Origin of the sequence: Lonsdalea quercina subsp. quercina (genome assembly GCF_000688695.1) — a bacterium.
Lineage (GTDB): Bacteria > Pseudomonadota > Gammaproteobacteria > Enterobacterales > Enterobacteriaceae > Lonsdalea > Lonsdalea quercina_D.
On record NZ_JIBQ01000004.1, the window covers coordinates 1 to 57,671 of the forward strand.

At 54.2% G+C, this 57,671-nt stretch carries 48 protein-coding genes, 1 tRNA gene and 2 pseudogenes (1 of these 51 running past the window's edge); 32 read left to right on the forward strand and 19 right to left on the reverse strand.

The features are described from left to right. Positions 1-824: polymorphic toxin type 50 domain-containing protein (locus tag SB13_RS18110; protein ID WP_200873531.1), on the forward strand; the 824-nt coding region annotated here is incomplete at its 5' end. A gap of 12 nt (positions 825-836) precedes the next feature. Continuing rightward, positions 837-1,121 carry a hypothetical protein gene (locus SB13_RS03370; RefSeq protein WP_026738992.1) on the forward strand — a complete coding sequence of 95 codons (285 nt, stop codon included), beginning with the start codon at positions 837-839 and terminating at the stop codon, positions 1,119-1,121. An 84-nt stretch (positions 1,122-1,205) separates the two neighbouring features. Here the strand turns inward: SB13_RS03370 and SB13_RS18140 are convergent, their stop codons facing one another. Then, positions 1,206-1,355, reverse strand: coding sequence for a SymE family type I addiction module toxin (locus tag SB13_RS18140; protein ID WP_072000206.1), 150 nt, complete (start codon positions 1,353-1,355; stop codon positions 1,206-1,208). Here SB13_RS18140 and SB13_RS03375 point away from each other — a divergent pair. The 4 genes and pseudogenes from SB13_RS03375 to SB13_RS03385 form a co-directional block, all read left to right on the forward strand. Then, positions 1,304-2,386, forward strand: a pseudogene (locus SB13_RS03375) (RHS repeat domain-containing protein); the annotation flags it as partial. The gene SB13_RS18140 and the pseudogene SB13_RS03375 sit on opposite strands and share 52 nt — an antisense overlap. Beyond that, positions 2,358-2,939 carry a hypothetical protein gene (locus tag SB13_RS17175; protein ID WP_072000197.1) on the forward strand — a complete coding sequence of 194 codons (582 nt, stop codon included), beginning with the start codon at positions 2,358-2,360 and terminating at the stop codon, positions 2,937-2,939. The pseudogene SB13_RS03375 and the gene SB13_RS17175, both read left to right, overlap by 29 nt. A 1,478-nt stretch (positions 2,940-4,417) precedes the next feature. Beyond that, on the forward strand, positions 4,418-5,338 hold the full coding sequence (locus SB13_RS03380; protein ID WP_026738993.1) for a LysR family transcriptional regulator: 921 nt from the start codon (positions 4,418-4,420) through the stop codon (positions 5,336-5,338). A 134-nt stretch (positions 5,339-5,472) separates the two neighbouring features. Then, positions 5,473-6,633, forward strand: a complete 1,161-nt coding sequence (locus tag SB13_RS03385) for an NAD-dependent formate dehydrogenase (protein ID WP_026738994.1) — start codon at positions 5,473-5,475, stop codon at positions 6,631-6,633. 224 nt (positions 6,634-6,857) lie between these two features. On the opposite strand, the gene SB13_RS03390 is transcribed toward SB13_RS03385, so the two are convergent. After that, a complete protein-coding gene (locus SB13_RS03390; RefSeq protein ID WP_026738995.1) occupies positions 6,858-8,168 on the reverse strand; it encodes an MFS transporter in 1,311 nt (436 codons plus the stop codon). A gap of 610 nt (positions 8,169-8,778) precedes the next feature. Between SB13_RS03390 and SB13_RS03395 the strand changes: the two genes are divergently transcribed. Further along, positions 8,779-8,854: transfer RNA gene (locus SB13_RS03395), tRNA-Gly, on the forward strand. A 153-nt stretch (positions 8,855-9,007) separates the two neighbouring features. On the opposite strand, the gene SB13_RS17710 is transcribed toward SB13_RS03395, so the two are convergent. Both SB13_RS17710 and SB13_RS03405 read right to left on the reverse strand, forming a co-directional pair. Beyond that, positions 9,008-9,565 carry an efflux RND transporter periplasmic adaptor subunit gene (locus SB13_RS17710; RefSeq protein ID WP_152545835.1) on the reverse strand — a complete coding sequence of 186 codons (558 nt, stop codon included), beginning with the start codon at positions 9,563-9,565 and terminating at the stop codon, positions 9,008-9,010. Positions 9,566-9,670: 105 nt separating this feature from the next. Beyond that, positions 9,671-10,420: a hypothetical protein gene (locus SB13_RS03405; RefSeq protein ID WP_026738997.1), complete on the reverse strand. Its 750-nt coding sequence runs from the start codon at positions 10,418-10,420 to the stop codon at positions 9,671-9,673. Positions 10,421-11,565: 1,145 nt separating this feature from the next. On the opposite strand from SB13_RS03405, the gene SB13_RS03410 reads away from it, so the two are divergent. Together SB13_RS03410 and SB13_RS03415 are read left to right on the forward strand one after the other, a co-directional pair. Next, positions 11,566-13,272 carry a glycoside hydrolase family 13 protein gene (locus SB13_RS03410; protein WP_081821824.1) on the forward strand — a complete coding sequence of 569 codons (1,707 nt, stop codon included), beginning with the start codon at positions 11,566-11,568 and terminating at the stop codon, positions 13,270-13,272. Positions 13,273-13,569: 297 nt separating this feature from the next. Next, entirely contained in the window at positions 13,570-13,974 is a 405-nt protein-coding gene (locus tag SB13_RS03415; protein WP_268748133.1) for a nuclear transport factor 2 family protein, read from the forward strand. Here SB13_RS03415 and SB13_RS03420 read toward each other — a convergent pair. After that, positions 13,968-14,087 (reverse strand): annotated as a pseudogene (locus tag SB13_RS03420) (transposase); the annotation flags it as partial. The gene SB13_RS03415 and the pseudogene SB13_RS03420 sit on opposite strands and share 7 nt — an antisense overlap. A gap of 646 nt (positions 14,088-14,733) precedes the next feature. On the opposite strand from SB13_RS03420, the gene SB13_RS03425 reads away from it, so the two are divergent. Further along, the gene (locus SB13_RS03425) at positions 14,734-15,732 is read left to right on the forward strand and encodes a TolB-like translocation protein (protein WP_036150858.1); all 999 of its coding nucleotides are present in this window, start codon (positions 14,734-14,736) and stop codon (positions 15,730-15,732) included. Positions 15,733-15,923: 191 nt separating this feature from the next. Here the strand turns inward: SB13_RS03425 and SB13_RS03430 are convergent, their stop codons facing one another. Next, positions 15,924-16,556: a LysE family translocator gene (locus SB13_RS03430; protein WP_026738999.1), complete on the reverse strand. Its 633-nt coding sequence runs from the start codon at positions 16,554-16,556 to the stop codon at positions 15,924-15,926. An 876-nt stretch (positions 16,557-17,432) separates the two neighbouring features. Between SB13_RS03430 and nnr the strand changes: the two genes are divergently transcribed. The 11 genes from nnr (at position 17,433) to SB13_RS03485 (ending at position 29,797) form a co-directional block, all read left to right on the forward strand. Beyond that, positions 17,433-18,962: a bifunctional ADP-dependent NAD(P)H-hydrate dehydratase/NAD(P)H-hydrate epimerase gene (nnr, locus tag SB13_RS03435; RefSeq protein ID WP_036151410.1), complete on the forward strand. Its 1,530-nt coding sequence runs from the start codon at positions 17,433-17,435 to the stop codon at positions 18,960-18,962. Beyond that, a complete protein-coding gene (tsaE, locus tag SB13_RS03440; protein ID WP_026739001.1) occupies positions 18,959-19,429 on the forward strand; it encodes a tRNA (adenosine(37)-N6)-threonylcarbamoyltransferase complex ATPase subunit type 1 TsaE in 471 nt (156 codons plus the stop codon). The genes nnr and tsaE overlap by 4 nt, the downstream gene beginning before the upstream one ends. A 5-nt stretch (positions 19,430-19,434) precedes the next feature. Beyond that, positions 19,435-21,132, forward strand: a complete 1,698-nt coding sequence (gene amiB, locus SB13_RS03445; RefSeq protein WP_026739002.1) for an N-acetylmuramoyl-L-alanine amidase AmiB — start codon at positions 19,435-19,437, stop codon at positions 21,130-21,132. A 31-nt stretch (positions 21,133-21,163) separates the two neighbouring features. After that, positions 21,164-23,056: a DNA mismatch repair endonuclease MutL gene (mutL, locus tag SB13_RS03450; RefSeq protein WP_026739003.1), complete on the forward strand. Its 1,893-nt coding sequence runs from the start codon at positions 21,164-21,166 to the stop codon at positions 23,054-23,056. Then, a complete protein-coding gene (gene miaA, locus SB13_RS03455; protein WP_026739004.1) occupies positions 23,049-23,990 on the forward strand; it encodes a tRNA (adenosine(37)-N6)-dimethylallyltransferase MiaA in 942 nt (313 codons plus the stop codon). Before mutL ends, miaA begins: the two co-directional genes overlap by 8 nt. A gap of 110 nt (positions 23,991-24,100) precedes the next feature. Next, positions 24,101-24,400, forward strand: a complete 300-nt coding sequence (hfq, locus tag SB13_RS03460; protein ID WP_026739005.1) for an RNA chaperone Hfq — start codon at positions 24,101-24,103, stop codon at positions 24,398-24,400. Between the two features lie 89 nt (positions 24,401-24,489). Next, on the forward strand, positions 24,490-25,776 hold the full coding sequence (hflX, locus tag SB13_RS03465) for a ribosome rescue GTPase HflX (RefSeq protein ID WP_026739006.1): 1,287 nt from the start codon (positions 24,490-24,492) through the stop codon (positions 25,774-25,776). Positions 25,777-25,838: 62 nt separating this feature from the next. After that, positions 25,839-27,086, forward strand: coding sequence for an FtsH protease activity modulator HflK (hflK, locus tag SB13_RS03470; protein WP_026739007.1), 1,248 nt, complete (start codon positions 25,839-25,841; stop codon positions 27,084-27,086). A gap of 3 nt (positions 27,087-27,089) precedes the next feature. Next, positions 27,090-28,085, forward strand: a complete 996-nt coding sequence (gene hflC / locus SB13_RS03475) for a protease modulator HflC (protein WP_026739008.1) — start codon at positions 27,090-27,092, stop codon at positions 28,083-28,085. Between the two features lie 112 nt (positions 28,086-28,197). Beyond that, the gene (locus SB13_RS03480) at positions 28,198-28,398 is read left to right on the forward strand and encodes a DUF2065 domain-containing protein (RefSeq protein WP_026739009.1); all 201 of its coding nucleotides are present in this window, start codon (positions 28,198-28,200) and stop codon (positions 28,396-28,398) included. Between the two features lie 100 nt (positions 28,399-28,498). Continuing rightward, positions 28,499-29,797, forward strand: a complete 1,299-nt coding sequence (locus SB13_RS03485; protein ID WP_026739010.1) for an adenylosuccinate synthase — start codon at positions 28,499-28,501, stop codon at positions 29,795-29,797. Between the two features lie 122 nt (positions 29,798-29,919). Here SB13_RS03485 and mpl read toward each other — a convergent pair whose 3' ends face one another. Next, a complete protein-coding gene (gene mpl / locus SB13_RS03490) occupies positions 29,920-31,293 on the reverse strand; it encodes a UDP-N-acetylmuramate:L-alanyl-gamma-D-glutamyl-meso-diaminopimelate ligase (RefSeq protein WP_026739011.1) in 1,374 nt (457 codons plus the stop codon). 167 nt (positions 31,294-31,460) lie between these two features. Between mpl and fbp the strand changes: the two genes are divergently transcribed. After that, positions 31,461-32,465 carry a class 1 fructose-bisphosphatase gene (gene fbp / locus SB13_RS03495; RefSeq protein ID WP_026739012.1) on the forward strand — a complete coding sequence of 335 codons (1,005 nt, stop codon included), beginning with the start codon at positions 31,461-31,463 and terminating at the stop codon, positions 32,463-32,465. A 115-nt stretch (positions 32,466-32,580) separates the two neighbouring features. Here fbp and ruvX read toward each other — a convergent pair whose 3' ends face one another. From ruvX to metK, 8 genes are all read right to left on the reverse strand, one after another. After that, a complete protein-coding gene (gene ruvX / locus SB13_RS03500) occupies positions 32,581-32,997 on the reverse strand; it encodes a Holliday junction resolvase RuvX (RefSeq protein ID WP_026739013.1) in 417 nt (138 codons plus the stop codon). Beyond that, positions 32,997-33,560, reverse strand: coding sequence for a YqgE/AlgH family protein (locus SB13_RS03505; RefSeq protein ID WP_026739014.1), 564 nt, complete (start codon positions 33,558-33,560; stop codon positions 32,997-32,999). Before SB13_RS03505 ends, ruvX begins: the two co-directional genes overlap by 1 nt. 107 nt (positions 33,561-33,667) lie before the next feature. After that, positions 33,668-34,621 (reverse strand): glutathione synthase, encoded by a 954-nt coding sequence (gene gshB, locus SB13_RS03510; protein WP_026739015.1) that lies wholly within the window; start codon positions 34,619-34,621, stop codon positions 33,668-33,670. A 12-nt stretch (positions 34,622-34,633) separates the two neighbouring features. Continuing rightward, positions 34,634-35,368, reverse strand: coding sequence for a 16S rRNA (uracil(1498)-N(3))-methyltransferase (rsmE, locus tag SB13_RS03515; RefSeq protein WP_026739016.1), 735 nt, complete (start codon positions 35,366-35,368; stop codon positions 34,634-34,636). A gap of 113 nt (positions 35,369-35,481) precedes the next feature. Continuing rightward, a complete protein-coding gene (gene endA, locus SB13_RS03520) occupies positions 35,482-36,180 on the reverse strand; it encodes a deoxyribonuclease I (RefSeq protein WP_026739017.1) in 699 nt (232 codons plus the stop codon). 95 nt (positions 36,181-36,275) lie between these two features. Further along, complete coding sequence (locus SB13_RS03525) at positions 36,276-36,788, reverse strand: SprT family zinc-dependent metalloprotease (protein WP_026739018.1); 513 nt, start codon at positions 36,786-36,788, stop codon at positions 36,276-36,278. 57 nt (positions 36,789-36,845) lie between these two features. Continuing rightward, complete coding sequence (locus tag SB13_RS03530; RefSeq protein ID WP_026739019.1) at positions 36,846-38,237, reverse strand: sugar porter family MFS transporter; 1,392 nt, start codon at positions 38,235-38,237, stop codon at positions 36,846-36,848. Positions 38,238-38,605: 368 nt separating this feature from the next. Beyond that, positions 38,606-39,757 carry a methionine adenosyltransferase gene (gene metK, locus SB13_RS03535; RefSeq protein WP_026739020.1) on the reverse strand — a complete coding sequence of 384 codons (1,152 nt, stop codon included), beginning with the start codon at positions 39,755-39,757 and terminating at the stop codon, positions 38,606-38,608. A gap of 707 nt (positions 39,758-40,464) precedes the next feature. On the opposite strand from metK, the gene speA reads away from it, so the two are divergent. Further along, positions 40,465-42,444, forward strand: a complete 1,980-nt coding sequence (speA, locus tag SB13_RS03540) for a biosynthetic arginine decarboxylase (protein WP_026739021.1) — start codon at positions 40,465-40,467, stop codon at positions 42,442-42,444. 265 nt (positions 42,445-42,709) lie between these two features. Here the strand turns inward: speA and loiP are convergent, their stop codons facing one another. Continuing rightward, positions 42,710-43,462 carry a metalloprotease LoiP gene (gene loiP, locus SB13_RS03545; protein ID WP_026739022.1) on the reverse strand — a complete coding sequence of 251 codons (753 nt, stop codon included), beginning with the start codon at positions 43,460-43,462 and terminating at the stop codon, positions 42,710-42,712. Between the two features lie 359 nt (positions 43,463-43,821). On the opposite strand from loiP, the gene tkt reads away from it, so the two are divergent. The 6 genes from tkt (at position 43,822) to SB13_RS03575 (ending at position 51,484) form a co-directional block, all read left to right on the forward strand. Next, positions 43,822-45,816 (forward strand): transketolase, encoded by a 1,995-nt coding sequence (gene tkt, locus SB13_RS03550; protein ID WP_026739023.1) that lies wholly within the window; start codon positions 43,822-43,824, stop codon positions 45,814-45,816. A gap of 332 nt (positions 45,817-46,148) precedes the next feature. Continuing rightward, positions 46,149-47,165: an erythrose-4-phosphate dehydrogenase gene (gene epd, locus SB13_RS03555; RefSeq protein ID WP_026739024.1), complete on the forward strand. Its 1,017-nt coding sequence runs from the start codon at positions 46,149-46,151 to the stop codon at positions 47,163-47,165. A 68-nt stretch (positions 47,166-47,233) separates the two neighbouring features. Then, the gene (pgk, locus tag SB13_RS03560) at positions 47,234-48,397 is read left to right on the forward strand and encodes a phosphoglycerate kinase (protein ID WP_026739025.1); all 1,164 of its coding nucleotides are present in this window, start codon (positions 47,234-47,236) and stop codon (positions 48,395-48,397) included. Positions 48,398-48,507: 110 nt separating this feature from the next. Beyond that, positions 48,508-49,587: a class II fructose-bisphosphate aldolase gene (gene fbaA, locus SB13_RS03565; RefSeq protein ID WP_026739026.1), complete on the forward strand. Its 1,080-nt coding sequence runs from the start codon at positions 48,508-48,510 to the stop codon at positions 49,585-49,587. A 128-nt stretch (positions 49,588-49,715) separates the two neighbouring features. After that, positions 49,716-50,585 (forward strand): small-conductance mechanosensitive channel MscS, encoded by an 870-nt coding sequence (mscS, locus tag SB13_RS03570; RefSeq protein WP_026739027.1) that lies wholly within the window; start codon positions 49,716-49,718, stop codon positions 50,583-50,585. A gap of 173 nt (positions 50,586-50,758) precedes the next feature. Continuing rightward, a complete protein-coding gene (locus SB13_RS03575; protein ID WP_026739028.1) occupies positions 50,759-51,484 on the forward strand; it encodes an oxidative stress defense protein in 726 nt (241 codons plus the stop codon). A gap of 34 nt (positions 51,485-51,518) precedes the next feature. Here SB13_RS03575 and SB13_RS03580 read toward each other — a convergent pair whose 3' ends face one another. Beyond that, a complete protein-coding gene (locus tag SB13_RS03580) occupies positions 51,519-52,412 on the reverse strand; it encodes a LysR family transcriptional regulator ArgP (RefSeq protein ID WP_026739029.1) in 894 nt (297 codons plus the stop codon). Between the two features lie 192 nt (positions 52,413-52,604). Here SB13_RS03580 and rpiA point away from each other — a divergent pair, with 192 nt between their 5' ends. Continuing rightward, a complete protein-coding gene (rpiA, locus tag SB13_RS03585) occupies positions 52,605-53,267 on the forward strand; it encodes a ribose-5-phosphate isomerase RpiA (RefSeq protein ID WP_026739030.1) in 663 nt (220 codons plus the stop codon). 303 nt (positions 53,268-53,570) lie between these two features. Continuing rightward, a complete protein-coding gene (gene serA, locus SB13_RS03590) occupies positions 53,571-54,803 on the forward strand; it encodes a phosphoglycerate dehydrogenase (protein ID WP_026739031.1) in 1,233 nt (410 codons plus the stop codon). A 53-nt stretch (positions 54,804-54,856) separates the two neighbouring features. On the opposite strand, the gene SB13_RS03595 is transcribed toward serA, so the two are convergent. Then, positions 54,857-55,861, reverse strand: coding sequence for a zinc-binding alcohol dehydrogenase family protein (locus SB13_RS03595; RefSeq protein WP_026739032.1), 1,005 nt, complete (start codon positions 55,859-55,861; stop codon positions 54,857-54,859). Positions 55,862-55,985: 124 nt separating this feature from the next. On the opposite strand from SB13_RS03595, the gene SB13_RS03600 reads away from it, so the two are divergent. Beyond that, positions 55,986-56,897: a LysR family transcriptional regulator gene (locus tag SB13_RS03600; protein ID WP_026739033.1), complete on the forward strand. Its 912-nt coding sequence runs from the start codon at positions 55,986-55,988 to the stop codon at positions 56,895-56,897. Positions 56,898-57,286: 389 nt separating this feature from the next. On the opposite strand, the gene ettA is transcribed toward SB13_RS03600, so the two are convergent. Then, on the reverse strand, positions 57,287-57,671 hold the end of the coding sequence (gene ettA / locus SB13_RS03605; RefSeq protein ID WP_036150797.1) for an energy-dependent translational throttle protein EttA. It continues 1,280 nt past the right edge of the window; 385 of the gene's 1,665 nt are visible here — the last part of the coding sequence; its start codon lies beyond the right edge, outside the window — the gene reads right to left on this strand; the stop codon is at positions 57,287-57,289.

Consider the following 57,671-nt stretch of genomic DNA (forward strand, 5'->3'; position numbering starts at 1 on the left):
AGGTACAATACTATGCGGACGGCACCCCGGCGCGGGAAGTGCAGTGGGTGTATGAGCCCGGCAGCTTCCGACCGCTGGCGCAGGTCGAACGCAAGGGAGAAGAGACCCGACTGCACTATGTGGTGACAGATTTAGCGGGCACGGCGCGGGAGCTGTGCAGCGAAACGGGAGAAGTCCACTGGCGGGGTGAGCAGGGGCTGTGGAACGGACACCGTGAAGACCGGTTGCCGGTGGGTCGGAAGCGTTATCTGGGCGACGCGGCGAACGAAGAAGTGTACTGCGAGCTGCGTTACCAGGGCCAAATCTACGACGCGGAAACGGGGCTTTACTACAACCGGCATCGTTACTATGATGCGGACAGCGGGCAGTATATCTCGCCGGACCCGATAGGATTGGCGGGCGGGCTGAGGCCGCAGGGTTATGTGCATAACCCGTTGGAGTGGTGTGATCCGCTGGGGTTGGCTGAGTCGGGTTGTAAACAGCCGAACTCACCTGAAAATAACCAAAAGCCAGAAGTTAAAAAGCCAAATATTTCAACAAAAATTCATGACGGCGCACAAGGCAAACACATACCAGGGCATAATAACTATGTTGATGGTAAGAGTGTTATAGATGCTAAACCTCAAGAATTATTGGATAATTACCATGCAGGGAATGTTAATACCTCTAGGGTAATTAACGACAATAAAGTTAAAGTGGATTTTGGTGATGTGATCGGTACCCATAAAGATATGAATGGTACAAGTACTTCCACATCATGGGGGATAATCCATAGCGGGAAAAATGGTGCTCACATCGTTCCTGCTTTGCCTGATGCAATTTAGGTAGGTTATGAAATGAATGATCTGAAATTAATAATATTTAATTCGCTGTTAGGTAATGTTAATAAAAATGTTAGAGCGTTAGCGTATGATTTTTTTGATAAAAAAATCGTAATATATGGATATTTGGATACTGAGCCTGATGATGATGATTATGAAATTATCGATGTTGCTGTAAGTGAGATAATGGCTTCATGTCCTGATTTGGAGAGTCAGGAAATTAATTTAGTTAAGTCATGTGAGCCTGTAGGTAAGTTGAATTGTTATAAAGGCTGGGTGTTTGTTAGAAATGAAATATAATTAAAGTTTATTTTTAATTTATAAAAAGCTGGAAGCGATCATCCGATCCTTCCGGCTTTATTGTTTTTAGCTGTTGGTCAACCGCTACAAATTAATCTGCGTCTCGATAATAATCCTGCCGCGCTCCACCGTGACGGTGACCGGCATCCCGGTGATAAAGCCACACTCTTCCAGCCAGAGGCCTTTCAGTGTCTCAGGCGGTATCCGAGGGCCAGCGTCGCTACGACGGCGCAGGACGTATCGTCGAGCGTGGCGATGTGCGCTATGAGTACGATGTCTGCGGCCGGTTAAGTCGCAAGCGAGAAGTCCGGGCGGGATTCCGACCGAAAGAAACGCGCTACGAGTGGGATACGCAGGACCGGTTGCGGCGGGTGAGCCTGCCGGATGGCGCGCGCTGGCGATATGGCTACGATGCGTTCGGACGCCGGGTCAGCAAGGTGCGCGAAGGTCAGGTAGCCTCGTTGCAGTCGGTGTCGAAGGTCCAGTACCAGTGGGACGGCGACCAGCTGGTGGGGCAGGTACAATACTATGCGGACGGCACCCCGGCGCGGGAAGTGCAGTGGGTGTATGAGCCCGGCAGCTTCCGACCGCTGGCGCAGGTCGAACGCAAGGGAGAAGAGACCCGACTGCACTACGTGGTGACAGATTTAGCGGGCACGGCGAGGGAGCTGTGCAGCGAAACGGGAGAAGTTCACTGGCGGGGTGAGCAGGGGCTGTGGAACGGACACCGTGAAGACTGGTTGCCGGTGGGTCGGAAGCGTTATCTGGGCGACGCGGCGAACGAAGAAGTGTACTGCGAGCTGCGTTATCAGGGACAAATCTACGACGCGGAAACGGGGCTTTACTACAACCGGCATCGTTACTATGATGCGGACAGCGGGCAGTATATCTCGCCGGACCCGATAGGATTGGCGGGCGGGCTGAGGCCGCAGGGGTATGTGCATAACCCGCTGGAGTGGGTGGATCCGCTGGGGTTGAGTGGGTGTTCCGGCTCGAATCATTTAGATAATCCAAAGAAAAAGGTCAATTCTGCTGAGGTAGGCGATATTGTTCGAACTCCATCATCGCATCCTGATGATTTCACAAGAATAAGAGGTGGTGATTATAAAAATCAAAACACAGGAGAGATATGGAGTAAAAGTAATACTACTCATAGCGATAAGCTTGGCGAGTGGAAGGTTGGGATAGGAAAAAACTCACCTACCCCGAGTAAAAAAATTACCGTGGGGATGAGCGATGGAAAAATCATTAAAATTGACAAGTAGTGATTTTAATTTAGCTAACATTAACTTTAGCTCATTTAGCTCCTCAAATAAATGGGTTGGTTGTTTTGAAAAAAATATATCATTTTCTCTATCATTAATTGATGAATCTATAAAGATAGTGAGTGATTTTTTTTACCCACACTGGGGAGGTTTTTTTGCTCTATCGGCCTTATCTTTTGATGATGAAAGAGAAACTGATAAAAATATAATAAAAGAATATGGAGAGATATATAGTAATGCTAAGGCTAGTAACTACTTGAAACCACTGAATGATGATTTTGAAAGTTATTTATATGGTGATATTCTACTTCCGGCATCTTCATTAAGTCTGCATTTTGATAATAATAAATTTATGGATGTTTGTAAATTGATTATGGGGCACGGAGGTGTGTTAGGTCAGGTTTTTTTTATGATTAATTTGAAATTAAATTTGGCGATATATCCTCATGCTGATCTAGGGTTTGGTATTATCTCTTTTGATGAAAATGATGCTTTTTGTAAGTCTTTTTTAAGTTCCCTTGGTGGAAATAAAAAATTTAATGTAATTACATGAGTTTTTATCAAATCCATAATAAGTAATACTTTTATCTCCGGAAGAGATCTAACGATCCTTCCGGATTTTTATTTTTATTCGTTGGTCAGTCGCTACAAATTAATCTGCGTCTCAATAATAATCCTGCCGCACTCAACTGTGAAGGTGAGGGGCATCCCGGTGATAAATTCCGACTCTTATAATCAGCGGCCTGTCATATTAATAAAAAGTTCATGGCATGACAAAAAATACCTTCCAGAGTGCTGGAAAGAATCAAGTGATCTATTATTTTAATTATGGTGAGACTCGAACTTTGCTAAAAATATTCACAGTATTAATAATGCTTTTGGCATTTAGATGTTATGCAGTCACTGGGTCGAATTTCGTGCAAGGGCCTTTTGAAATATCTCAGGATAGTCATATCGTTATAAAAGAAGAAAACGATGTTCACCAGCCTCTTGGTCTTTATTTCGAAAATAAATGAGCTGTCTCAAAAATAGACAGTTATGACGTTAACGGTGATTAACTCAATATTGAGACGGTTTTCTTTATCACGTTGGGCGGGGTAAGAAATATCGTTGTCTAAGTTTCATGGCATGTCACGCATCGAGCTGAAAGAATATCTGGAGTGTCATATCAAGTCTAAGGGNATGCCATTCAGGATGGTGGAATGACGAGAAATAAAAAGATTACCGATGATCCTAAACTGTGGGGTGATGAGGGAGCGTTCTCTGGTGAGCAACCTTATTGTAAATATAAAAATGCTGCCGCAATAAAAAGGTATTTACTGAGAAGGTATCAGTGAGCCACACATCTAATGCGGTCATGCATCTAACCTGTACCTTCTGATCTGTATTTTCCATTGGCCGGATAAGATTACCTCGCATCGCCTTGATGATTTGCATGCTTTTTGTACCGGTCCAACAATTTTTTATCTCTATTTACCCTATTATCAAAACAACTGATTTTCCCTATTTGGTAGCCCAATTCCATCCAAACGATAAGTTATTCCTATCATCTCCTCCTCTTCTTCCTTTTCCTCCTTCTCTTCTCAACCCTTGTCCTGACCTCTCTGCATGCCTTATCCCTTTGCGAGGGTCGGTGAGCGCCTGCGAACAAGCAAAATCATACTCCGTACCCTAAACGCGTTTTGCTCAATCTATACTCTGATTTGCCATCTCATTGTCGGTATATTGTACAATTTGGCTGGTCTGTCCTGCTATTTCATCAACCTGAACTATGTTTGTCGCGAGAAAGGAAGAAAACAGCGGCGTAGATGACGAGAGTTTCACGGTGGATGAACCAAGGCGGCAAGCGCGTTGCCGATAGCGCGCAGCGCGGAGTCTTTTGTTTGCTTGTAAATACAGGATGGATTGTCGCATTGACGTGATGGCGATGATACAGGATGAAATCGCTAGAGGAGCATGTCGGCGCACGGAGTTTTCATTCATCTCTAACGTTTTTTCTATGGAAAGACACTTGTCTAAAAGGAGTTAACCTTGTTTCTACGACAACTTCATTACCTGGTTGCACTGGCTGAACATCGGCACTTTGCACAGGCCGCGGAGAGCTGCTGGGTCTCGCAACCCTCTCTGTCCGTTGCCCTTCAGCAAATGGAACGCGAGTTGGGCATTACCATTATTCGGCGCGAACGGCGTTTTCAGGGGTTCACGCCGGAAGGGGAGCGCGTGCTCGACTGGGCGAGGAAAACGCTGTCCTCCCTTGACGGTCTGAAGCAGGAAGCCGCTCTGGCACAAGCCGTGGCCGGGGGGAATTTGGTCATCGGCGCCGTACCCTCGGCGATGCGCGCGGTTTCTACGCTGATTAAAGAGTATCGCCGCGTCATTCCCCGGCTGAATTTAAAAGTTTTTTCTCTGAGCACGCGCGACATCCTGAATCGACTGAAAAATCAGGATCTGCATTTGGGCATCGCCTATTCTGATGCCAGCGCTGGTGAGATATACGAATCCCTGTCGCTCTACGCGGAGCGGTTCGTTCTGCTCTCCAATAACGAGGTCGTTCCCCCGGTTGGGGATGCCTTTAGTTGGGTCGATGTGGGGGAATTACCGCTGTGTTTGTTTAATCATGAGATGCAAAATCGACGGGTCATCGAAGACGCCTTTCGTGAGGCTGGGGTAAGGCCTCAGGTCATTATCGAAACCAACGCGCTCAGCGTATTACACGAAATGGTGAGCAGCGGCCAAGCCTGCAGTATCGCGCCTATCAGTGCGATCCCCGATCATTTGATCGCCAACGGTATTGTCGCCCATCACATCGAATCGCCACCTTTACCGGAAATGAGCCTGCTAAGGATCCGTAAGGACAACCAGCCTGCACTGTTAGACGCGGTGTGGGGGGTGACGACTCAGTTGGACCTACAGAGCAAAATCGACCAATCCATATACCGGGCAACTCAATAGGGCCGAGCTATTTACAGATATTTTCAAACGATTGGACGCATGATTATTAAGCGCCCAGACTGGCTCTAGTGACAGGAAATATGGCTGTAAATCAAAGCCATATAATTAACTTGCTTAGGTATATGGAGATGACTATGTCCAAGATTTTGTGCGTATTATATCCCGATCCTGTAACCGGTTTTCCCCCTGCTTATGCTCGTGACGATATCCCGAAAATTTGTTCATACCCTAATGGTCAGATGGCGCCCACGCCATCTGGAGAGCTAGGTTTCACTCCCGGCGAACTGGTCGGCAGCGTTTCCGGCGAGCTGGGGCTTCGTCGGTATCTGGAAAGTCAGGGGCATGAGCTGATTGTGACCAGCGATAAGGAAGGCGCTGACTCCGTTTTTGATCGTCATTTGCCGGATGCCGATGTGGTTATCTCTCAGCCGTTTTGGCCGGCATATCTGACCGCTGAACGTATCGCTAAAGCGAAGAAACTAAAGCTGGCGTTGACGGCGGGCATCGGTTCCGACCATGTTGATCTTAAGGCCGCCGCCGAACGTAGTATTACCGTCGCCGAGGTGACTTTCTCCAACTCCATCAGCGTGGCGGAGCACGTGGTGATGACCGTACTGGCCCTGGTCCGCAACTACCTGCCGTCGCACCAAATCGCCAACAACGGCGGTTGGAATATCGCGGACTGCGTATCGCGCAGCTATGACGTCGAGGGGATGCACTTCGGGACGCTAGGCGCGGGGCGTATTGGTTTGGCGGCGCTGCGACGTCTGAAACCGTTTGATATGCAGTTGCACTATTACGACCCTCATCGTTTGGCGAAAGAGGTTGAGCAGGAGCTGGGCTTAACCTACCACGAAACCCCGGAATCGCTGGTTAAGGTCTGTGATGTGGTTAACCTGCAGACGCCGCTATATCCCTCGACTCAGGGATTCGTCAACGAAGCCTTCCTGTCGCTGTTCAAGCGCGGCGCCTATTTAATCAACACGGCTCGTGGCGCGCTCTGCGACCGCGATGCGATTGCGCGCGCGTTGGAGTCAGGCCAGTTGGCCGGCTATGGCGGCGACGTCTGGTATCCGCAACCGGCGCCGGTCGACCACCCGTGGCGACGCATGCCGAATCAAGGCATGACGCCGCATATCTCGGGTACCTCACTGTCTGCGCAGGCGCGTTATGCGGCAGGGACGCTGGAAATTCTGCAAAATTTCCTTGAAGGGAAGCCGATCCGCCAGGAGTATCTGATTGTCGACGGCGGCAACCTGGCTGGCACTGGCGCCAATTCCTATAAGTTAGCCTGACGTTCAGGGCGAGCTCTGCGGCGGTCTGTGGCCGTCGCAGGCTGTTCTTCGTGGTTATCCGTTCACCGGGCACCGTAAGCCCTGATGTGTAGATCAGTGACGATATCGTTTGTTCATCTCTAGCGTCCCGCGCGCCGGTACGGAGAAGACGATAACGATAGTCTGATACGCCCTGAGATTTCTTTAGAGAATAGGCCGCCTGATGCGGCCTTTTTGTCAGAACTTTATCGGTTAACGATTTTGGCAGGCAGGGCGATCACCAGCAGAGAGCTTGCCAGCAGGCAGGCGGCGAAAAACCACAGGGCGCCTGCGCTGCTTCCGGTGAGATCCAGCGCAAATCCCATCAGTGAGTTACTCACTAAACCCGCTATGTTCGCCAGCGAACAGGCGAGGGCAAAACCCGTTGCCGCTGCGGTTCCAGTGAGGAAGGTGGCAGGCAGGCTGAAAAAGACCGGCACCGCGCCGATGATGGTGGCCTGAGCGATGGCAAAGAGCAGCACTGTGGCGATGACGCTGTCGCTGAAGAACGTACTGCTCGCCATGGCGGCGGCGCCGATGATAAAAGGGATGATGATATGCCAGCGGCGTTCACGGTGGCGATCCGAACTGGCGCCGATCACGAGCATCCCCAATAGGGCCGCCACGCTGGGAAGCGCGGTCAACAGCCCGATATGGAAAGGATCAGCCACGCCCGCTTGTCGAATGAGCGTCGGCATCCAGAATCCCAGCGCGTAGGCGCTCAGCAAAATTGAAAAATCGATACCGCCCAGCATCCATACTTTCAGATTGAAAAAACCTTCCCGGAAGCGGTGAGGGGAATGGCGACGCTCAGTCTCGTCTTGTTCGAGCGCCAGCGCGACCTGCGCCTTCTCCTGTTGATTGAGCCAGTTGGCCTGTCGAAAGTTGTTAGGCAAAACCCACAGCGTCAGGACACCCAGCAAAACACTGGGCAGGCCTTCCAGCAAGAAAAGCCATTGCCAGCCACGTAGACCATGGAGCTGATCGAAATGAATCATGATCCAGCCGGAAAGCGGTCCGCCGACAATGCTCGACAGAGGTAGCCCGATCATAAACAGGGCGATCACGCGTCCACGTCGGTGGGAGGGAAACCATTGAGTGAGATAGTAAAGTACGCCGGGCAGGAAGCCGGCTTCGGCGGCGCCGAGCAGAAAACGCAGAAGGTAAAACTGCGCTGGCGTCGTCACTAGCAGTGTGCAGGTCGACAATACGCCCCATGAGATCATGATGCGGGCAATCCAGACTTTGGCGCCGATCTTTTCCAGCATCAGGTTGCTGGGAACCTCAAACAGGATGTAGCCGACAAAAAACAGTCCGGCGCCCAATCCGAAGGCGGTTTCGCTAAAGTGTAAATCCTGCACCATCTGCAGCTTGGCAAAACCGACGTTGATCCGGTCCAGATAGGCGGCCAGATAACAGAAACAAAGAAAGGGGATAAGCTTCCAGACAATTTTTCGATAGAGCGTATGTTCATCTTCTTTTACCGGCGTGGTTCCGGCGGCAGATGCGTTAGTCATGTCAGAGATTCCTCATCGATCCAATGATGGCTGCGGCCATCGGCTTTGTTCCGCGGTGCGTCGCGTTTGCGGGAAGGAAAGCGATGGTCGGAAGCGTACTCAGAGCCCAAGCGTGATGCACCACGGTCGCTGGACGTTTATTCGCGCAGTGGGAAAATCAGTCTACTGAGATGTAAAAAGTCTGGCTAGCGTCATTTGAGGCTAAATGTTGCGATTAGGTGACGAGCAATCGATTCTCTTGGTCTATTTTCTTGAAATGTGCAAAGCCTGTTAGGGGCGGTTTATGCGCGATCCACTAAGTGAACGCTTAGGCGCCAAAGGGGAGGGCAAGATAAGCGGATGCGGCCTCGATACGCCCTCGTGCGGCCTGGATGCACCGCCACGTCGCCGCTCAGAATGACGGCGAAAAGGGGCAATTTGATGCTCTAATGAGCAGATAAACCGTTTCCTGTCCGTTCTGCTAAAAAAGGGCTTGCCATCATCCGCAAAGAGCGACATAATGCGCCCACTTCTTCGGGAGGCATAGATAAAACGCTGATTAATCAACAGATTGAAAGTTTTATTTATTGAACGGCTTCACGGTTTATCGCCAGTGAAAGTCGGTTGTAACGCGGGAATAGCTCAGTTGGTAGAGCACGACCTTGCCAAGGTCGGGGTCGCGAGTTCGAGTCTCGTTTCCCGCTCCAAATTCAGTGTTACAGACGGCATATACGCTCTGTAATGCAGTGAAAAAAGGACCTTCGGGTCCTTTTTTTCGTTTCTGGCTTTTCTCTCTCCATAACCTCAATAGAACACGTGGCCAGATTCGCGACGTTCCTGTTAGTACCCCTTTCATCGTATTACAGCGTCGGCGTCAGTACATAACCTGCGCTTAAACCTTGTACCTCAAGACCTTGAGCGATGGCTCGGCCCGGTGTGACGATGACTTTCTCCGTTTCCGCGTGAGGCGCTGCGCGGTACAGCACATAGGTTTCCCCGCTATCATCGATGCGCAACGCCTGCGGCGGCACCGCCATGCCGTGTTCGTTATGGTACAGAACGACGGCTAGCTTGGCGCTCATGCCAAGTCGGATACGCTCTCCGGTGACGTTCTGTGGCGTATCGACTTCCATCCGCGTGACAATGCCACGCTCGAACAATCTCCGCGTATCGCGCAAATTTGCCTGCGTGACGCCCAGCGTCGAACGAGCGGTTTGTACGGTGCGTCGGGATCGCGTGACTTCGGGACTACTGATCCAGTTGCGCAGTTGATAAACGCCCTGCTGAGCTTTACGGCCTGGCGAGGACTCAGATCTCCGATGGGGATGTCGACCTGTATTCCTACGTAGTTTCCCCAGGCGCGTGCAGTGCCGCTGTGGGGATCGCGATTGCGTACCTGACTCGCGCCGATACATCATGCAACACGTGCTGAGTGGAAGCGCCTGTCGTTTGTATCTTCCTTTTTGCCTGCTTTTTGTCCATCTAGGCCCTATGGCGGCGACCATCAACGATTCCGTGAAGCTTTACTTCTGACGGCTGCGATCTACCGATAAAGTCATCCGATCCACCAGTGATTGCAGTTCATCTTTAAATTGGGTTGAATCGGTACCGTTTTCCAGCTTTGTCAACGTTTGTTGTACTTCATACCCCTTAGGCAATTGCGCTTTTTCAATCGCCGGTAGCGAATTGCTGTGATCTGACACTTCCTGATAGCTTTCCGCGCTTATCTTGCCAGTGCGGTGGTATTCGGCTGTTATTCTAGCCACCACTTTTACACGCCATTGATACTCTTGGTCATCAGCCTCGCTCAGCGCAGCCCGACGCTCGTTGACCGTAAAGGAACCACTGTCATCATACGCAATCAGCGCCAACTGATCGCGAGACATCCCCTTAAACGGGTTGGTTGCTTCGCCATTAGAAAAATCGGTAGCCTGTTGGGCCTGTGCCAGTCGTTGTGGATCGTCAGAAGGAGGCACCTCGGCGTCGTGAGCCGCTTTATTGCGCGTGTAGCTTTCGCCGAAGAGCTCTTGACTCGTCGATTGTGCGAAAGCCGCGAGTTCGTTACGGTTTGTGGTGGCATCTCGCTCAGCGGCGCGTGTGGCAGCCTCGCTCAGTTGAATCGAAAGTGAGGAAACCTGTGTTGTTGTGCTGGTGTGGGTATCCAAGGCGCTGTAGGCCTGTGATTGGGTTGACTCACTGCTGTAGTAAATGGTGCTTTGATCGTCGACTTGAGTTTGTCGGGCGGTGGAACCCAGTTGATTAATACTGTTCATCGGGAATCCTTGATTGTCTTGATTAGCATTATCGCCGATGGAAAGAAGGCGGCCAGTGGTACTTGCAGCAGCCCCTTCACTAGGGTTACTACATAGAAAATTCAACAGTCCACGAAAAATCGATTGGGTCCAGGGATTTGATGGTGGCAGTGCAAATTGCGCCATTACTGGCCGTCGCGGTTTTGGTCCATTTTGGGGCCTTTGCTATGCCATCGCTAAAGCGCCCTCCGCCTTTTGTGTTTTGTGATTCTTGGCTGGTATTTCATTGGCTCAGAATGACAGCACTTCGCTGTGCGAGTTTTGTGTGACAAACGTTTTTGTGAAACGAACTTATGAAAAATTAAAATAAATTACAGTGAATGAATATCACTGATTTATAGTTAAACTTTTCTTAAGTGTACCTAACGGCAAAAAAAAGAAAAACTTTAGAGTTATGAATTTTTCCAGTTTTCAGTCGAGTTCTAATGAATATCTAGATGCGTTTTTTGAGTGATTTATACATGTTAAACACGGGCATACCATCCTCTGATGGGGCATGAATATGAAATTTGATTGATTTATAAACGCTTAAATAGACGTTTAAGACGACCTATTATAGGTTTTATGCGTGTTAATTTTTCGCTTTATCTGTCTAGTTAAACGTCAAGGGAGGGCCAATATGTGTTTTTATAATATTATTTCCTGTGATATGTATCAAGTAAATGAATTCAGAGTGCCACGCATTTCGCTAAATTAATCAAAGGGAAAGTGTTCTCAGCTACGTAACAAGCGAATTAAAATTTGCTAACGGTTGTAAATTAAAAAATAATTATCTCCTATTCAATAACGACGACGCTGTGATTATTTCTATATAAATTTATTTTAGTTGCCAATATATCTTTCTTCTACTGGACTTAAAAAGGCCTCGTTATTTTATGCATTATTAGGATTTGCTAAATATGACACGTATCTATTTTTCTATCGCAATGCTGTTGTAAGCCTTGTTTTTGCTTGTGAAGCCGCTCACATAATAAAATATTATCAGTCGTGACAGTTGCCGGAAGCTGCCATCTTTTAATCAGCGATATTTCTTATACATTCAAAAACTATCACTGATAGGGAAGGGAACGATGTCGAATTTACCTATGTGTATGCTGGCCGCAGCGATGTCATCCGTGGTGCTGCCTCAGACCGCCGATGCGGTTGAAGAAAAGAAAAATCGTGAATGGTGGAAAGAGGTTGTCGTTTACCAAATATATCCTCGTTCATTTAAGGATAGTAATGGAGACGGCATTGGTGACCTTAATGGTATTACCGAGAAACTGGATTATCTGAAAAAACTCGGCGTTGATGTGATTTGGCTCAGTCCGCATTTTGACTCCCCAAATGCGGACAATGGTTATGATATTCGTGATTACAAGAAGGTCATGAAAGAGTTCGGCACGATGAACGATTTCGACCACATGCTTAGCGAAATCAAACGCCGTGATATGCGTTTGATTATTGATTTAGTGGTTAACCACACCAGTGATGAGCATCAGTGGTTCAAAGAGAGCAGAAAGTCGAAGGATAATCCGTACCGTGATTACTATATTTGGCGAGACGGGCGCAATGGTGAGGTACCGAATAATTATCCCGCTTTCTTCGGTGGTTCGGCCTGGAAAAAAGACGATCAGACCGGCCAATATTATCTGCACTATTTCGCCGAGAAGCAGCCTGACTTGAATTGGGAAAATAAAAAGGTTCATCAGGAGGTCTATGACATTATGCGCTTTTGGCTGGATAAAGGCGTCTCCGGTTTCCGCATGGACGTGATCCCTTTTATTTCCAAGCAGCCCGGTCTGCCTGATTTAAGCCCGCAGCAGTTGGCCCAACCGCAAAATGTGTTTGCCACAGGCCCACACATCCATCAATACCTGCATGAAATGAACCGGGAAGTGCTGGCGCCCTATAACGCGATGAGCGTGGGCGAAGCCTACGGTGTGACGTTCGAGGATACGCCCAAGTTCGTTGACACGGATCGCCAAGAATTAAACATGCTGTTCCACTTTGACGTGGTACGCCTTGACCGCGACGGCTGGCGTAAGACGGAGTGGACCTTACCTCAACTCAAGACCGCCTTCGCGAAAATCGACCGTGCGGGGGCGGCTGGCTGGAACACCAGTTTCCTGAGTAATCATGACCTTCCGCGGGCGGTATCGCATTTCGGCGATGACAGCGAGGCGTGGCGGGAGGTGTCCGCCAAAGCGTTGGCCACACTCATGATGACCCAACGGGCTACGCCCTTCGTGTATCAGGGTGAAGAGCTGGGCATGACCAATTACCCTTTCACCAGCGAGAAGGAATTCGAAGACGTTGAAATTCGGGGATTATGGAAGGAGTTGGTGGAAGGGGGAAAAGTCTCGTCCAAAGCGTTTCTGGATAATGTGCGCCAAACCTCCCGCGATAATGGCAGAACGCCGATGCAGTGGAGCACCGCGGCTCAGGGGGGATTTACAACTGGCACGCCGTGGCTGGCGGTGAACCCCAACTATTTGAAAATCAATGCGGCGGCTCAGGTCGACGATGACCATTCGGTCTACGGTTATCATCGTCAGCTGATTGCGCTGCGGCGTCAGACTCCGGCGCTGATCCACGGGGAGTATCGCGATCTGGCGCCGGAACATCCTAAGCTTTTCGTTTATACCCGCACGTTAAAAGATCAGCAGTATCTGGTCGCCATTAACTTCTCGCGCGAGACGCAGAACTGGTCGTTGCCGGCAGATAAGAAGATTGTTCAATCCGTTATCAGCAACCGGCCGGAAAACGCCGCCGCGCCTGGCGCCGATCGTCTGACTTTACAGGCCTGGCAGGCCGTTATTTTCAAACTGTAATCCGCACACCGAACCGTCACCCCCAAGCTTTGCGGCGTGACGGTTCCCATCGTATTTCTTCTTTCGACCGTTAGCACTCTGGTTGCTAACGATGACGTTCTTCCTGATCCTCCGTCGTTTTCATCACGTTGAACTAGTGCGATGAGCTTATTTAAAGTGAGAAGGACAGGCTGGTTTACTCGGCCTTTATGAAATAAGGTTTGAAGGATTTTTAGCCACAGACGCGAGTGTGTTACCGATGTCGGCACTCGTCGTGGCGTCATTCACTATGGAGAGGGTGGGATGCAAGAAGCAAAAATGGAGCGAGTTCGACTGTTGGAAGCGCGTTTGCGACAGGCGATGTTGGACTCGGACGTCACGGCGTTGGAAACGCTGTTGGACCGGGAGCTAATATTCGTCAGCCATCTGGGACAGACGCTGGGACGAAATGACGATCTTGACGCGCATCGTTCGGGGCTTATCAAGATCCATGATTTGCAGACAGCGGACGAGCGAATACTGCTCAAAGACAACGTCGCTATTGTTGCCGTAAAAACGCAGATTTCCGGCTGCTTTGGTGGGCAACCTTCTGATGGTGTATTCCTCTTCACGCGGACATGGTTACTCTCACCGGACTCGACGAACGGGTGTGTTATTGCAGCTACCTCCGTGCGTTTGATATCAGAGGACTCCATGCCGCCTTATTTAGATTTTCAGTTGTAATAGCTGGCTTCCGACACACCGTTTTCGCTGCACACATCCTTCACCTGCCGACCCTTTTCAACTTTTTTCAGAACCCGCAGGATCTGAGTTTCAGCGAAACGCGCTTTCTTCATGAGGATCCTCCGCTGATTGTATTTTAACCAGAGAACGCTATTAAGCAGTAAGACCAAATTCAGGGGGGATACAATGGTGTCTATTCTCTTCTGGCCTCTGACTTTACTCACATCGACATCCTCCCGTTGATTGATATTAGTGGCTGTTATATCGAGTCTTTATCGTCGCNCTCACGTGGGTTGTTCTATTTGTTTAAGACAAAACCGACCGCGTAGGCGGCTTTACGCTTCGAACTTGAGAGGAGATCTCAGGCCGGACTCAGCGCGTTGATGTAACGCTCGGCCCGGTTCAGCAACGAAATTCATTCCGTCAACGGCTGTTGCACTGTTCCTGTCAGCGCTGAGTCACGATACGTAAGCAAGCGCACACCGCGCCGCGGGTGAGGGGCTTATCGGATGCTGTTTCTCTTGCTGAAACGTTGATGATTCCGTCTATTCGGTTTACCCACAGAACGATGATACTTAAAATATTTTTGACTATGTCACGGCGCTAACCTCGGAGAATTAGTGAGGTTACGTGAGTATTCATAGGTATAACTGGCCGCTAACATGTCGAAGATTCAGTCGTTTTGATGTGAATAACGTTGGCTGACTTCCGAGATAAAATGGCCAGTAAATATTGATATAAAGTAAGGATGCTTTAACTATGCAACCTAAAATGTGGGCAACCGCACTGGTGTGCGGCGCGCTTTCGGCGGGCGTTACCGCCGGCTCTCAAGCACAATGCATTTCCGACCACACCACGGAAAGTGATTCAACGTTTCCCTCCACGCTAAAAGGCAAGCTCGCCTACCACACCTACGGCAGTTATGCCGATGGCACCAGCCAAATCTTCATCTATGACTTCTCTGCCAACAAAGTGACGCAGGCGTCTTCATCGTCGTGGGGAATTCAGGACCCGATGAACGCGGTATTCAGCCCGGATGGTAAATGGCTGGCCTTTATGGGTATCAAGGACGATGCCTGGAATGTTTTCATGTGGCAGGTCGACTCGGCCGAACTCCCGGTCAACCTGACCAAGAGCACGGGAGAGACCAGAAATGAAGATCCCAAGTTCAGCGCTGATGGCGCTGCGCTGTTTTTCAAGCAGGATGGCGATGTGATGAAGGCGACGTTGAGCTTTGAAAACGGGGTGCCGGTGTTCAGCTCGCAGACCAATCTGACTAACGCCTCTTCAACGATAGAAAGCTCAATGCCCTATCCGTCCGCCGATGGCACGCAAGTCTATTACGCGGCAGGGAAGGCATCGGGCGTGACGGGCATTTATCGTCTGACGCTCGCGACCGGTAAAAAAGTGCCTTTCGACAAGCCGAACGGACTGGAAGCCTATTATCCAACGGTTAGGCAGGATGGGCGGGTCTTTTACTCGCGCTGGAAGGACTCGGGCGGAGCCGATCAGCTTTATACCAAGGTGAATCCGAGCGATAAGGCCGAGCAACTGTCGATTAACGACTGCGACAGCAATAATTCCGACGCCTTCCCGGTCAATGGCACTGACTACGTGTTCTTTTCGTCAACCAGTGAAGGTAAATACCAACTGTACCTAGGCGAAGTCAGCACGGGTAAACGCTGGAGTCTCTCCTCGTTTCACGTTAATGACGACACGGATAAAGAGACGCTGGGAGCAAACTACTTCGGCGGTTGACTCACATAACGCAATGACGACGGACGCCGTGACGGCGTTCGTCATGGACTGGAGGGAATAAGGTGTTTTGCCTGTTTTTGCCTATTTCGACCCGGTAATAAGTAAGCACTTGCTAACATTAAGAGCTTTATCACGACAAGGGTGATAGCTTTGACATCGATATTGGCTCTGCCACCGTACTTCTCCCGCACCTAGCGCCGTCCTTCCATCACCATTCTTACCGCCAGCCCGGCCAAAACAGTGCCCATCAGCCAGCGCTGGATCACGCTCCATAAGGGGCGCCCCGTCAGGAACACCGCGATAGAACCGGCCATGATGGCAATCAGCGCGTTAACGCTGACGCTAACGGCGATTTGCACCGAGCCGAGTACCAGAGATTGCGTCATTACATTGCCATATTCCGGGGTGATGAATTGGGGGAGCAGCGAGAGGTACATCACCGCGATTTTGGGGTTGAGCAAGTTGGTGACGAAGCCCATGAAGAACAGTCTGGATGGCGTATCAGGGCGAAGCTCTCGTACTTCAAACGGGGAACTCCCACCGGGTCTGACCGCCTGCCAGGCCAGATACAGCAGATAAAGCGCCCCGCAGAAACGCAAGGCGTCGTAGGCGTAGGGGATCGCCATGATCAGCGCGGTAATTCCCGCCGCCGCGCACATCATGTAAAACACAAATCCGACGGCAACGCCGCCCAGCGAAATCAATCCCGCCTTGGGTCCCTGACATAGCGAGCGGGAAATGAGATAAATCATGTTTGGGCCGGGCGTAAGCACTAACCCCAGCGAGATCAGCGCAAAAGTCATTAGATTCGAGAATTCAGGCATGTATCCCTCTATGAAGGCGATGGCACGACAGATTGCGGGAGCGAACCTGCTTTTTGGGTATCCCATTCTGCCCGTCAAACGCAAAAAAATTTCCATCTTTTTTATTTATTGTCTGATTATTGAACTAACCTAATTGAGTCGTTTTTGATGGGCATGGCTAAGCCGCCTGCCGACAGGGCGCTGCGATAGACGGAATATCGCAGTCCTATGCGCGTCGAGGAGTGAAGAGTCAAAACGCTTGCCAATTCGGATTCACTGAGCCATAATGCCGTCCCTTAAGTAGACTGTATTTTAAAAACCTTAAAAATCAGTGACTTATAAAAGTCAGGGCGTGAATTAATTCCTTATTGCTAACAGCGCTATCGGTTTTATCCTCCAAGAGCATTCCTGCTTTCCGCAAAAGTAAATCTCATAAGTTTTTAAACAGACTTATCCACAGATTTCTTGACGACGGTGTTTGATGACACACCGAGGGGCCGGGGATCGCTGTTTTTTATCCCTATGAATTCAAAAGATAAATTTTAGATAAAAAACGCCACTCTGATCACTTGTACTTTTTGTTACGCTTGATTGGCAAAGAGTTTTTAAATTTATCCACAGGCAAGACCGACGTAAAAAAGGCGCATTTTTGTCCACATCGTAAACCGCACCTGATTGACCCTTCACTGAGCCTTTCTATCGCTAATCTGACCCTGTCATTCGCCAACGACGTGTGGCGGAGTAAACTGATAGCTGTTTCCGCTGCTTTTTCGGAAAAATGAGGCATTTTCGGTCAGCTTGGCGACTCCGGGGTGAAGACGGATTGCCAAGGGGCCGCGTTATCGCGTCCATATCCGGTGTCGGCGGCGCATCTGCAGAAATGAGAGGGAGCATGCCATGATCGATTGCAGCATCAATTCTGTGTCCGGAGCATTACCTGATAGGGTCTTTCGAGCCGACTGGCTACGGCGAGAGGAGGCAGGGGCGGCACAATCGGCAGGCGTGTCGCTCTACGAGCTTATGCAAAGAGCGGGCTCTGCCGCATTTGGACTGGCGCGTTTGCACTATCCTTCAGCCCGGCACTGGCTGATTTTGGCAGGACACGGCAATAACGGCGGAGATGGTTATGTGGTGGCAACGCTGGCGAAAGTCGCGGGCCTGCGCGTTTCAGTGATGGTCTGCCCGGGGGAGCGTCCGTTGCCGTCCGAAGCCGAACAGGCCAGAGCGCAATGGATCGCTGATGGCGGTACCGAACTGACGCCGGAGGCTGCCTGGCCCGATGATATCGACCTGATTATCGACGGTCTGCTGGGCACAGGTCTTGCCGCCGCACCCCGGGCTCCCTACGACCGACTGATCGAGGCAGCCAATGCGCATCCTGCACCCACGGTGGCGCTGGATATTCCCTCTGGATTGAATGCCGAAACGGGTCATGCCGCGGGCGCGGTGATCGACGCCGCACACACCATCACCTTTATTACTTTGAAGCCCGGCCTGTTGACCGGTCAGGCCCGGGACTTTGTCGGGCGGCTGCACATCGACGATCTGGCGCTGTCGCCGTGGGTAGCGCGTCAGGATGCGCCGATCCAGCGCCTCACGCCGCGTCATCTTTCTCAGTGGTTGAAGCCTCGCCGAGCTGGCGCGCACAAAGGGGATAATGGCCGTCTGTTGATTGTCGGCGGCGACGCGGGCACCGGCGGTGCGATTTTCATGGCGGGTGAATCCGCCCTGCGTACAGGTGCCGGTTTGGTGCGAGTACTTACTCACCGAGAATACCTTGCCGCGCTGCTGGTTTCACGTCCCGAACTGATGGTTCAGGAGCTGAATACGGCGACGTTGCGGCAAGGGCTGGAGNGGGCTGATGTGGTCGTGATCGGCCCCGGTCTGGGTCAGGGAGAATGGGGCAGAAATGCCCTCAGGATCGCAGAAAATTGTAACAAATCCATGTTATGGGATGCGGATGCGCTCAACCTGCTGGCAATCAGCCCGCATAAACGTCAGAATCGCATCCTGACGCCCCATCCCGGCGAGGCGGCACGGCTGCTGAACTGTCGCGTTGCCGACATTGAAAGTGACCGCTTACTTGCAGCGGGAAAGTTGGTGAAACGCTACGGCGGCGNCGTGGTACTCAAAGGTGCGGGAACGGTGATCGCCAATGAACAAGGCGCGCTGGCCATCGCCGACGTCGGCAACCCTGGTATGGCTACGGGTGGGATGGGCGATGTGCTTTCCGGCATTATCGGTGCGCTGGCGGCGCAGAAACTTTCGTTGTACGACGCGGCCAGAGCCGGATGTGTGGTTCATGGCGCCGCCGCCGACTGGCTGGCGAAACAGCGCGGCCCCCGCGGCATGCTGGCGACGGATTTGATGCCCGTACTGGCGCAGTATGTAAATCCTGAGTGGATATCCTTAGAAAAGACAGAATGAAGACATTTTCTCTACCTCTGCCTGACGAAGCGGCAACTATTGCACTCGGTGCGACACTGGCGCAGGCCTGCGACCGCGCCGTCATTATCTATCTGTATGGCGATCTGGGCGCGGGCAAGACCACGCTGAGTCGAGGCTTCCTGCAGGCGCTCGGTCACACAGGCAACGTCAAAAGTCCCACCTATACGCTGGTGGAGCCTTACATGCTGTCGCCGCGTCCGGTTTACCATTTCGATCTGTACCGCCTGGCGGACCCCGAGGAGCTGGAGTTCATGGGCATTCGCGACTATTTGTCCGAAGACGCCATCTGCCTGATTGAATGGCCTCAGCAGGGCGCGGGGATACTGCCTCCTGCCGATCTGGAGCTGCACCTGAGCTATCAGGATGCGGGTCGTCAGGCGGAGATTCAGGTGTTGTCGGACACAGGCGAACATATTGCGGCGCGTTGTATAGGTCAGTCGGAGTAGACGTGATGATCGTGCGGTTGATGAAGGCTTTATTGGGTGTTGTCCTCTTCCTGTCCTGGCCGCTTTGGGCGGCGAATCTCTCAGATATTCAGGTCGACAACGCTTCGGGATTGGCAAAGGTGACCCTGAGTTTCAGCGGGCAACCGATCTACGCATTTTTCCCGCTCAGCAATCCCGATCGGGTCGTGATCGACATCCGGGAGACCGGGGTGATCAAAGGGCTGCCGCTTGCGTTCAGCGGTAGCAACCTGATCGATCGCATTCGGACCAGCGAAGCGAAAGACGCGCAAAGCCTGCGTCTGGTATTTGAACTGACGAAGCCTGCCAAAACGCGCGCGACGACGACAAAGCGCGGCGACAACTATACCGTGGTTTTCACGGTGAGCGCCGAGCAGCCGCAGCGCGTAGCCAACCGGACATCGTCGACGGAAGCCCGCGCGACCGCGAAACCGGTTAAGCCGTCCGAGCCGCCGCAAAGTCCGTTTAACAATAAGCCGACGGTGGTGACCAGCACCGCCTCGACAACACCGTCTCGCGCGTCCGCACGCCGTCCGACGTCTACCGGCGATGAGATCGTAGTGGCGATAGACGCCGGGCACGGCGGCCAGGATCCTGGCGCCATCGGTCCCGGTGGATTGCAGGAAAAGAATGTGACCATCGGCATCGCGCGTAAGCTGCGCGATCTGCTGAATAAGGACCCGGTTTTCAAACCCGTCCTGACGCGTGACGGCGACTACTTCATTTCCGTAATGGGACGTTCCGACGTGGCGCGTAAGCAGGGAGCTAACCTGCTGGTTTCACTTCATGCGGACGCGGCGCCCAACCGCGGCGCAACGGGCGCGTCGGTGTGGGTTCTGTCTAACCGCAGGGCCAACAGCGAAATGGCGAACTGGCTTGAGCAGCACGAGAAGCAGTCTGAGCTGCTGGGGGGCGCGGGCGACCTGCTGGCGAACAACAACGCCGATCCTTACCTGAGTCAGGCGGTGCTGGACCTGCAGTTCGGGCACTCGCAGCGCGTCGGCTATGACGTGGCGGTCAAGGTGCTGCGAGAATTGCAGCGCGTCGGCAGCCTGCATAAAGTCCGCCCCGAACATGCCAGCCTCGGCGTGCTGCGCTCGCCGGATATTCCGTCGTTACTGGTCGAAACCGGGTTTATCTCCAATCCGGGCGAAGAGCGTCTTTTGGGTAGCAGCGACTATCAGGAACGTATCGCAAAAGCGCTTTATCTGGGGCTGCGCGGCTATTTCGAGACGCATCCTTTGCAGAATGCGCCCAAACATGACAAACGGCCTGCCATTTTGCCGGCCTCCAAGCCGGTGGTTTCCAATAGCTCGGCGCCTGCCGGCCCGGCAACACGGCACACCGTGGGAAAAGGCGAAACGCTGTCGGGGATTGCGTCTCGTTACGGCGTGAGCATGTCGACGATACGCGATGCGAATAACCTGAAAAAAGACGTTGTGTGGGTAGGGCAGAGACTGAGAATTCCGGGCGGCTCAGCATCGCAGGTCGCACAGACGCGATCCGCCCCGGCAACCCAGAGAGCCACCACGGCGAAGAAGGTGACGCATAAGGTGGTGCGCGGTGATAGTCTGAGTTCGATTGCAGACCGTTACGATGTCAGTATGAAAGCGCTCCAGCAGGCAAACAAGCTGGCATCGCAGACGGTACAGTTAGGACAGACGCTGGTTATCCCTGCTACCTGAGGCCGACATTGCAGTAAACCAAGGAGATAAGATGCCGATTCTGGTTCTACCCCCCCAACTGGCTAACCAAATCGCCGCTGGCGAGGTAGTGGAACGGCCTGCGTCCGTGGTCAAGGAGCTGGTGGAAAACAGTCTGGATGCCGGAGCGACGCGCATTGATATCGACATCGAACGCGGCGGCAGTCGGCTTATTCGTATTCGTGACAACGGCAGCGGGATCGGCAAGACGGATTTGACGCTGGCGCTGGCGCGTCATGCCACCAGTAAAATCGCGACGCTCGACGATTTGGAAGCCATCATGAGTCTGGGCTTTCGCGGCGAGGCGCTGGCGAGTATCAGTTCTGTTTCCCGCCTGACGCTGACGTCCCGCACCCGCGATCAAAACGAAGCCTGGCAGGCGTATGCCGAAGGACGGGACATGGCGGTCACGGTGAAACCGGCCGCGCATCCGGTCGGCACGACGCTGGAAGTGCTGGACCTGTTCTACAACACGCCCGCGCGTCGCAAATTCCTGCGCACTGAAAAAACCGAATTTATGCACATCGACGAAGTGGTCCGGCGTATCGCGCTGGCTCGCTTCGATGTGGCGTTTAATCTTCACCATAACGGCAAGTTGGTGCGGCAATACCGGGCGGTGACCGATCCAACACAGCATGAGCGGCGTCTGGGCAGCATCTGCGGTACGGCGTTTATTCAGCATGCGTTGGCCGTCTCTTGGGAACATGGCGATTTGAAGATCCGCGGCTGGGTGGCCGACCCAACGGGGGCTCAGCAGTTGCCGGAGTTACAGTATTGCTACGTGAATCAGCGGATGATGCGGGACAGGCTGATTAACCACGCCATCCGCCAGGCCTATCAGGATCAGCTGCGCAGCGATCAGCAGCCCGCGTATGTCCTCTATTTGGACGTTGACCCGCACCATGTGGATGTCAACGTACATCCGGCCAAGCATGAGGTCAGATTCCATCAGGCTCGATTGGTGCACGACTTCATCTACCAGGCGGTGATGACCGTACTCCAGCAGGCGGCTGCGCCCGCGCTGGCGGTGACCCCGCCGGGCGAGACGCCTGCGCCGGTCTGGCAGCAGGAAAACCGCACTGCCGCCGGCGAGAACCACTTTGCACGGCCTGCGCAAACCGAGCCTCCGGCACGCATCCCGACTTCCGGCGGCAAAGCACAGGAGCGCCCGCCCGCCTCGTATCCTCACGGAGCGGGGTATCAGCGCAAACAGGGCGAGCTGTATCAAAAACTGCTACAGCCTGCCTCCGAGCGGTCGATACCTTCAGGCGGCGAGTCGCCGGCCCCCGTAGCGTCTTCCAGCGCCAGCATCGCGCGGACCGCTCAGGGCGAAGTTCCACTGGCCAGTCGGTCAGAGGGATTAGGCCGTGTGTTGACCGTCTATCCGCCCTGCTATGCGCTGGTGGAATATCAGCAGGGATTGGCCCTGTTGTCTCTGCCGGTTGCCGAGCGGTATGTCCGTCAGGCGCAGATGACGCCCGGCGAGGAGGGATTACGGCCGCAGCCGTTGCTGATCCCCCAGCGTCTAACGCTGGGAAGTAAAGAGCGCGCGGCGGTGACGGAGAGTCAAAAACGGCTCGCCCATTTTGGTATTGATATCGTGGTTGAGCAGCAGCGCGCCACGCTGCGCGCGGTACCTTTACCATTAAGACAACAAAATTTACAAAACTTGATCTCTGACCTGTTAGGCTATCTCGCTGATTGCCCTCAGTCAGATTCTGATGAGGTAGCGGCGTGGATAGCGCGGCGGTTGTACAGCGAGCATGAGAGCTGGACTCAGGCTCAAGCGGTACAACTGTTAGCGGATATTGAACGTCTCTGTCCTGAGCGGGTCAAAGTTCCGCCATCAGAGTTTCTTTATGTGATGGATATTGAGTCCGCCATCAAGGCTTTAAAGCATGACTGAACGTGAAACAACGCAGTACCCGCCGGCCATTTTCATTATGGGACCGACGGCTTCCGGAAAGACGGCGTTAGCCATGGCGTTACGGCAATCCCTCCCGGTTGAGCTGATCAGCGTGGATTCCGCGTTGATCTACCGGGGCATGGATGTCGGCACCGCCAAGCCTACCGCCGAAGAATTGTCGCAAGCGCCGCACAGATTGATCGATATCCTCGATCCGGCTGACGCTTATTCGGCTGCCGATTTTCGCCGAGATGCGCTGAAGGAAATGGCGGAGATCACCGCCGCTGGTCGAATCCCCTTGCTGGTGGGGGGGACGATGTTGTACTTCAAGGCGCTGCTCGAAGGGCTTTCACCCTTGCCGCCAGCGGACCCGGAAGTGCGACGGGAAATAGAGGCGCGGGCGCAGCGAGAAGGCTGGGAAGCGTTGCATAATGAGCTGCGAGAGATAGATCCCATTGCTGCCACTCGGATTCATCCAAATGATCCGCAGAGACTGTCGCGGGCACTGGAAGTTTTTTCCGTTTCAGGTAACACTTTAACCGAACTGACAAAAACATCGGGTGAAGCGCTGCCTTACCGGGTGCACCAGTTCGCCATCGCTCCCGCGTCGCGCGAATTATTGCACGAGCGTATTGCACTACGGTTTCAACAGATGTTGCAGGCAGGTTTTGAGTCGGAAGCACGCGCGCTGTTCGCTCGTGCCGATCTGCATCCGGGTTTGCCTTCCATCCGCTGCGTCGGTTACCGCCAAATGTGGTCCTACTTGTCCGGTGAAATAGATTACGACGAGATGGTTTATCGTGGGATCTGCGCTACCCGACAGTTGGCCAAACGGCAAATAACCTGGTTACGCGGGTGGGACAATGTGTGCTGGCTTGATAGCGATGAGCCGCAGGATGCGTTGGGTAAGGTCATGCAGGTTGTTAGTGCATAGGTTGGACGATTGTGTACAATTGGCTGATTCTCGGCACAAATTTTTATACCGCTATTTTAGAGCCACAGGGTTCTTTGTTACAAACAACAAGCAAATAAGGAAAATATAGAATGGCTAAGGGGCAATCTTTGCAAGATCCGTTCTTGAATGCTTTGCGTCGTGAACGTGTTCCAGTTTCTATTTATCTGGTAAATGGTATCAAGTTGCAGGGCCAGATTGAGTCTTTTGATCAGTTTGTGATTTTGCTGAAAAACACGGTTAGCCAGATGGTGTACAAGCACGCGATCTCCACGGTGGTTCCGTCTCGTCCGGTGTCTCATCACAGTAATAATCCTGGCGCGAATAACTATCATGGTAATAACACGACTAATCAGCAGTCGCAGCCTCAGGAAAGCGATGACGCTGAATAAGGGCTATTACCGATTTACCTCAGCGGGGAAAGGACATAATGTCGTTTCCCCGTTTGTGGCTGCATTTGTTTGTTTGAGAGGTTGTTCGGTTGTTTGACCGTTATGAAGCCGGTGAACGGGCCATACTAGTTCATATTCACTTTTCCCAAGAGAAAGATACTGAAGATCTGCTGGAGTTCGAATCTCTGGTGTCTTCTGCCGGAATCGAATCGCTACAGGTGATCACCGGCAGTCGCAAAGCGCCTCATCCCAAGTATTTTGTCGGCGAGGGTAAAGCAGAAGAGATCGCCAAGGCGGTTAAAGAAACCGACGCTTTCGTCGTGCTGTTCAATCACGCTTTATCACCCGCACAGGAGCGTAATCTCGAGCGCCTGTGCGAATGCCGGGTCATTGACCGGACCGGATTGATTCTTGATATTTTCGCCCAGCGCGCCCGCACCCATGAAGGGAAACTGCAGGTTGAGCTGGCGCAGTTGCGCCATCTGGCCACGCGTCTGGTGCGCGGCTGGACTCACCTCGAACGCCAAAAGGGCGGGATAGGTTTGCGAGGCCCCGGTGAAACTCAGCTTGAAACCGACCGTCGTCTGCTGCGTAACCGCATTAGTCTGATTTTGTCGCGCCTTGTCCGCGTTGAGAAACAGCGTGAACAGGGAAGACGCGCACGTACCCGCGCGGATGTGCCTACGGTGTCGCTGGTGGGGTACACCAACGCCGGTAAATCCACGTTGTTTAATCAGATGACGGCGGCGGACGTGTATGCTGCCGATCAGCTGTTCGCCACGCTGGATCCCACGCTTCGTCGGATCGATGTGCCTGACGTCGGTGATACCGTGCTGGCGGATACCGTCGGCTTTATTCGCGAGTTGCCTCACGATCTGGTCGCGGCATTTAAAGCCACGCTGCAGGAAACCCGTCAGGCATCGCTGTTGCTTCATATCGTTGATGCGGCCGATCCCCGCATGGACGAAAATATTGATGCGGTTAACGAGGTGCTGACGGAAATCGAAGCCGATGAAATCCCGACGCTGCTCGTCATGAATAAAATTGATGCGCTGGACAATTTCGCTCCGCGCATCGATCGCAATGCAGAGCATCAACCGGTCAGAGTCTGGCTGTCGGCGCAAACCGGCGAAGGAATACCTCTGCTGTTCCAGGCATTGACCGAACGGTTGTCTGGGGAGATCGCACAGTACTCCCTGCAGTTGCCTCCGCAGGAGGGGCGTCTGCGCAGCCGCTTTTACCAGCTTCAGGCAATAGAAAAAGAATGGATAGAAGAAGACGGCAGCGTGGGTCTGGTAATCAGAATGCCTATCGTCGACTGGCGTCGTCTCTGTAAGCAGGAGCAGCAATTAGAAGATTATATTGTTGAAGTATAGTCTGATGAACTCTGGGACATTTGACCCCGAAGAACACCTATCATAATGAATGGAGCTAAAACATGGCGTGGAATCAGCCCGGTAATAACGGACAGGACCGCGACCCGTGGGGGAGCAGCAATAAAAATAGCGGCAACTCTGGCGGAAATAACAAAGGTGGCCGAGATCAGGGACCACCGGATCTTGACGACATCTTCCGCAAACTGAGCAAAAAACTCGGTGAGCTGGGCGGTGGAAAAAACTCAGGCTCCGGCGGCAGCGGTTTCGGCTCCGGCGGACGTATCTTGGGCGTGGTGGTCGCCATCGCCGTGGTTATCTGGGCGGCGAGCGGTTTTTATACCATCAAAGAAGCTGAGCGCGGCGTTGTCACCCGTTTCGGCAAATTCAGCCATCTGGTCAGCCCTGGCCTGAACTGGAAACCCACGTTTATTGATGACGTACGAGCGGTCAACGTCGAATCTGTTCGCGAACTGGCGACGTCCGGCGTGATGCTGACGTCGGACGAGAACGTGATCCGCGTTGAAATGAACGTTCAGTACCGCGTCACACAGCCGGAGCAGTACCTGTTCAGCGTAACCAACGCAGACGATAGTCTGCGTCAGGCGACCGACAGCGCGCTGCGCGGCGTGATCGGCAAATACACGATGGACAAGATTCTGACCGAAGGCCGTACCATCGTGCGTACCGACACCCAACGCGTTCTTGAAGAAACCGTTCGTCCCTACAACATGGGAATCACGCTGCTGGACGTCAACTTCCAGGCAGCTCGTCCGCCGGAAGAAGTGAAAGCCGCATTCGACGATGCGATTGCCGCGCGTGAGAACGAACAGCAGTACATCCGTGAAGCGGAAGCCTACGCCAATGAAGTTCAGCCGCGTGCGAACGGTCAGGCTCAGCGTATTCTGGAAGAGGCTCGCGCCTACAAGACGCGTACCGTTCTGGAAGCGCAAGGTGAAGTGGCTCGTTTTGCTCGCGTGTTGCCGGAATACAAGGCCGCGCCGGAGATCACTCGTGAACGTCTTTACATCGAAACCATGGAACGCGTGTTGAGCAGCACCCGCAAGGTGTTGGTGAACGACAAAGGCGGCAACCTGATGGTGCTGCCGTTGGAACAGATGCTGCGTGGTCAGAACAACACGGGCGGCAATCAGACCAATACGGTCGCGCCGCTGCGTAATCCATCGACCTCGTCTAACAACGGCGCGAGCAACAGCTACAATTCTTCGCGCAGCAGCATCAACGGCAACATCATGGATCAGCGCCGGGCCAACGCCCAGCGGGATGAGATCACTCGAGTAGGGAGAGAATAATCAATGCGTAAGTCAGTACTATTTATTCTGATCCTGGTACTTCTGGTGATCTACGCTTCACTGTTTGTCGTACAGGAAGGGCAGCGCGGGATCGTCATGCGCTTCGGCAAAGTCCTGCGCGACGATGAGAACAAGCCGCTCATTTATGAGCCGGGTCTGCACGTCAAGATCCCGGTCCTTGAATCTGTGAAGACGCTGGATGCCCGTATTCAGACCATGGAAAACCAGGCCGATCGCTTTATCACCAAAGAGCAGAAAGACCTGATTGTCGACTCTTACATCAAATGGCGTATCAGCGATTTCAGCCGTTACTATCTGGCAACCGGCGGTGGCGACATCTCCCAGGCCGAGGTGCTGCTGAAACGCAAATTCAACGACCGTCTGCGTTCCGAAATCGGACGTCAGGATGTGAAAGGCATCGTGACGGACTCTCGTGGTCAACTGATGATGGACGTTCGTGACGCGTTGAATACCGGCACCGGCGAGACCACTGAAGCCGATAACGCCATCGCCTCCGCCGCCGCGCGCGTAGAGCAGGAAACCAGCGGCGAGTTGCCGCATGTGAATCCGAACAGCATGGCCGCGTTGGGGATCCAGGTGATCGACGTGCGTATCAAACAGATCAACCTGCCGACGGAAGTGTCGGATGCGATCTACCAACGTATGCGCGCTGAACGTGAAGCCGTTGCTCGTCGTCATCGTTCACAAGGTCAGGAACAGGCTGAGAAGCTGAAAGCCACTGCGGATTATGAAGTGACGCGTACACTGGCGGAAGCTGAGCGCGAAGGCCGTATGACGCGCGGTGAAGGCGATGCCGAGTCTGCGAAGCTGTTTGCCAACGCGTTCAGTCAGGACCCGGATTTCTATGCTTTTATCCGTAGCCTGCGCGCGTATGAAAATAGCTTCAGCAGCGGTAATCAGGACGTTCTGGTGTTAAGCCCGGACAGCGACTTCTTCCGTTACATGAAGTCACCTGAGAAGACGGTACCGGCACGCTAATTTTCGTTACGCTGGTTAGCTAATACGCAGCCCGCGTTGTGTGTTGTCTGTGGTAGGTTTCCTGCCGCACGGTCAACGCCCGACGCGGGCTTTTTTATGTCTGGAGTTCTTTATGAGTGTATCTGTCTGGCTGGCCTTGGGGTTGGTGCTGATTTTTGAAGGGTTGGGGCCGCTTCTGTTTCCCCGTATTTGGCGACGAATGATCCTCGGTATCGCACAATTGCCGGATGCGGTTTTGCGCCGCTTTGGGGGCGGAATAGTGGTCGCAGGTCTTGTGATCTACTACATGTTGCGTAGCCGCATGGAAGGCTAAAATTGACGACAGATTTCTGCGCAAACGTGTGCTAAAAAGTACTGAAAGCATACAAATGAGATGTTAGAATCCTTTTTTAAGCAACACTGGTGATTGTGAGATGGGTAAGAACGTTGTCGTACTGGGCACCCAATGGGGTGACGAAGGTAAAGGCAAGGTCGTCGACCTGCTGACTGAACGCGCTAAATATGTGGTGCGCTATCAAGGTGGTCACAATGCTGGCCATACTCTGGTTATTAACGGTGAAAAAACCGTCCTCCATTTGATTCCTTCAGGCATTCTCCGCGAAAACGTGGTTAGCATCATCGGTAACGGTGTGGTGCTGGCGCCTGATGCATTCATGAAAGAAATGACGGAACTTGAAGCGCGCGGCGTGCCAGTACGCGAGCGTTTGCTGCTGTCCGAAGCCTGCCCGTTAATTCTGCCGTATCACGTTGCTCTGGATAACGCTCGCGAGAAAGCGCGCGGCGCCAAAGCCATCGGTACGACCGGTCGCGGCATCGGTCCTGCCTACGAAGATAAAGTGGCCCGTCGCGGCCTGCGCGTAGGCGACCTGTTTGATAAAGAAAGCTTCGCCGTCAAACTGAAAGAAATCATCGACTATCACAACTTCCAGCTGGTGCATTACTACAAAGTCGAACCTGTCGACTATCAGAAGACGTTGGACGACGTGCTGGCGATGGCCGATATCCTGACCTCTCTGGTTGTGGATGTTTCCGATCTGCTGGACAAAGCCCGCCGACGTGGCGATTTGGTGATGTTTGAAGGGGCGCAGGGGACTCTGCTGGATATCGACCACGGCACCTACCCATATGTTACCTCTTCCAATACCACCGCAGGTGGCGTGGCGACCGGCTCAGGCCTGGGTCCGCGCTACGTTGACTACGTCCTCGGCATCGTCAAGGCATACTCCACCCGCGTAGGCGCTGGTCCGTTCCCGACCGAGCTGTTTGACGACGTGGGTGACTTCTTGTGTGAGAAAGGCAACGAGTTCGGTGCGACCACCGGTCGTCGCCGTCGCACAGGTTGGCTGGATGCGGTCGCCGTGCGTCGCGCGGTACAGATCAACTCCCTCTCCGGTTTCTGCATGACCAAGCTGGACGTGCTGGATGGTCTGAAAGAAGTGAAGATCTGCGTAGGCTACCGCCTGCCGGATGGTCGTGAAGTTGACGTCACGCCGCTGGCGGCCGAAGACTGGGATGGCATCGAGCCGATTTACGAATCGCTGCCGGGCTGGTCCGAGTCTACCTTCGGCGTGAAAGACCGCGCGGGCCTGCCTAAGGCGGCGCTGGACTATATCAAACGTGTAGAAGAAGTGACCGGCGTGCCGGTGGACATCATCTCCACGGGGCCGGATCGCGAAGAGACCATCGTGTTGCGCGACCCGTTCGACGCCTGATGTAACCGGGTGTTCAGAACGACGAAAGGACGGGATATTCCCGTCCTTTTTCTTTTGTGCCGACCGGCAGATAATGCGTTGGAAGAGAAAGGGGGGAGTGTCCCCCCTCAGCGGTCAGACCATCAACTCTTTGCCTGTTCCTGTTTCTGGAACGTTTCCAGCAGTTTTTCATGAATATTGCCGAAGCCGCCGTTGCTCATGACCAAAACATGGTCACCGGGCTGTGCGGTTTTGGCGACCATATCCACTAGCGTATCGATATCCGCACTCCAGTGTGTGGGCTGCACGCAAGCTTCCGCCACTTCTGCGACCTGCCAGGAGATATGCTGCGGCTGGAACAGGAAGACTTCATCCGCGCGACCCAGCGAGGGAGCTAACTCGGTTTTGCAATGCCCCAGCTTCATCGTGTTGGAGCGGGGCTCCAGTACGGCCAAGATCCTCGCCGTGCCGCCGACTTTGCTGCGTAGGGCTGCCAGCGTGGCCAGTATAGCCGTCGGGTGATGCGCGAAATCATCGTAAACGGTAATGCCGTTCGCGGTGCCGCGTTGTTCCAGGCGGCGACGCGCATTGATGAAGTGGCCCAGCGCGCGGCAGGCTTCCGCCGGCGGAACGCCGACATGGCGGGCGGCGGCGATCGCCATCAGGCCATTATGCATGTTGTGTTCGCCAACCAGGCTCCACTCGACTTCACCAACCAATTCATCGTTCAGATAAACCTGAAAAATGCTGGAGTCCGGCACGCTCTTCTTCGCCTTCCAGATACCGTCGTCACCGACCAGTTCCTGTTCGCTCCAGCATCCCATCGCCATGACTTGTTTTAGCGGCTGATCGTTGCAGGGAACAAGGATTCGACCCGTTCCCGGCACCAACCGCACGAGATGGTGGAACTGTTTTTGAATCGCCTTCAGATCGTCGAAGATATCGGCATGATCGAATTCGAGGTTATTCAGAATCAGGGTTCGTGGACAGTAATGAACGAACTTGGAGCGTTTGTCGAAGAAGGCGCAATCATATTCGTCGGCTTCCACGACAAAGAACGGGCTATCGCCCAACCGTGCAGAGACGTCGAAGTTGCCGGGCACGCCGCCAATGACGAAGCCGGGATTGTAGCCGCAGGCTTCCAAGATCCAGGTCACCATCCCGGCGGTCGTGGTTTTGCCGTGGGTTCCCGCGACGGCAATCACCCAGCGCTCGCGCAACACGTAGTCGTGGAGCCATTGCGGCCCGGAGACATAAGGCAGGTTCCGCTCAAGCACGGCTTCGACGCAGGGATTGCCGCGGGACATTGCGTTACCGATGATAACCAGGTCTGGTTGAGGCTCCAGCTGAGAAGGATCGTATCCCTCAATCAGGGTGATCCCCTGTTCTTCCAGTAGTGTACTCATGGGGGGATAGACGTTGGCATCTGAGCCAGTCACCTGATGTCCCAGCGAGCGGGCCAACAGCGCGAGCCCTCCCATGAAGGTGCCGCAGATACCTAATATATGAATGCGCATACGTTTCCCAACTATCTACAAAAGTCTGACTTATTCTAACGCTACGGATAGTTCTCAAGAAATGGATTTGACTATGTGCTCGCTTTCTCTTTGGGCTACACTGCAAACGCAAACGTTGGCGGTACATAATTAGACCGCTTTTCATCTGCTGACTATGGAATAGTGTTATGAAAACGTTAGGCGAATTCATCGTCGAAAAACAGCACGATTTCTCACATGCCACGGGTGAACTCACCGCGTTGCTGTCTGCAATCAAGCTGGGCGCGAAAATCATTCACCGCGACATCAACAAAGCGGGTCTGGTGGATATTTTAGGCACCAGTGGTGTTTCCAATGTGCAGGGCGAAGTACAGATGAAATTAGATCTGTACGCTAATGAAAAGTTGAAGGCGGCGCTCAAAGCGCGTGGTGAAGTCGCCGGTATCGCTTCCGAAGAAGAGGACGAAATCGTCATCTTCGAAGGTGAGCGGTCCGAAAATGCAAAGTATGTCGTGTTGATGGACCCGCTGGACGGCTCCTCCAACATCGATGTAAACGTTTCAGTCGGCACCATTTTTTCTATCTACCGACGTATTACTCCACTGGGCTCTCCGGTGACCGAGGCCGATTTCCTGCAGCCTGGCAGCAAGCAAGTTGCCGCCGGCTACATTGTTTACGGCTCCTCGACCATGCTGGTCTACTCTACCGGTCACGGGGTTCATGCCTTCACCTACGATCCCTCACTGGGCGTTTTTTGCCTGTCGCATGAACGAGTTCGCTTCCCCGAGACGGGAAACACCTACTCCATCAACGAAGGCAACTACATTAAGTTCCCGCAGGGCGTGAAAAAGTACATCAAGTACTGTCAGGAGCAGGATGAGGCCACAATGCGGCCTTATACGTCACGTTATATCGGATCGCTGGTAGCGGATTTTCACCGCAACTTGCTGAAAGGGGGGATTTATCTCTACCCGAGTACGGCCAGTTATCCGCAGGGCAAGCTGCGTCTGCTGTACGAATGCAACCCGATGGCGTTGCTGGCGGAGCAGGCGGGCGGCAAAGCCAGCGACGGACATCGCCGTATTCTGGATATCCAGCCGCAGAAACTGCATGAACGCGCTCCGTTCTTTGTGGGTACTGAGTCGATGGTGAACGACGTCGAGCGTTTCCTGCGCGAATATCCCGACGACTAACGAGAGACGTCTTCAGACAAATGTGGCGCGTTCGAAAGAGCGCGCCACATTTCTTTTATCGCGATGTGCCTCGGTCTGGCGTTATTTCTGCGCCGTCTCAAGCTGCAAGATGACGCTAATGCTGTTCGAACCAGCTTTCCAGAATGACGACCGCAGAGGCGGAGTCGACGCTGCCTTTATCCAGAGCCCGGAAACCGCCCTGAGCGAACAGTCCAGAGCGTGCTTCCACCGTGCTTAAACGCTCATCATGCAATTCCACCGCAACGCCGAAGCGGCCGTGAAGACGCTGGGCGAATTTTCTCGCGCGAGCCGTCAGCGGCTGTTCCGTGCCATCCATGTTCAGCGGCAGGCCGACGATCACCAGCTCGGGCTGCCATTCCCGTATGAGCTTCTCGACCTTCTGCCAGTCCGGCGTGCCGTCCTGTGCTTTAAATGCCTGCAGCGGGCGGGCGGTGCGCGTCAGATCCTGACCGATGGCGACGCCGATGCTGCGGGTGCCGAAGTCGAATGCCATGATGGTGCGGTGACTCATCAGGCGTGTCCCGCATCACTGGCGATCATATGGATATCCACGCCGAGCTTCTTCGCGGCGACGCGCCAACGGTCCGCTATCGGCGTGTGGAACAGGATGTCCTGATCGGCTTTGACGGTCAGCCAGGCATTGTCCAGCAGTTCGCTCTCAAGCTGTCCGCCTTCCCAGGCCGTATAACCCAGGGCGACCAGCGTATTGTTGGGCTGGTCGACCGTACCCATCGTCTCCAGTACGTCCTTGGACGTGGTAATCATCGTATCGGGCGATACGGAGATACTGGAGGCGAAGCCCGCCTGCGGGGTATGCAGAATAAAGCCGCGGTCATCCGCCAGCGGACCGCCGGAAAAAACCGGTTTATCCAGCCGAATATCGGATTTTGACTCCGGCGGGGTGATTTTCAGTTTTTTCAAAATATCGTCGACGGTGAACTGTTCCATCGGTTTATTGATGATCAGCCCCATCGCACCGTCTTCACCGTGTTCGCAGACGTATACCACGGACCGTTTAAATACCGGATCCTGCATTGCAGGCATCGCGATAAGAAAGTGATGCTGTAAATTCATGGTCTGTTCTTATCGTTTTCTGTCGTTATTTCGGTTCGCCGCCAGCCGACGAACCCGGCAGATGTGCATGGTCGACCGGGGATCGCTTCCAGGCCGTCGAAGAGTGCTCAGCGTGCGGACAGCCGCCGTTCGATGGCGTCCATCAGCATGCCGGTAATGGAGATGTCCGGGAACGCCGCTTCAATCTCACGTACGCAGGTCGGGCTGGTGACGTTGATCTCGGTCAGACGGTCGCCGATGATATCCAGGCCGACGAAAATCAGTCCTTTCTGTTTCAAGGTCGGGGCGACGGTACGGGCGATCCGCCAGTCGCTTTCGCTCAGCGGACGCGCTTCTCCTCGGCCGCCGGCGGCCAGATTACCGCGCGTTTCTCCCCCTTGCGGGATACGGGCCAGGCAGTAAGGAACCGGTTCTCCGTCCACGACCAGTACGCGCTTATCGCCGTCTTTGATGGCGGGCAAATAGTTCTGTGCCATGCAGTAGCGGCTGCCGTGTTCGGTCAGCGTTTCGATGATGACCGACACGTTAGCGTCATCCTGTTTCAGGCGGAAGATAGAGGCGCCTCCCATGCCGTCCAGCGGCTTGAGGATGACGTCCTTATGCTGCTGGTGGAACTCGCGCAGTTTGTCGGCGCGGCGGGTGACCAGCGTTGCGGGCGTCAGGTCGGAGAACCAGGCGGTGAACAGCTTTTCGTTGCAGTCGCGCAGACTTTGCGGTTTGTTAACGATCAGCGTGCCTTTTTCTTCAGCGCGTTCAAGAATATAGGTGGCGTAGATGAACTCGGTATCGAACGGCGGATCTTTACGCATCAGCACCACGTCCAGCTCATGCAGGGCGATATCTTGCGCGTCGCCGAACTGATACCAGCCGTCGTAGTTGTGCTCAACGCTGAGTTTGCGAGTGGTGGCGCGTGCTTCGCCCGCGTTCAGATAAAGGTCGTCCATCTCCATATAATGCAGCTCCCAGCCCCTGCGCTGCGCTTCCAACAGCATGGCGAAGCTGGTGTCTTTTTTAATGTTGATGGCTGCAATCGGGTCCATCACGATGCCGAGTTTGATCATTCTCTTTCTCCTTTACCCCAGATCGCCGAATCGAACCTGCAATGCGGTGATTGCGGTGAGCGCTGTGGTTTCTGTACGCAGAACGCGAGGCCCCAGCAGAATATCGGTAAAGCCGTGTTCTGCCGTCATCGCAATTTCATCGGACGAAAGGCCGCCTTCCGGGCCAATCAGTAGCCGGACACGCTGCACCGGCGTGGGTAGCGTGTTGATGCTGTGCGTCGCCCGCGGATGCAGGTTCAGTTTTAACCCATTGTCCGGTTCCGCGCACCAGCTTTCCAGCGACAGGGGGGGACGAATGAGNGGAATGCGATTTCTACCGCACTGTTCGCAAGCGCCGATGGCGATTTTTTGCCATTGGGACAGCTTCTTCTCCAAACGATCGCCGTCTAGCTTGACGCCGCAACGTTCTGAGAAAAGAGGCGTAATTTCATTCACGCCCAGCTCAATGGATTTCTGGATAGTGAATTCCATTTTCTCACCGCGTGAAATCACCTGTCCGAGATGCAGGTGCAGCGGAGACTCCCGGTCTTCCTGCTGCGCGGCGTTGTAGCGTACCTGTACCCGTTTTTTGTCGGCCAGCAGAATTTCCGCATCGAAAATGCAGTTGCTGCCGTCAAATAACTGTAGCGCCTGNCCGCGGTTCATGCGCAGTACGCGGCCGATATGATTGGCGGCGTCTGCGCTCAGGTCGGTTTCGCCGCCGCCTGTCGATAGCGTTTCAGGATGAAAAATGCGCGGTATTCGCATTGATGTTCTGGCCTTTACGTCATGTCTGTCGGAATGGGCGGATCGCCCGGGTGGAGCCCACCCCCATCCGCGGATGGGGGGGATAAGGACTTAAGCTATAGTAGGTAGCCGGATCACTGCTGGCAAGCTTGTTGCACGTAGGGGTTGTGATTGCCCTGCACCTGGGCGATGCGATTGTCGCGGGTACATTCCCACTGCGTCACGGGATACTGCTGGTTCCAGATTTCAAACAGCTGGGTCTGCTGGCGGGAAATCGTCAGATGATAGCGGTCGCGCATATAAAAATAGGNGCGGGCGATCGGTCCGCGGGCGCGTTCAGGCGGTTCCGCCATCTTGTTTTTGAAGTCGATTTTCATCTCGCACTGACCGTACTGCTTTTCGCTGCCGTTCCACTGGTTATACATCAGGTTGCCGCGGTCGCCGTTGACCTCGCCGATGGCAGGCTCCAAATTGTGCAGGTCGGTTTCCATCTCGCGGTACACCTCGTCCTGCTCGCAATTTTTGCGGCCGCCGTTCTGCCAGCATTGACGCTGGTGGCCAAACTGCCAGGCCGGTACGACGTGCTCCCACTCGATACGGTTGGCGCGGTCGGCGTTCTTGCGGACTTCATAGCCGCAGGACGCCAGGTCGGGGATGCCTTTCTTGCCTTGCCAGGTAATGCGGCAGCCGCAGTAAAAGCTGCCCGGCGCGTCTCGGTTGATTTTCACCGCGGCAGCTTTGGCCTGAGTGAAACTATTAATTTCCTGGCTGAGCGCAGAAAAAGTCATCAGGCTGTAGCCTACGGTAGCGATAACAAGAGTTTTGCGAAGCATGTTCCAAAGCGCCTTGGGCAGAAAAGCGTGCAGAGTACCGGAAGCGCTACGGTGAGGCAACGCTATGCCCGGTCGGAAAAAACTGGAATATCAGATTAACGCGCCCCTTTTTCGTTGCGCTTGAGAGGGGTGCCGCAGCGGCGGCAGCGGTACTCGGTTTCGCCGCGGAGAATGCGATTATGACGCCTTACCGTCAGTTCGTGTTGCTGACAGGCGCACTGGTAAAGAAAGGTTTTCCCACGCACGGACGTCACGGCGAATGCGTGCGTACGTCGAGCCGGCACCGCCAGAACGTGCTCCATCATCCATCGCCAGGTTTGACCGTGGGGGGGCGCTTTGCCGAAGCGAGCATAGACCAACAGGTGCGCCAGCTCATGGGGGACGACTTCATCAATGAATGCCTGCTGATTTTCCTGCAACAGCACGGGGTTAATGCGGATTTCCCAGTCTTGCAGCCAGGCGCTGCCGGCGGTGGCGCCGCGCTGGTTATAGGTGACAACGGGTTCGGGGTAGTTGCTGTCGAGAGCGGTGTTGGCCAGCGCCAGCTTTTCTCGCAGGCAGCGCATCACCGCCTGATGGAGTGCGATAGGGACGCGTTCAGTCTTCATAACGTCAAGCATACGGTGACCGGGGCACGGTTGTAAACGTGCCCCGGTGGGGGAGGGTTATTCGCCGATATTACGCAGGCGCTTGCCGGACATCAGGTTATGTTCGATGTGTTCCAGCGAAACGTTTTTGGTTTCCGGGATTAACAGTAGCGTCAGTACGATGAACAAGACGTTAAGGCCGCCGTAGACCCAGAAGGTGTTGGCGTTGCCCAAGGTGTTCAGCAAGGTCAGGAAGGTGGCTCCGACGATCATGTTGGCGATCCAGTTCGTGGTCGTTGAGACGGTGATACCGAAATCACGACCGCGCAGCGGCTGAATCTCGGAGCACAGTACCCAAATCAGCGGACCGGCGCTCATGGCGAATCCGACAATAAACATCAGCAGCATGATGATGGCGGCATACTGCATCCCGCTGGAGGTAATGCCGATGTGCAACATCGTTCCCAGCACGCCCATGCCGAAGGCCATGACCACGAAGCCGAGAATCAGCGTCGGCTTGCGTCCCCAGCGGTCAACCAGTCCGATGGCGATAAAGGTGGCCAGTACGTTGACGGCCCCGACGATCACGGTTCCCCACATCTGCTGTCCGGTGCTGGTGAAACCGGCGATATCGAAGATCTTCGGCGCGTAGTACATGATGACGTTCATGCCGGTGAACTGTTGCATCACCTGTAGCAGAATGCCGAGGTAGACCGCGCGGCGAAAGTTTGCATTACTGGTAAACAGCGCCCAGCCGCTCTGCTTGATTTGCAGGCTTTCCCGAATTTCATCCAGCTCTTTTTTCGCCTGCTCGGTGGAGTCCCGCAGTCTGTCCAGCACGCGTTTGGCGTCGTTAAAGCGTCCCTTGGCCGCCAACCAGCGCGGGCTGCCCGGCAGGAAGAATACGCCGATAAACAGCAGCACGGCAGGCAGCGTAATTACCCCCAGCATCCAGCGCCAGGAGCCGGTGTAGCTGAACGCCGTGTCGGACAGATAAGCCCCGAGAATGCCGATGGTGATCATCAACTGATACATAGAGATCATGCTGCCGCGGATTTTCTCGGGCGCGATCTCGGACAGGTACAACGGCGCCGTATAAGACGCTACGCCGACGGCGAGACCGAGGATCACGCGGGAGAAGATCAATACTTCGACGTTCGGCGCAAAGGCTGAGCTCAGCGAGCCGACGACAAACAGAACGGAGGCCACCATCAGGCTCGTTTTTCTGCCCAGATGAGACGAAAGCCAGCCGCTGCCGATAGCGCCGATAGCCGCGCCGAACATCATCGAGCTGACGACCCACTCCTGCTGATGACTCGTCATTTGAAACGTTTGCGTGATAAACGGCAGCGCGCCGGCAATCACTCCGATATCCAAACCGAACAGCAGCCCTGCCAGCGCGGCAAGGAAGCAGACCAAAAACGTCATGGTTTTATTGGACGCTCTGTTGTTATTTTTAGCCCCAACCATAGAACCTCACTTGTTAATCCTGACCCTGGTACGCCGTAGCATAAGCTGCCACGGCATCGTGTTGTGTGATCCGTCCCTAATAGGTGTAAACGGTTACAATTTTGTTGCCAACTGTTGATATTGGCTGGCTATCTATATATGACAAAGCGGCATTCAAGCAATCCGAAAAGCGTTAGGGGATGATCTGTAATCGATTACAAAAAATACGATGATGAACACAGGGGACGTTACGGTGAGGTTTATCAAGGTGTTACGTAAAGGTGAATATAGTCAGAAGCGGGTGAGAGGTCTGTGCGGAAGTATCTGAAAAGCGTGGAGCATCAGAAACACCAAAGCCAGACGGGCTGGCTTTGGTGGAAGAGCGGAGATTACAGGCCAGCGGCGTCGCGCAGTTTCGGAGCGACGTCGGTTTTCTCCCACGGGAAATGCTCGCGACCGAAGTGGCCGTACGCAGCGGTTTCCTGATAGATCGGATGCAGCAGATCCAGCATCTGGATCAGACCGTACGGACGCAGATCGAAGTATTCGCGCACCAGTTCAGCCAGACGATCGGAGGAGATCTTCTCGGTGCCGAAGGTTTCAACGGCGATGGACGTCGGCTCAGCCACGCCGATAGCGTAGGAAACCTGAATTTCACAACGGTCGGCCAGGCCAGCGGCCACGATATTCTTCGCCACATAACGCGCCGCATAGGCTGCGGAACGGTCAACTTTAGACGGATCCTTGCCGGAAAACGCGCCGCCGCCGTGACGCGCCGCGCCGCCGTAGGTATCGACGATGATCTTACGACCGGTCAGACCGCAGTCGCCCATCGGGCCGCCGATAACGAAACGACCGGTCGGGTTGATGAAGTATTTGGTGCTGGCGGTCAGCCATTCGGCCGGCAGCACAGGTTTGATGATCTCTTCCATCACCGCTTCCTGAAGATCTTTCAGTTTGATGTCTTCAGCATGCTGAGTGGACAGGACCACGGCGTCGATACCGGCGATTTTGCCGTTATCGTAAGCGAAAGTGACCTGGCTTTTCGCATCCGGACGCAGCCACGGCAGCGCGCCGTTTTTACGCACTTCGGACTGACGCTGTACCAGACGGTGAGCGAAGGTGATCGGTGCCGGCATCAGCACGTCGGTTTCGTTGGTTGCGTAACCAAACATCAGGCCCTGGTCGCCAGCGCCTTGCTCCAGCGGGTCGGTGCGGTCAACGCCTTGGTTGATATCCGGAGACTGTTTGCCGATGGCGCTCAGCACTGCGCAAGAGTTGGCGTCGAATCCCATATCTGAATTCACGTAGCCAATGTCGCGAACCGTGCGACGCGTGATCTCTTCAATATCTACCCAGGCGCTGGTCGTAATTTCTCCACCGACTAACACCATTCCGGTTTTGACGTAAGTTTCGCAAGCGACGCGTGCTTTGGGATCCTGTTCCAGAATCGCATCAAGAACCGCGTCAGAGATCTGGTCGGCGATTTTGTCAGGATGTCCTTCGGAAACCGACTCGGATGTAAATAGGTGTCTAGCCATGAGTTTCTTTACCTTGTAAGAGCAAAGCCGTTAAGCAGTGTATCGGTTAATCGGTATAGACGGATTAACATCTGGATGGCTATTTTAGGTCGGTTTTTAGTCCTATTGCCAGTAGTTTTTGCCCACCGATCCGGATCCCGTTTGATGGTCTCTATCGCCGTTTGCCGCAACTCCGCGGATTGTTACGAATTTCATTTTGATTTTCTACCGTGGGATCGGTATAACCGGCGCTCAGTTTTAATACCCGTGTTATGCTTATTTTTTTGCCGTTTCCATTAATGGCCAGACCGCACAGCCTGCGGCCTGCTGGGAGGTGATAGGATTAATGACCCGTTGTTTGTTCTGTGAGTCGCGCTCTCCGCGACGCGCCGTCGCCGCTATGGCGCTTTCATATCATCTCTTTCCGCTTTCAGCCCAGCATTGTCTTTCCCGCAGTGCGACGCAGGATTCCCGCGCCGGCTGACCCTCTTTCATTCCTGTGCAGATGGACGCCGCGCGTTCTTCTGATGATGGTTTCCCTGGATTTTTACCGAAACATATCTCGGAGCCTGACATCGTGCTTTACACTGAAAAGAGTCACAAAACGACGGCATACTACTCTCTGCCGGGCCCTGCATCATTGGTGGTGCAGACTGAACGCATGTTTCAGGTTGTCTACGCTGGAGCATCCATGATTGCCGATATTGCTACAACAGAAGGGGACTGCCATGTCTGACGACATGATCCATTCGCACTCGTCAGCGGCGGGTAAGCACGACAATGTACGCTCCATGCAGGAGGTGGCCATGAATGATCGCGATGCCAGTGAAATGCTGCGCACCTACAACATTGCCTGGTGGGGCAATAACTATTATGACGTCAACGAGCTGGGGCATATCACCGTTTGTCCCGATCCGGACGTGCCTGAAGCACGTGTCGATTTGGCCCATTTGGTGAAAGAGCGGCAGGGCAAAGCCGATCGTCGTCTGCCCGCGCTGTTCTGCTTCCCGCAAATTCTGAAGCACCGCTTGCGCTCCATCAACGGGGCGTTCCAGCGTGCGCGCGAATCCTTCGGCTACGAAGGCCGCTACTTTTTGGTTTATCCGATTAAGGTGAACCAGCATCGCAGAGTGATTGAGTCGCTGGTGAATTCCGGCGAGCCGCTGGGACTGGAAGCCGGTTCCAAGGCGGAGCTGATGGCCGTGCTCGGTCATGCCGGCATGACCCGCACCGTCATTGTCTGCAACGGTTACAAAGACCGCGAATATATTCGTCTGGCGCTGATCGGCGAGAAACTGGGGCACAAAGTGTACCTGGTGATTGAGAAAATGTCGGAAATCCGGCTGGTGCTGGAAGAAGCGGAGCGTCTGAACGTGGTGCCGCGTCTGGGCGTGCGCGCTCGACTGGCCTCTCAGGGCTCCGGCAAATGGCAGTCCAGCGGGGGCGAAAAATCCAAATTCGGACTGGCGGCAGTACAGGTACTGCAACTGGTCGAAATGCTGCGCGAGGCCAACCGCCTGGAAAGCCTGCAATTACTGCATTTCCATCTCGGCTCTCAGCTGGCGAACATCCGTGATATCGCGACCGGCGTGCGCGAATCGGCCCGCTTCTATGTCGAACTGCACAAGCTGGGCGTGAATATTCAGTGCTTCGACGTGGGCGGCGGTTTGGGCGTGGACTATGAAGGGACGCGCTCGCAGTCGGACTGCTCCGTGAACTACGGCCTGAACGAATATGCCAACAACGTCATTTGGGGGATCGGCGACGCGTGTAACGAACATGGCCTGCCGCACCCCATGGTGATCACCGAGTCCGGCCGCGCCCTGACAGCGCACCATACGGTGCTGGTGTCCAACATCATCGGCGTGGAACGCAACGAGTTCAGCGAGCCGGTAGCGCCGGGTGAAGATGCCCCGCGCGCGCTGGAAAGCATGTGGTCGACCTGGAATGAGATTACCCAAACGGGCAACCGGCGCTCCCTACGTGAATGGTTGCACGATAGCCAGATGGACCTCTACGATGTCCACACGCAATATGCACACGGCATGTTGGATCTGACGCAGCGGGCCAAGGCGGAGCAGCTTTATCTGAGCATCTGCCAGCGTATCCAGCAGCAGCTCGATCCCAGCAACCGCGCGCACAGACCGATCATCGACGAACTGCAAGAGAGAATGGCGGACAAGCTGTACGTTAACTTCTCGCTGTTCCAGTCTATGCCGGATGCGTGGGGGATTGACCAACTGTTCCCGGTGCTGCCGCTGGAAGGGCTGGATAAACTGCCGGAACGTCGCGCGGTCTTGCTGGATATCACCTGCGATTCCGATGGCGCGATCGACCATTATATTGATGGCGACGGTATTGCCACGACCATGCCGATGCCGCCGTACAATCCGGAAGATCCGCCGCTGCTGGGCTTCTTTATGGTGGGCGCCTATCAGGAAATTCTGGGCAACATGCATAACCTGTTCGGCGACACCGCCACCGTGGACGTTTTCGTCGGCGAAGACGGCAAGGTCGACATTGTGGAGTCGGACGAAGGCGATACGGTCGCGGATATGCTGGAGTACGTGCAGTTGAATCCGGATGTACTGATGTCTCGCTTCCGCGATCAGGTGAAGGCGGCTCAGCTACAGCCGGAGCTGCGGGCGCAGTTCCTGCATGAGTTCGAAACGGGGCTGTACGGCTACACCTACCTCGAAGACGAATAACGCGTCCTGAGGCGTCACAATATTGAAAGGCTGAGTGTGTACTCAGCCTTTCTTCTTTCTGCCGCCGTCATGCCGAAAGTTCATGGCAGAAACGTTGTCCTTAGGCGCAGGGCGCCAGCGAGCATCCCACCGGCTATAAGGTCTTCGAGCCGTAAGAAAGGACAGCAACGCGATGAGGTAAGGGCGGTTCAAATGGGCGGAGGCGGCGGAGAGAAGTGAAAAGGGCGCCGAGGCGCCCTTTGTCGTTATCTGAAAGCGTCAGCGATTATTTGTTTTCGGCGATACGCTTGCGGATATGTTCAGCACGTTCTTTCGACGCCGGGTGGGAGTCAAACATGCTGCTGTCGTGGCCTGCATCCATCTTCGCCAGTTTCTCGAAGCTGGTCGCCAGACCTTCGCGGTTGACGCCACGTTTTTTCAGCAGATCGAAGGAGTAGTCATCAGCCTGAGATTCCTGAGCCTGAGAGAACTGCGCGTTGACCAGCGCTTCGCCCAGATCGGCCAACTGAGACTTAGACAGCGTAGCGGCAACGCCGCCCGCAGACGCGGCAGCGGAGCGTGCAGCTTCTGCCGCGTAAGCGACCTGCATGGCTTTACGGGTGTGGCCCAACGCGACGTGGCCCATTTCGTGGCCCAGTACGCCTTCCACTTCGTTATCGTTCATCATGTCCATCAGGCCGCTGTATACGCGGATGCAGCCGTTAGCCATCGCCCAGGCGTTGACGTCTTTCGTCAGGTAAACTTTGTAATTAGCCGGGGTGCCGTTGATGTCGTGACCGAGTGAGTTGGCGATTTTATTCAGGCGTTTGGTGTATTTGCTGTTGGCGGGTGCGATGCTCGCCTCTTTATCCATTTCCTCACAAGACTGCGTGCTCAGCGTTTTCACGTCTGAATCACTCAGAGAGGCGGCTTTGAAAGCCTGGGTGCCGGACTGCAGCATTTGTGCGGCGTCCATGCTCTTACAGCCGCTCAATGAGGTTGCCATGACGATCGCTAATAGTGAAACTCGTAATTTCATCCCTTTTCTCCCTAGGATTGTAAGTAAAAACAACGCGTCTTCGACTAAAGACGTAACAAAAGCGGGGATTAATGTAAGGGAATGCACATGGTATTAATAGGAATAAATTCAGAACATTTTATTCGTCAGGAAATAGTCCCCCGCATCCCTGAATGGGTGGGCAATGGCGAAGTTCGGCGGTGCTGCGACGGCGTGAATCCCTCGCTCTGAGGGCGCTTGGCGCGTACGGTTCCCAGTGCATTCAACCGGGTTTTCATGTACATTTAAAACTATCTCTTCTTGGTCTTTTCGGGCTAACGTTCTGATTTATATATCGTGTGTTCGGCAAGACACTTGTTCAATCCGATCTGGAGTAAAGCATGTCCTCTCGTAAAGAACTTGCCAATGCTATCCGTGCGTTGAGCATGGATGGTGTGCAGAAGGCCAAATCTGGCCATCCGGGCGCACCGATGGGTATGGCCGATATCGCCGAAGTCCTGTGGCGTGACTACCTCAATCATAATCCTGCTAACCCGCACTGGGCCAACCGTGACCGTTTCGTGCTGTCTAACGGTCACGCCTCCATGCTGATCTATAGCCTGCTGCACCTGACCGGCTACGATCTGCCGTTGGAAGAGCTGAAGAACTTCCGTCAGCTGCACTCCAAAACGCCGGGTCACCCGGAAGTCGGCTATACGCCGGGCGTGGAAACGACCACGGGTCCGCTGGGGCAGGGGATCGCCAACGCGGTCGGTATGGCTATCGCCGAGCGTACGCTGGCGTCGCAGTTCAACCGTCCCGGGCATAACATCGTCGATCACCACACTTATGCGTTCATGGGCGACGGCTGCATGATGGAAGGGATCTCGCACGAGGTCTGTTCACTGGCGGGTACGCTGAAGCTTGGCAAACTGACCGCGTTCTACGATGACAACGGCATTTCCATCGACGGTCACATCACCGGTTGGTTCACGGACGATACGGCCGCTCGCTTTGAAGCCTACGGCTGGCATGTCATCCGCGGTATCGACGGTCACGATGCGGATGCGATCAAACGCGCCATCGCCGAAGCCCAGCTGGTGACCGACAAACCGTCTCTGCTGATGTGCAAAACGGTCATCGGCTTCGGTTCGCCGAACAAGCAGGGTACGCATGAAGTGCATGGTGCTGCGCTGGGCGATGCCGAAGTGGCCGCGACCCGTAAAAACATCGGCTGGAACTACGGNCCGTTCGAAATCCCGGCCGACATCTATGCCGAGTGGGATGCCCGCGACGCGGGACAGCGCAAAGAAGCTGACTGGAACAAAGCGTTCGACGCTTACGCCAGCGCTTATCCGGATTTGGCCGCTGAATTCCGTCGTCGTGTCGACGGCGAACTGCCGGCAAACTGGCAGGCGGAATCCGCCAAATATATTGAAGAGCTGCAGGCTAACCCGGCCAGCATCGCCAGCCGCAAGGCTTCCCAGAATGCGCTGGAAAACTACGGCAAGCTGCTGCCTGAATTCCTGGGCGGATCGGCAGATCTGGCGCCAAGCAACCTGACCATGTGGTCTGGCTCCAAGCCGCTGAATGAAGATCCGGCGGGCAACTACATCCACTACGGCGTACGCGAGTTCGGGATGACCGCTATCGCCAACGGGATTGGCCTGCACAGCGGTTTCATTCCTTACACCGCGACATTCCTGATGTTCGTGGAGTATGCGCGTAACGCGGTACGTATGGCGGCGCTGATGAAACTGCGCAGCATCTACGTTTATACCCATGATTCCATCGGTCTGGGTGAAGATGGTCCGACTCACCAGCCTGTTGAACAGCTGGCGAGCCTGCGTGTTACGCCGAACCTCAGCACCTGGCGTCCGGCTGACCAGGTCGAAACCGCCGTGGCATGGAAATATGCGATTGAACGCCAGGATGGTCCTTCCGCGCTGATCCTGTCTCGTCAGAATCTGGCGCAGCAGGAACGTACCGCTGAGCAACTGGCGAATATCGCCAAAGGCGCGTACGTACTGAAAGACAGCGAAGGTCAGCCTGACCTGATCCTGATCGCTACCGGTTCTGAAGTGGAACTGGCCGTGGCGGCCTGGCAGCAGCTGACAAACGACGGCGTGAAGGCGCGCGTGGTTTCCATGCCTTCTACCGACGCATTCGACAAGCAGGATGCTGCGTACCGTGAATCTGTACTGCCTGCCGCCGTTAGCGCGCGCGTGGCGGTGGAAGCCGGTATCGCCGACTATTGGTACAAATATGTCGGTCTGAACGGAGCGATTGTCGGCATGACCAGCTTCGGTGAGTCAGCTCCGGCCGAGCTGTTGTTCAAAGAGTTTGGCTTCACAACCGAAAACGTGGTCGCAAAAGCGAAAGCCTTGCTGAAATAAGTACTGCGTTTGACGAAAAAGGTCGGGGAATTTCCCCGGCCTTTTTTTATCTTTGATCCCCGCTTTTTCAATGCGACAAGTAGTTGTATTCATTTTTTTGACGTACGTCACTCTTCTGGCACATGCCTGTGGGGACGATTCCTTTTGACAATGAATTCGTTTATGCTAGCTGAAGCGTTTCAGTCATCGGAGCAGTCACCTATTTCCGCTCAATCAGCCGGGTTTTACGGGCCGATGACGAAGAGAACGCAAGGTATAACCAACGGTTTATTCCTGACGATGTACTGATTATTCTATAGGACCAGCGGTTTTATCATTGCACAGGGAATTTCATGACGATCCGTATTGCGATAAACGGTTTTGGTCGGATAGGACGCAGTGTACTGCGGGCTCTTTATGAGTCCGGACGGCGCGCCGAAATCTCCGTGGTCGCGATCAATGAACTGGCGAATGCCGAAGGGATCGCCCACCTGCTCAAATACGACAGCAGCCATGGCCGTTTTTCGTGGGATGTCGGTCAGGAATGCGACCAGCTGTATGTGGGGGATGACATCATCCGCCTGCTGCACGAGCCTCAGCCGCAAAACCTGCCCTGGAAAGAACTGGGTGTGGACATCGTGCTGGACTGTAGCGGCGTCTACGGCAGCCGGGCCGATGGTGAAGCGCATTTGGCCGCCGGTGCCCGCAAAGTGCTGTTTTCGCATCCCGGTACACCGGATCTGGACGCCACCGTGGTGTACGGCGTTAACCAAGATGATTTACGGTCCGAGCACCGTCTGGTGTCGAATGCATCCTGCACCACCAACTGTATTATTCCCGTGATAAAACTGCTCGATGACGCGTTTGGCATTGAAAGCGGTACGGTCACCACTATTCATGCCTCCATGAACGATCAGCCGGTGATTGACGCCTATCACCATGATTTGCGTCGCACGCGTGCGGCCAGCCAGTCAATCATCCCGGTGGATACCAAATTGGCGGCGGGAATTACGCGCTTTTTCCCGAAATTCCTGGATCGTTTCGAAGCGATATCCGTGCGGGTTCCCACCACGAACGTCACGGCGATCGATTTAAGCGTTAGCGTGAGAAGTAAAGTAAACGTCTGCGAAATCAACAGCCTGCTGCAAAGCTCAGCGCGAGGGGCATTTCGTGGTATAGTTGACTACACAGAATTACCGTTAGTTTCGGCCGATTTTAATCACGATCCGCACAGCGCGATCGTGGACGGAACACAAACCAGGGTCAGTGGACATCATCTGATAAAAACACTGGTCTGGTGCGATAATGAATGGGGCTTCGCCAACCGTATGTTGGATACAACTCGGGCAATGGCGGCCTGCGGATTCTAGTACGCGGCGGCGGTTCTGCCGACGCCTCGCTCAAGCAACTTTAAGAGAATCAACCAAGAGGATTCACCATGGCTGTAATTAAGATGACCGATCTGGATCTGGCTGGCAAACGTGTGCTGATCCGTGCGGATCTGAATGTACCGGTTAAAGCTGGCAAAGTGACGTCCGATGCGCGTATCCGCGCATCTCTGCCGACAATCGAAAAAGCGCTGAAGCAGGGTGCCCGCGTGATGGTGACTTCCCACCTGGGTCGTCCTACCGAAGGCGAATACAACGAAGAATTTTCTCTGCTGCCGGTTGTTAACTACCTGAAAGACAAACTGTCTTCACCAGTACGTCTGGCGAAAGATTACCTGGAAGGCGTTGATGTCGCGGAAGGCGAACTGGTTGTTCTGGAAAACGTCCGCTTCAACAAAGGCGAGAAGAAAGACGACGAAGTGCTGGCGAAAAAATATGCCGCTCTGTGCGACGTGTTCGTCATGGACGCCTTCGGTACGGCTCACCGCGCTCAGGCTTCGACTCACGGCGTAGGTAAATTCGCCCCGATCGCCTGCGCAGGTCCGCTGCTGTCTGCTGAACTGGAAGCGCTGGGCAAAGCCCTGGGCAAACCGGCTCGCCCGATGGTCGCAATCGTCGGCGGTTCTAAAGTTTCCACCAAACTGACCGTTCTGGACTCTCTGTCTAAAATCGCTGACCAGCTGATCGTCGGTGGCGGCATCGCCAACACCTTCATTGCGGCTCAGGGCCACAACGTGGGTAAATCCCTGTACGAAGCGGACCTGATTCCAGAAGCGAAAAAACTGCTGGAAACCTGCGATATCCCGGTACCGAGCGATGTGCGCGTGGCGACTGAGTTCTCCGAAACTGCAAGCTGCACGATGAAATCCGTCTCTGAAATCAAAGACGACGAACAGGTTCTGGATCTGGGCGACGTTTCCGCAGAACGCCTGGCTGAAATCCTGAAAAATGCCAAGACTATCCTGTGGAACGGTCCGGTAGGTGTGTTCGAATTCCCGAACTTCCGTAAAGGCACCGAAGTGATCGCACAGGCGATTGCCGACAGCGACGCTTTCTCCATCGCGGGCGGCGGCGATACCCTGGCTGCTATCGACTTGTTCGGTATTGAAGATAAAATCTCTTACATCTCTACTGGCGGCGGCGCCTTCCTTGAGTTCGTTGAAGGTAAAAAACTGCCGGCCGTAGTGATGCTGGAAGAACGCGCTAAGCAGTAATGATGAACGACGGGAGAGGTATCTCCCGTTTGCGGTTGCCTCTATGCTGAGGTGGAGGCGACCGTTGCTATCTCTAACCCCCCCACGGCCAACGAAACAGGACACGTAACATGTCTAAAATCTTCGATTTCGTAAAACCTGGTGTCATCACTGGTGATGACGTACAGAAAGTTTTTGCAGTCGCAAAAGAAAACAAATTTGCCCTGCCCGCCGTTAACTGTGTCGGTACCGACTCAATTAACGCCGTGCTGGAAACCGCTGCGAAAGTTCGCGCACCTGTCATTGTGCAGTTCTCCAATGGCGGCGCTGGCTTCATCGCAGGTAAAGGCCTGAAATCCGATGTTCCGCAGCAGGCGGCTATCCAGGGTGCTATCTCTGGCGCGCATCATGTTCATCAGATGGCTGAATACTACGGTGTTCCGGTTATCCTGCACACTGACCACTGCGCTAAGAAACTGCTGCCGTGGCTGGACGGACTGCTGGACGCTGGCGAAAAATTCTTCGCGGCTAACGGCAAACCGCTGTTCTCTTCTCACATGATCGACCTGTCTGAAGAGTCTCTGGAAGAAAACATCGAAATCTGCAGCAAATACCTGACTCGCATGTCGAAACTGGGTATGACGCTGGAAATCGAACTGGGTTGCACCGGTGGTGAAGAAGATGGCGTAGATAACAGCCATCTGGACAACTCCGCGCTGTACACTCAGCCGGAAGACGTGGCTTACGCGTACGAAAAACTGAACGCTATTAGCCCGCGTTTCACCATCGCTGCTTCCTTCGGTAACGTACACGGCGTTTACAAGCCGGGTAACGTACAGCTGACGCCGAAAATCCTGCGCAACTCTCAGGACTTCGTTTCTGAAAAATACAACCTGCCGCACAACAGCCTGAACTTCGTGTTCCACGGCGGTTCTGGTTCTACTGCTGCAGAAATCGAAGAAGCAGTTGGTTACGGTGTTATCAAAATGAACATCGATACCGACACCCAGTGGGCTACCTGGGAAGGTATTCTGCAGTACTACAAGAAAAACGAAGGCTACCTGCAGGCACAGCTGGGTAACCCGGAAGGCGCTGACAAGCCGAACAAGAAATACTACGACCCGCGTGCATGGCTGCGTGCTGCGCAGAGCACCATGATCGCTCGTCTGGAACAAGCCTTTAAAGAACTGAACGCGATCGACGTTCTGTAATAAATACAACTTAAACGGCTTCAATAAGGCTCCTTCGGGAGCCTTATTTTTACTTCCGTTTCATACAAATGACGGTAGATTTAGGTGTGGATAAGTCAGTTTAGCGAGTCTCAAACAGGAGTAAGTCAATGGAAGATTTAGGTGTAACAGAAAGCGTAAGTCGCGCGCATACCTGGTTGACCAACAATCAACATGTGCTGTTGGAGTATGCGGTTAATATTGTTTCCTCTCTGGTCATTCTGATCGCGGGATTGATCGTCGCGCGGATCGTATCCAGCACGCTGAACCGCCTGATGCGGGCGCGGAGTATTGATGCCACGGTTGCGGATTTCCTCTCCGCCATCGCGCGATACGGCGTGATTGCATTTACATTAATTGCCGCGTTGAGCCGCATTGGCGTGCAGACGGCGTCGATTATCGCTGTGTTGGGTGCCGCCGGTTTGGCCGTAGGTTTGGCGCTGCAAGGCTCGCTGTCCAACTTTGCGGCCGGCGTGCTGATTGTGATGTTCCGTCCTTTCCGCACCGGCGAAACCGTCGATCTGGGCGGCGTGAGCGGTACAGTCACTCAGGTGCAGATTTTCTCTAGTACGCTGCTGACGACGGATGGTCGCATCATCGTTGTCCCGAACGGCAAAATCATCTCCGGTAATATCATCAACAGCTCTCGCGAGCCGAATCGCCGTACCGAGATCATCGTGGGCGTCGCTTACGATGCGGATATCGATGTGGTGAAGAAAGTGCTGGGCGATATCATCAATGCGGACGACCGTATTCAGAAAGATAAAGATGTCGTGATCCGTCTGAACGAAATGGCGGCCTCTTCACTGAACTTCGTTGTGCGCGTATGGACAAGCAACGCAGACTCCACCGTGGTGTACTGGGACTTGCTGGAAAACTTCAAGCGCGCGCTTGATGAACACCAGATCGGCATTCCTTACCCGCAGATGGATGTGCACCTGCACCAGACCGCGTCGGCGGAATCCGCCGACAAGGCGTAAGCCAGGCCTTTCTCTTATGCGCTGCCCGCCCCGATTTTACGGGCAGCGCAATATCACTCTTCATTTTCCTTTCGTTTAGCAAACCCCTGCCAATCTTTAGAAACTCTCCTATATTGTGGGAGAGCCACCTCACGTATGGTGTGCACTGCCGTCATAATTTGAAAGGAGAGAGTGTGAAACTCAAGACACTGACATTGGCTGCGATTATCGGTATGGGAGCGCTATCCGCTGCGGCTACGGCCAACGAGTTGCCAAATGGCCCGCATATCGTCACCTCTGGCTCGGCCAGCGTAGACGCCACGCCGGATATCGCCCGACTGGCTATTGAAGTCAGCGTGTCCTCCAAGGATGCCGCTGACGCTAAAAAACAAGCGGACGCCCGCGTTGCGCAATATTTCGATTTCCTCGCCAAACAGGGGATCGACAAAAAGGATATCAATGCGGCTAATATCCGCACCCAGCCTGAATATGACTATCTGAAAACCGGGGGTAGCGTGTTGAAAGGCTACAGCGCCGTGCGACAGGTAGAAGTGACCGTACGCCAGTTGGACAAGCTGAATGAGCTACTGGATGGCGCGCTGAAGTCCGGCCTGAATGAAATCCGCACGGTCGATCTGAGCGTTTCTAATCCAGACACCTATCGAGATCAGGCGCGTCAGAAGGCGATTGAACAGGCAAGCAGTCAGGCGCAGGCGCTGGCCAGTGGTTTCAAAGCGACGCTGGGGCCGATTTACAGCATTCGCTATCACGTTGCCAATTACCAGCCGGTGCCGGTGGCACGTATGCTCAAAGCGTCGGATGCCGCCGTACAGACGATGGCGTCACAGACCTACGAACAGCAAACCATTCATTTCGACGATCAGGTCGACGTTGTGTTTGAGTTGCAACGTCAGCCCTGATGCCCTCATTTCTCGGGCGCGGGGCATACTGCGATCAAGGCTGACGCAGCACCCGACGCCCGTGCTCTAACAGTGCATCCGTCACTTTACGCATCATCCGGCTTTCCGGCGCGAAGCGATGCCAATACAGCATCCGACGCTGCAGCAGACCGGGTGTGAGATCGATCAGCTCGCCGTTAGCCAACTCGCGTTCGATCTGCAGGTGGGGGATCATGCAGCAAGTCGTACCTTGACGCGCCAATTGCACAAACGCTTCCGACGAGTTCACGATATGGCAGGGGACGCTGCCGGGTGACAGGTCAAAATTTTGCTGCAAGAACGCCTGATGCATATCATCCAAATGGTCGAAAGCCACCGCCGGTGCGCGCAGCAGGGCGGAGCGCGTGACGCCGTTTGGAAAATAGCGCGTGGCGAATTCCGGCGAGGCGACGAACAGGTAGTCCAACGCGCCTAGTGCGTCGACCAGACAGCTGGGCAGCGGTTGCGGTTGGATACTGACGGCGCCGACTACCTCGCCACGTCGCAAGCGTTCCTGCGTGCGAGTTTCGTCCTCAACCTGTAGATTCAGACGTATCGGTGAGTCCGCCAATACTGACTGCAATGCCGGCAGCAGCCAGGTCGCCAGACTATCGGCGTTGACCGCCAGCGATAGCAGGAGAGGGGCCTCGCTGCTGTTTTCATCGCCAAGCCATTCTTCTTCCAGCAGTTCAACCTGATGCAGCAACGCCAACAGCTTTTGGCCCTGTTCGGTCGGACGGGGAGGGATCGTTCTGACCAACAGCGGCTGACCAAAGAGATTCTCAAGCTGCTTGATGCGCTGCGATACGGCGGATTGAGTAATGCAAAGTTTGTGTGCTGCGCGTTCAAAGCCCCGCTCGCGGATTACGGCGTCCAGGGCCTGAAGAGTGCGATAGTCCGGGCGTTTCATGAAGGGGGAAAGTTCCTGTGAATAATATTACTCTTTTCACTATGCCATAATTTTTGGCGTCACCTCTCTAATAAATGACGCGTTTATCTGCGAACTCCTCAAATTTGCGTATACGCAAACGCTAAATCACGCCTTTTAGGCAACGTCTGCCTTATAATGTGCACACTTTTTAAAGCAACAGGCAATCAGACCATGACACAGGATGAACTCAAAAAAGCCGTCGGCTGGGCCGCGTTGGATTACGTGCGCCCCGGTACTATCGTCGGTGTTGGCACAGGCTCAACGGCGGCGCATTTTATAGATGCGCTGGGCACCATCAAAGATCAGATCGAAGGCGCCGTGTCCAGTTCGGACGCCTCTACAGCCAAACTGAAAAGCCTGGGTATTCCGGTGTTTGATTGTAATGAAGTTGATGTGCTGGACGTTTACGTGGATGGCGCTGACGAAATTAACGGCCATATGCAGATGATCAAGGGCGGGGGCGCGGCGCTGACGCGTGAAAAAATCGTCGCCGCCATCGCCCGGCAGTTTGTCTGTATCGTCGATGCCACCAAACAGGTAGATATTCTGGGGCGTTTCCCGTTGCCGGTCGAGGTGATCCCCATGGCGCGGTCTTACGTCGCGCGGGAGCTGGTCAAATTGGGCGGTCTGCCGGAATATCGTCAGGGGGTCGTGACCGACAACGGTAACGTCATTCTGGATGTGCATAACCTGGATATTTCTGACGCGATTGCGATGGAGAACCGAATCAACGGCATCGCCGGTGTGGTGACGGTCGGTCTGTTCGCCAACCGTGGCGCGGATGTCGCGCTGGTAGGAACGCCGGATGGCGTGAAAACGGTGAAACGCAGCTAGTCAGGGATAGTCTCGCGCCGTCTCTCTCCGGCCTGTTTGGACAGGCCGGATTTGTGGAAATCGGGCGCATTTTTTTTACCCGGCATTTTTGGTGCTTAATATCACTTTTTCTTATTTGGCACGGCCACTATATGGTCGGCTTCTTATTTAGCAGCATTTTTTGCCACAAATGTCGCTTTACGGTGCTGCTTCTGCTCGCTGAGAAGCAATCGTTTGTATTGCCGCACGCGTAATTTTTGTTATGTTTGCAGGCAATGGTTTTGCAAACCGTCACATCTGAAGTCTGAAAAATAAGGTCGGGAAATGGCAAAGGTATCACTCGAAAAAGATAAGATTAAATTTCTGTTATTAGAAGGCGTACACCAGAATGCGGTCGATAACCTGCGTTCCGCCGGATACACCAACATCGAATACCATAAAGGCGCGCTGGACCCGGAAACGCTGAAAGAGTCGATTCGCGACGCTCACTTCGTCGGCATTCGTTCGCGTACGCACCTGACCGAAGAGATCTTCGCGGCGGCGGAGAAACTGGTTGCCGTCGGGTGCTTCTGCATCGGCACCAACCAGGTTGAATTGCCGTCCGCTACCAAACGCGGTATCCCGGTCTTTAACGCGCCGTTCTCCAACACCCGCTCCGTCGCTGAACTGGTCATCGGCGAACTGCTGCTGATGCTGCGCGGCGTTCCTGGGGCCAATGCCAAGGCTCACCGCGGCGAATGGCACAAACAGGCTATCGGCAGTTACGAAGCCCGCGGAAAAAATCTCGGGATTATCGGTTACGGTCATATCGGTACTCAGCTGGGTATTCTGGCGGAAAGCCTGGGCATGCATGTTTATTACTATGACATCGAAAGCAAACTGTCTCTGGGCAATGCGCAGCAGGTTAATCAGCTGTCCGACCTACTGAAAATGAGCGATATCGTCAGTCTGCACGTGCCGGAAACCGATAGTACACAAAACATGATCGCGGCTAACGAACTGGCTCAGATGAAGCCGGGCGCCATGCTGATTAACGCCTCACGCGGTACTGTGGTGGATATTCCCGCGCTGTGTGAAGCCCTGAGCAGCAAGCATCTGTCCGGCGCGGCGATCGACGTTTTCCCGCAAGAACCGGCCTCCAACAAAGAACCGTTCCTGTCGCCGCTGTGCGAATTTGATAATGTGCTGCTGACGCCGCACATTGGGGGTTCTACTCAGGAAGCGCAGGAAAACATCGGTGGGGAAGTGGCTAGCAAGCTGGTGAAATATTCCGACAATGGCTCTACGCTGTCCGCGGTGAACTTCCCGGAAGTCTCTTTGCCGACGCACAGTGCGCGCGCCAGCCGTCTGCTGCACATTCATGAAAACCGTCCAGGCATCATGACGCAGTTGAACACCATTTTTGCCAACGAAGGCATCAACATTGCCGCGCAGTATCTGCAAACCAGCGCTGATATTGGTTATGTCGTGATTGACGTGGTCACCGACAGCGCTGACACCGCGTTGCAGTTGATGAAATCTATTCCGGGCACCATTCGCGCCCGCCTGTTGTACTGATTATCGTCTTTATTTCTGTCAGAAAACCGGCCCTGTGAGGGCCGGTTGTGTTTTTACTGGCAGTCGATGACGATCTTGCCTTGAGTATGCCCTTCTAAAACGGTTTTGTGCGCGGCGGCGAGCGTTTCCGTCGTTAATCCGTTCAGCACCTGGCTGGCGGTTCCTTTCAGTTTGCCTTCGTCGACGTCACGAGCGACCTGCTGCAAAATTTCTCCCTGACGGCCGATATCTGGCGTGGTGTACATGCTGCGGGTGAACATGAACTCCCATTGCAGGGCGGCGCTTTTGAGTTTGAGCTGGGTTTGGTCCAGCGGATGCGCATTTTCTACGATCGTGCAGATTTGCCCCAAAGGCGCAATCAACTGTCCGATGGCGTCCCAGTGACCGTCGGTATCGTTGAGGCAGAAGATGTAATCCACCTGCTCGAATCCTTGCTGTTTGACCGCGTCCACCAGATTGCGGTAGTTCACCACGTGGTGCGCGCCACGCTGCTTGCACCACTCGACGGAGTCCGGACGGGAGGCGGTGGTGATAATGGTCACCTTGCTGTGCAATGCGGCCAGGGAGATGGCCATGGAGCCTACGCCGCCCGCGCCGCCGATAATCAGCAGCGTCTTGCCAGCTTCCGCGTCCTGAATTTTCAGGTGTTCGAACAGTCCTTCCCAGGCGGTCAGCGAGGTCAGAGGCAGCGCCGCCGCCGCCGCCCAGTCCAGCGTTTTGGGTTTGTGCGCGACAATGCGAGAGTCGACTAACTGATGAGTGCTGTTGCTGCCGGGGCGGGTGATATCGCCGGCATACCAGACCTCATCGCCCTCCTGAAAGCCCGCTACCGCAGAGCCGACCTTCAGTACGACGCCACTGGCGTCCCATCCCAGGATCCGCGGCGTCTTCAGGCCGTCGGCGCGTAGCATCGCATGCACTTTGGTATCTACCGGGTTGATGGAAACCGCTTTGACGGCCACCAAGAGATCGTGGTCGCCGGGAGACGGTATGTCCTGAGTGATTTCAATAAAGTTTTCCGGTTGTTTAGGATCAACCGCGATCGCTGTTGCTGTCATAGTGAACTCTCCCATTCTGCAAGGTGTTGGAGTCGATGTAGCCGTATATCACAGTGTAGAACGACAGAAGGAGGCTGATAAGATGTACAATAAATAACGCAGTGTTCGAAAAAGAAGAACAATCATGTTTAATCAACTAAAGGATATGGCGCTGTTCGCCTTGGTCGCTGAGAGCGGTAGCTTCACACAGGCTGCGCAGCGGGCAGGCATGGCGAAGTCGAGCTTGAGTCAGCGCGTCAGCCTGTTAGAGCAGCGGCTAGGACTGCGGTTGATGAACCGCACAACGCGTAAAATCAACCTTACGTTCGCTGGCGAGCGCTATCTGATTCATTGTCAGGAGATGCTGCAGGCGCAGGAGCGCGCGGATTTGACGATCCAGCATCTGCGGGATAATCCAAGCGGTCGGTTACGCATTACCAGCCCGGCGGGCGTGGGAGCGACTCTGCTGGCGGGATTGACGGCTGAGTTTCAACAGCGCTTTCCTGCGGTCATGCTCGAAGTGTCGGTGTCGGATACCGTGATCGATCTGGTCGCCGATGGGTTTGACATTGGCCTGCGCACGGGTAAACCACAGGATTCATCCCTGATAGGGCGAGCACTGGGATTAACGCCGCGATATCTGGTGGCGTCCAGCCGTTATCTGGATCGCGCTGCGCCGCTGATGCACCCGCGTCAGCTACAGGAGCACAGTTGCATCGCGCATCGTGCCTGGACCGAGTGGGTCCTGCATCGGGAAAAAGAGTACTACCACTGTCTGCTTCCGCGTTCTCACGTCACGGATAACTTGCTCTACGCTCGCGCATGTGCGATTGCCGATGGCGGTATTACGCTTCTTCCCGAGTTTCTGAGTCGAGAAGCTATCGCCGCTGGAACGTTGCTAAGAGTGTTACCGCAATGGCAGGNGGAGCCGAACGATCTGTATCTCGTCTACCCCAGTCGTAAATTGAACTCGCCTGCGCTGGCTTGTTTCATTGATTTTGTGTTGCAGCATGAGGCTTTCTTTCCGCAAACGTCAGAGAATCAACGCAGCGGATAGCGCTCAGTTTCTGGCTAATGGCAGAGTAGGTTTCGTCTGATGCTTTGCTCAGCGAAGGGGGCGTGCTTTAGGGCCACTATTGAGGCCCATTGATATGGACGATAGCCTTGCAGACCAGACCAGACCAGACCAGACCAGACCAGACCAGACCAGACCAGACCAGACCAGACCAGACCAGACCTAAACTGATGTCGAGCTATCCATAGGGGGAAAAGGCGGCTCGGGTTTAGGGGAGAGGTGCCGTCAGACACGGAGATCGATTCGCTGAACTGTGTAAGTCAATTGGTCGACAATGTGTGAAAAACTATTTCAAAACCGACGTTGCAGAGACGCAGATAAAAGAGGCCCGCACTGGGGCGAGCCTCATGACTTATGCTTCGTTAAAAACGTTACGCCATTTTCTTGTATTTGATGCGGTGAGGCTCCAGTGCTTCCGCACCCAGCGTCCGCTTCTTGTACTCTTCGTATTCGGTGAAGTTACCTTCGAAGAACTCGACCTTGCCCTCATCCTGATAATCAATGATGTGGGTCGCGATACGGTCCAGGAACCAGCGGTCATGCGAGATAACCATGGCACAGCCCGGGAATTCCAGCAGGGCGTTTTCTAACGCTCGCAGGGTTTCGATATCCAGGTCGTTGGTCGGTTCATCAAGCAGCAGCATGTTGCCGCCAACCTGAAGCAGCTTCGCCAAATGGAGACGTCCGCGCTCACCACCCGACAGTTCGCCGATGCGTTTACCCTGATCCACGCCTTTGAAGTTGAACCGGCCGACA

Excerpts from the sequence above, each read along its gene's own strand:
- SB13_RS03370 (WP_026738992.1), top strand. The coding sequence starts at position 837 with ATGAATGATCTGAAATTAATAATATTTAATTCGCTGTTAGGTAATGTT.
- SB13_RS17175 (WP_072000197.1), top strand. The coding sequence starts at position 2,358 with ATGGAAAAATCATTAAAATTGACAAGTAGTGATTTTAATTTAGCTAAC.
- SB13_RS03385 (WP_026738994.1), top strand. The coding sequence starts at position 5,473 with ATGTCCAAGATTTTGTGCGTATTATATCCCGATCCTGTAACCGGTTTT.
- SB13_RS03390 (WP_026738995.1), bottom strand. The coding sequence starts at position 8,168 with ATGACTAACGCATCTGCCGCCGGAACCACGCCGGTAAAAGAAGATGAA.
- SB13_RS17710 (WP_152545835.1), bottom strand. The coding sequence starts at position 9,565 with ATGATGTATCGGCGCGAGTCAGGTACGCAATCGCGATCCCCACAGCGG.
- SB13_RS03405 (WP_026738997.1), bottom strand. The coding sequence starts at position 10,420 with ATGAACAGTATTAATCAACTGGGTTCCACCGCCCGACAAACTCAAGTC.
- SB13_RS03410 (WP_081821824.1), top strand. The coding sequence starts at position 11,566 with ATGTCATCCGTGGTGCTGCCTCAGACCGCCGATGCGGTTGAAGAAAAG.
- SB13_RS03415 (WP_268748133.1), top strand. The coding sequence starts at position 13,570 with ATGGAGCGAGTTCGACTGTTGGAAGCGCGTTTGCGACAGGCGATGTTG.
- SB13_RS03425 (WP_036150858.1), top strand. The coding sequence starts at position 14,734 with ATGCAACCTAAAATGTGGGCAACCGCACTGGTGTGCGGCGCGCTTTCG.
- SB13_RS03430 (WP_026738999.1), bottom strand. The coding sequence starts at position 16,556 with ATGCCTGAATTCTCGAATCTAATGACTTTTGCGCTGATCTCGCTGGGG.
- tsaE (WP_026739001.1), top strand. The coding sequence starts at position 18,959 with ATGAAGACATTTTCTCTACCTCTGCCTGACGAAGCGGCAACTATTGCA.
- amiB (WP_026739002.1), top strand. The coding sequence starts at position 19,435 with ATGATCGTGCGGTTGATGAAGGCTTTATTGGGTGTTGTCCTCTTCCTG.
- mutL (WP_026739003.1), top strand. The coding sequence starts at position 21,164 with ATGCCGATTCTGGTTCTACCCCCCCAACTGGCTAACCAAATCGCCGCT.
- miaA (WP_026739004.1), top strand. The coding sequence starts at position 23,049 with ATGACTGAACGTGAAACAACGCAGTACCCGCCGGCCATTTTCATTATG.
- hfq (WP_026739005.1), top strand. The coding sequence starts at position 24,101 with ATGGCTAAGGGGCAATCTTTGCAAGATCCGTTCTTGAATGCTTTGCGT.
- hflK (WP_026739007.1), top strand. The coding sequence starts at position 25,839 with ATGGCGTGGAATCAGCCCGGTAATAACGGACAGGACCGCGACCCGTGG.
- hflC (WP_026739008.1), top strand. The coding sequence starts at position 27,090 with ATGCGTAAGTCAGTACTATTTATTCTGATCCTGGTACTTCTGGTGATC.
- SB13_RS03480 (WP_026739009.1), top strand. The coding sequence starts at position 28,198 with ATGAGTGTATCTGTCTGGCTGGCCTTGGGGTTGGTGCTGATTTTTGAA.
- SB13_RS03485 (WP_026739010.1), top strand. The coding sequence starts at position 28,499 with ATGGGTAAGAACGTTGTCGTACTGGGCACCCAATGGGGTGACGAAGGT.
- mpl (WP_026739011.1), bottom strand. The coding sequence starts at position 31,293 with ATGCGCATTCATATATTAGGTATCTGCGGCACCTTCATGGGAGGGCTC.
- fbp (WP_026739012.1), top strand. The coding sequence starts at position 31,461 with ATGAAAACGTTAGGCGAATTCATCGTCGAAAAACAGCACGATTTCTCA.
- ruvX (WP_026739013.1), bottom strand. The coding sequence starts at position 32,997 with ATGAGTCACCGCACCATCATGGCATTCGACTTCGGCACCCGCAGCATC.
- SB13_RS03505 (WP_026739014.1), bottom strand. The coding sequence starts at position 33,560 with ATGAATTTACAGCATCACTTTCTTATCGCGATGCCTGCAATGCAGGAT.
- gshB (WP_026739015.1), bottom strand. The coding sequence starts at position 34,621 with ATGATCAAACTCGGCATCGTGATGGACCCGATTGCAGCCATCAACATT.
- SB13_RS03525 (WP_026739018.1), bottom strand. The coding sequence starts at position 36,788 with ATGAAGACTGAACGCGTCCCTATCGCACTCCATCAGGCGGTGATGCGC.
- SB13_RS03530 (WP_026739019.1), bottom strand. The coding sequence starts at position 38,237 with ATGGTTGGGGCTAAAAATAACAACAGAGCGTCCAATAAAACCATGACG.
- metK (WP_026739020.1), bottom strand. The coding sequence starts at position 39,757 with ATGGCTAGACACCTATTTACATCCGAGTCGGTTTCCGAAGGACATCCT.
- speA (WP_026739021.1), top strand. The coding sequence starts at position 40,465 with ATGTCTGACGACATGATCCATTCGCACTCGTCAGCGGCGGGTAAGCAC.
- loiP (WP_026739022.1), bottom strand. The coding sequence starts at position 43,462 with ATGAAATTACGAGTTTCACTATTAGCGATCGTCATGGCAACCTCATTG.
- epd (WP_026739024.1), top strand. The coding sequence starts at position 46,149 with ATGACGATCCGTATTGCGATAAACGGTTTTGGTCGGATAGGACGCAGT.
- pgk (WP_026739025.1), top strand. The coding sequence starts at position 47,234 with ATGGCTGTAATTAAGATGACCGATCTGGATCTGGCTGGCAAACGTGTG.
- fbaA (WP_026739026.1), top strand. The coding sequence starts at position 48,508 with ATGTCTAAAATCTTCGATTTCGTAAAACCTGGTGTCATCACTGGTGAT.
- mscS (WP_026739027.1), top strand. The coding sequence starts at position 49,716 with ATGGAAGATTTAGGTGTAACAGAAAGCGTAAGTCGCGCGCATACCTGG.
- SB13_RS03580 (WP_026739029.1), bottom strand. The coding sequence starts at position 52,412 with ATGAAACGCCCGGACTATCGCACTCTTCAGGCCCTGGACGCCGTAATC.
- rpiA (WP_026739030.1), top strand. The coding sequence starts at position 52,605 with ATGACACAGGATGAACTCAAAAAAGCCGTCGGCTGGGCCGCGTTGGAT.
- serA (WP_026739031.1), top strand. The coding sequence starts at position 53,571 with ATGGCAAAGGTATCACTCGAAAAAGATAAGATTAAATTTCTGTTATTA.
- SB13_RS03595 (WP_026739032.1), bottom strand. The coding sequence starts at position 55,861 with ATGACAGCAACAGCGATCGCGGTTGATCCTAAACAACCGGAAAACTTT.